The sequence below is a fragment of the Xanthomonas sp. WHRI 6106 genome (assembly GCF_040202405.1).
Taxonomy (GTDB): domain Bacteria; phylum Pseudomonadota; class Gammaproteobacteria; order Xanthomonadales; family Xanthomonadaceae; genus Xanthomonas; species Xanthomonas cannabis.
The window spans coordinates 22,628-80,298 of the sequence record NZ_JBEGFC010000009.1; the positions used below are offsets into that span (position 1 = coordinate 22,628).

Below are 57,671 nucleotides of genomic sequence, written 5' to 3' on the forward strand. Positions count from 1 at the left end.
ACCGTACCCTCACCCCAACCCCTCTCCCGAGAGGAGAGGGGCTTCAAGCCAGCGCCGTTCACTCCACCCGCGTGCCAAGCAGCTGTTCCTTCTCCCTTCGGGAGAAGGTGGCGCGTAGCGCCGGATGAGGGTGCGGCGTCGGCAGGAACACTGACGCACCGTACCCTCACCCCAACCCCTCTCCCGAGAGGAGAGGGGCTTCAAGCCAGCGCCGTTCACTCCACCCGCGTGCCAAAGATCCGGTCGCCCGCATCGCCCAGGCCGGGCAGGATGTAACCCTTTTCGTTGAGGTGGTCATCGATGGCGGCGGTGTAGACCTCCACGTCCGGATGCGCTGCTTCCAGGGCCTTCAGGCCTTCCGGTGCGGCGACCAGGAAGATGCCCTTGATGCGGCGCGCACCGGCGCGCTTGAGCATGTCGATGGTGGCGATCAGGGTGCCGCCGGTGGCCAGCATCGGGTCCAGGATCAGTGCCTCGCGCTCTTCCAGGCGGCCGGTGAGGCGTTCGAAGTAGGGCACCGGCTGCAGGGTTTCTTCGTCGCGCTGCAGGCCGACCACGCTGACGCGTGCCGCCGGGATCAGGGCCAGCACACCGGGCAGCATGCCCAGGCCCGCGCGCAGGATCGGCACCAGGGTGATCTTGGCCCCGGCGATGCGCTGCACGCTCACCGGGCCGGCCCAGCCCTGTTGCACATGCGATTCGGTGTCCAGGTTCGCCGTGGCCTCGTAGGCCAGCAGGGTGCCCAGCTCGGTGACCAGTTCGCGAAAGCCCTTGGTGCTCAGGGCGGCATCGCGCAACAGGCCGATTTTGTGCTGGACGAGGGGGTGGCGGACTTCGACGATTTTCATGGGCGGCGACAGGCAGGAAAGAGGCACAGTGTGCCGCAGCCAGCCAGGGCGTCGCCACAGTGCGCATGTGATCGCGCTTGCACATGTCATGTCGGTGAAACGTCGCGGACATAGTGTGCACACCCATTCTTAACCGATTGGGGAAGCACTCGTGTCGAACAAGACTCCGCTCTGTCTGGCGATCACGCTGACGCTGGCGAGCGCCGGCTGGGGCCCGCAGGCACATGCGGCAGAGCCTGTTGCCGCCGGCGGTGCCGCCAGCGGTGCAGCCGCCATCGATCTGGAACGCCTGGAAGTGCGCCCGCAACAGGAAGCGCAGGAGCGCGCGGTCGACCTCAAGCGCGCCTCCGATGCCATCCAGGACGCCGTCGCCTCCGATGCGCTGGGGCGTTACCCCGACAAGAATGTTGCAGAATCCTTGCAGCGCCTGCCCGGTGTCAGCGTCACCCGCGACCAGGGCGAAGGGCGTTTTGTGGTCATCCGCGGCCTGGATTCGGCGCTCAACAGCGTGACCATCGACGGCATGAACATGGGCACGCCCGAAGACGGCACGCGTTCCGCGCCGCTGGACGTGATCCCCTCCGATTCCACCGAGCGCCTGAAGGTGGTGAAGTCGCCGACCCCGGACATGCCGGGCGATTCGATCGGTGGCGCCATCCAGGTCGAATCCACCTCCGCCTTCGACCGCGATGGGCGCACGCTGCGCGGCTCGATCGAGGGCAGCCATCAGTCGCTGTCCGGCAAGACCAGCCCCAAGGGCGCGTTCAACTACAGCGATATTGTCGGCGGCACCTTCGGCGTGGCGGTGGGGGTGAACTATCAGGACCGCGAGTTCGAATCGGACAATACCGAAGTGGCCTACGACAGCTTCGAAGGTGGCGCCGCCGACGATCTGTTCGCTGGCCAGGTGCAGCGCCGCAAATACTTCATCGAGCGGACCCGCATGGGCGCCAACCTCAATCTGGACTGGCGCCCGGATGCGGACAACCGCTACTACCTGCGCTCGCTGTACAGCCGTTTCGACGATGCCGAAACGCGCCAGCGCACCATCTTCGGCCTTGCCGACGGCCAGGTGAGCGCCAACGGCGATGGCACCTACACCGTGGCCGACCTGCCGGCCGACAGCATTTCCAAGCGCGTGCGTTACCGCACCAAGAAGGAAGACAACACCGCCATCAGCGTCGGTGGCGAGAACCGCCTGAGCAGCGCCACCATCGATTACAAGGCCGGCTACACCAAGACCACCGAGCGGGTGAACGACGAGATGGAGGCGTACTTCGATTACGACGGCGACGACCTCTCGGCTACGGTGGACCAGCGCAGCGGCATCCCGCGCCTGGGGTTTTCGGATAACGGCTGGCAGAGCAACCAGGAGTTCGTGTTCGACCGTTTCGTGCTCGCACCCAAGGCGGTGGACGATAGCGAGCACAGCGCGCAACTCAACGTGCGCTTCGACGGTGAACATTCCAGCCTGAAGATGGGCGTGCTTGGCCGCTGGCGCGAGCGCGATGTCAACGTGGACGAACGCGAGCTGCGTCGCGGCCCGGCCATCGATCCGAGCAGCTGGACCACGGCGCCGCCGGAGCATCGCGGCGGCACCCTGGGGCAGAGCATCGGCTCGGACGGCATGCGCCGCTACTGGCGTGCGTCGGGCAATCTCTACAGCGCCCGCCCGCAGGATGTCGGCGCCAACCAGCAGGTGTCGTTGCAGGACGACTACACCGCCACCGAAGACGTGTTCGCCACCTACGCGATGGGAACCTGGGACATCGGCGCGTTGCGCATGATTGCCGGCGTGCGCGTGGAAAACACCCAGTTCAACGCCACCGGCAACCAGGTGGATGTGGCCGAAGACGGCCGCACCGCCACGGTGACCCCGCGCGAAGCGTCCAGCAGCTACACCAACGTGCTCCCGGGCCTGCACCTGCGCTACGACAGCGGCAACGACTGGGTGCTGCGCTTTGCGGCCAACAAGACCCTGTCGCGGCCCTCGTTCGGCGATGTATCGCCACGGGTGAGCATCAATCGCGGCGACAACGAGGTGAACATCGGCAACCCCGATCTCAACCCGTACCGCTCCACCAACCTGGACCTGTCGTTCGAGAAGTACATCGGCAGCACCGGCCTGGTGTCGCTGGGTGTGTTCGACAAGTCGATCGACGATTACATCGTGCAGACCATCAGCACCACCGATGTGCAATTCCCCGGCCTGCAGGTGACGCGCGCGATCAATGGCGACACCGCCAAGGTGCGCGGTGCCGAATTCAATTGGCAGCAGAGCCTGGACTTCCTGCCCGAAGGCTGGAACGGCCTGCTGCTCGGCGCCAGCGCCACCGCGCTGGACAGCGATTTCGACCCGGGGCTGAGCGATCGCGCCGGCGAGGACTTCATGCTGCCGCGCTCGTCCAAGCGCATCTACAGCGGTCATCTGGGTTACGAAAAGTACGGCTTCAGTGCACGTGTGGCAGCGGTGTACCGCAGCGAGTACCTGGACACCATCGGACAGAGTCGTGCGTACGATATCTACGTTGCCCCGCATACCCAGCTGGATGTCAGCATGAGTTATCAGTTCAACAGCCACGTCAGCCTGTACCTGGAAGCACAGAACCTGCTGGACGAACCGCTGGAGCTGTACCAGGGCGTGCGCTCGCGCACCCTGCAAAACGAAGAATATGGCCGGACCTATGCGCTTGGCCTGAAGGTGGCACTGTGATGCGGGCCGCCGTGTTGTTGCCGGCCACCGTGCTGGCAGGGGCGATGGCGCTGGCCGGCTGTGCAACCCACGCCGTCGACCGCGAAGCCGACGAAGCATTGCTGCAGGATCCCACGCTCAGCGAAGCGAAGGTGGCGCACGACGTGGTGCCCGAAGCCTTCATCACCGCGCTCACGCCCACCGATAACCTGGATTCGCCGGCCAGCTGGCGCGCCCCCGATGGCAGCCGCTGGGTGATCGCCACGGCCAAGGCCACGCATGCCTTGGTGGTGTTCGACGGCGACAGCGGCAAGCGGCTGCGGGTGGTGGGCGGCAAGGGCAAGGCACTGGGCAGGCTGGATCGCCCCAACGGCATTTCGGTGGTGGATGACCTGGTATTCGTGGTGGAGCGCGACAACCGCCGCGTGCAGGTGTTTTCGCTGCCGGATTTCAGGCCGCTGACCGCGTTCGGCCAGGATGCGCTGCGCGAGCCCTACGGGCTGTGGGTGCGCAAGCACGACGGCGGCTACGAGGTGGTGGTCAGCGACAACTACATGTCGCCGGCTAACAAGGACCAGCCGCCGCCGCTGGCCGAGCTGGGCCAGCGTTTCCGGCGCTATCAGTTGAACGCGGCAGGGCAGGGCTGGCAGGCGCGGCTGACACAGAGCTTTGGCGATACCACCGAGGCCGGTGCCATCCGTATTGCCGAGTCGGTCTTCGGCGACGAGGCCAATGCGCGGCTGATGATTGCCGAAGAGGACGTGGCCGTCGGCACCCAATTGCGCGAGTACGGCATGGACGGGCGCTATCGCGGGCGCAATGTCGGCACCGGGCTGTTCAAGGCGCAGGCCGAAGGCCTGACCTTGCTGCAATGCGCCGACGGCAGCGGTTACTGGATCGCCACCGATCAATTCAAGGACCGCAGCGTGTTCCAGGTGTTCGACCGCAAGACGCTGGCGCACGTGGGCGCCTTCGCCGGCCGGGTGACTGCCAACACCGACGGTGTGTGGCTGGACCAACGTGGCGACGCGCGCTTTCCCGGTGGCGTGTTCTACGCGCTGCACGACGACCAGGCGGTGGCGGCCTTCGATTGGCGCGACATCGCGCGCACCTTGCGGCTGAAGGACTGCGCGCCATGAACGCCCCACGCAGGGCGCTGTCCGTGGTGGTGTCGGTGCTTGCGCTGGCCGCTGGCCAGGTGTGTGCGGCCGAGCGCGCTGCCGAGCCGAACACGCAGGTGCCGGCCGGCTCCACCCACTATGTGGCCGACGGCTTTCCCGACCGCATCGTCGCCACGCCGGCGCAGGATGCGGCCACCGGGTTTGCGGTGGCCTGGCGCACCGATGCCAGCGTCAGCCAGCCCTGGCTGGAACTGGTGGTTGCCGGCGATTCGCCCGACCTGGGCACGCCGCGGCGCATCCGTGCCACCACGGCGACGCTGGCCAGCGAAAATGGCAGCTCGCACCATCACCGGGCCGAGATCGCCGGGCTCACGCCGGACACACTGTATGCCTACCGCGTGCAGGGCCACGACACCTGGGGCGCCTGGAATCAGTTCCGTACCGCTGCCACGGCGGACGCCCCGCTGACGCTGCTGTATTTCGGCGATACCCAGAACAAGAACCTCAGCCTGGTCTCGCGGGTGATCCGCCAGGCATGGCGCTCGGCGCCGGACGCGCGGCTTGCGTTGTTCGCCGGCGATCTGGTCAGCGGCAAGGACGGCCAGGACGACAACGAGTGGGCGGAATGGTTCGAAGCCGGGCGCTGGCTGCTCGAAGGCACGGCGGTGGCGCCGGCGCCGGGCAACCACGAGTATCACGAGGAAGGCGACGAGTCTCCGCAGGCGACCCGCACCCTGGGCAACCATTGGCCAGTGACCTTTGCATTGCCGCATAACGGGCCCTCGGCCACCGCGCGCACCAGCTACTGGTTCGATTACCAGGGCGTGCGCATTGCCGTGCTCGATGGCACCTCGGTGCTGGATCTGGGCACCGGCCCGGCGCAGGCGCAGTGGCTGGACAAGGTATTGGCCGACAACCCGCATCCGTGGTCGATCGTGCTCATCCACCAGCCGTTCTTCTCGCCACGTGCCGATCGCGAGAACGAAAAACTGGTGGAGCAGGTTTTGCCGGTGATTCGCCGGCACAAGGTGGATCTGGTGCTGCAAGGCCATGACCACACCTACGGCCGGCGCGGCGACCAGCCGGGGCAGGCAACGCCGGTATTCGTGGTGTCGGTGGCCGGGCCCAAGCAGTACCGCCTCTCGGACATGGCGCGCAAGACCATGCGGCCGGTGGGTGAAGACACCCAGTTGTATCAGGTGCTTCGACTGGACAGGCAGCGCCTGGTGTACGAATCGCGCACCGCCACAGGCCGCTTGTACGACGCATTCGAGTTGCAACGCGATGCACAGGGTGCAAAGCGGTTGATCGAGCATGTGCAGGGACGTATCGCCCCACGCACGTGTCCGCGCGAGGCGACGTTGAAAGGGCGGGCGGATCGGTGCTGGGAGTGACGTAAAGATGACAACGCGACGATTATTCGGGCGAATCGTCGTGATGAATGAGGGCGTTGTGAGGAAACTTCGTGCGCGCATAGATTCTTCGAATGACGCGCGGGCGTCCTATCAAAAAATGCGAATTACGTCACATTGATAATGTGGCTACGGTGGGTGTGCCGGACTCGTGTCCGTGACGCCCTGCAATGCAGTGCCACGGCGCAGGGTCCGGTTCCCCCAGCCCCACCGAGCCCTGCCCATGATTCCCCCGCTCTTTCACCTGACCGCACCGACCAAGCATCTGCTATGGGAGGAGCGCAGGATTTGCGACCGTTTGCAGCGCCTGCTGCCTGGATGGACGTGCCACCTCTGGGACGATGCCGATAATTCGGAACTGATGCGGCGTGCATTCCCGGAGTTTGCTGAGCATTACGAGCGCATCCGCTTCGGCGTGATGAAGGCCGATATCGCGCGCTGTGCCTATATGCATGCGCATGGCGGGTTTTACTTCGATACCGATTACAAACTGTTGCGTCCGCTGGCTGCGGACGTGCTGTCGCAGCAGTGCGTGTTGCCAATCGAAGAAGGCGCTCCGGGTCACGACGACTTCAAGATCGGCAATGCCGTGTTCGGCTCCGAAGCGGGCCATCCGTTCTGGCGCGCGTTCATCGAGCACATCTTCAACGTGCATGCGCCGGAAACGCTGGAGGACCACCGGCAGATTCCGATGATTTCCGGGCCGCGCGGGTTGACGCGTTTCTACAACGCGCACGCTGCACAGTTTGCGGGCATCGTGCTTCCGCCGCGCGATGCGTTCCACCCGGACCGCACCTGGTTCGGCCTGGGCCATCGTGGCGGCAAGGCCGCGGTGGGCTCGCACCTGTGCTGGGCATCGTGGCGGGGAAAATCGCCACGGCGCGCGGTGACCAACTATCTGCGGCGCAAGTTGAGTGCAGTGCCGATCTGAGCAGCAGCAGATAGGTGACGCCTTGGGTCTGACGCTGTGGCATTCAGTCATGCGAAAGGACGCGGACGTCATGTACTTCGCAGCGCAGCTTGCCATCACGCTGCGATGCGCGATGGCCGATCGGGCTGCACTGCCCTGATTGCCGGCCAGCACGATCGCAATCAGCTGTCACCCAAACCAAACGCTTCAACCCGCGTCACACCCACCAGGCGGGGCAGGCGCGTTACCACCAGGCCCGCATCGACTGCGCCGCAGCCGATGCGCACCCGCCCGGATCAGGCGGCCTCGGCCTGGGTCTGGCGCGGGCCTTCCTTCAATGCCCGTGCGATCAGGCCGACCAGCAGATCCAGTTCTTCTTCGTCCATCGCAAAATGCGGGGTGAAGCGCAGCGAATTCTCGCCGCCGTGGATCACGTTGACGCCGCGGTGGCGCAACCATTCTTCGGTAGAGCCGGCGCCGTAACACTTGAACTGCGGCGCCAGCTCACACGAGAACAGCAAGCCGGTGCCCTGGACCTTGGTGATCAGGCCGCCCAGCTCCGATTGCAGGGCCTGCAGCTTGGCAATCGCCTGCGCGCCGCGCGTGCGGATGTTGTCGCGCACCTGCGGGGTGAACAAGGCCAGCGTGGCGCAGGCCACGTCCAGCGCACGCGGGTTGGTGGTCATGGTGTTGCCGTAGGTGCCCTTGCGGTACACCTGCGCGGCGTGCTCGGTCACTGCCAGCACCGACAGCGGGTATTGCGCGGCGTTGAGCGCCTTGGAATAGGTTTCCAGATCCGGCGGGTCCAGCTGCTCGAAGCCCGGGTAGTCCACCACCGACAGCACGCCATGCGCGCGCAGGCCGGCCTGGATGGAATCCACCAGCAGCAGGCTGCCGTGCGCGCGGGTGAGCGCACGCGCGGCGGCATAGAACTCGGCCGGTAGCGCACGCCCTGGGTCGCCTTCGCCCATCACCGGTTCCAGGAACAACGCCTCGATGAACCAGTGATTGCGCGCCGCCTCGTCGAAGGCGCGCTGCAACGCGGCCACATCGTAGGGCGCGATCGCAATCACCGAGTCCTCGTCGCGATAGCTGGCCAGATATTTGCTGTAGGTCTTGCGGCTGGAGTCAGAATACAGGCCGGGGCGATCGGTGCGGCCGTGAAAGCTGCCCTTGACCACCAGGCGCTTGATGGTGGCGCCGGCATGCCGCGCGCCCGGGTCGGTGTGCAGCTTGGCGTTGGTATCCACGATGCGTGCGGCCAGGCCCACCGCTTCGGAACCGGAGTTGAGGCACATGAAGCGTGCGAACGGGCAGCCGCCGCGGCTGTGGCCGATCTCGGCGCGCAGGGCGCGGTCGAGCCGGCGCTGCGCCAGGCTGGGCGTCATCACATTGGCCATCACCTGCGGGCGCGCCATGGCTTCCAGCACCGGCGCCGGCGTGTGGCCGAAGCCCAGCATGCCGTAGCCGCCAGCGTCGTACAGCACCGCGCCCTTGAGCGTGATCACCCACGGGCCGCGTGCGGCCAGCGCCACGTAAGGCGTTACCGCGTCGTCGGCGTAGAAGTTGATGAAGCCGTCCTGCACCGCGCCGATCTGGGCGTCTTCGTCCAGGTCCAGCAGGTCGGCGGCCTCATCGCGCACCAGCGCGTATTCGGCGGCTGCCGCAGTGATGGCGTGTTGCAGGTCGGGGTGGTTGGCGGCCAGGCGCACGATGGCGGCATCGTCCAGGCCATCGGTCAGGCGGCGGCCGGCATGGGCACGCAGCGGGGCGAGCGGGGCGAGGACGGACATGGCGCATCTCCTGCAAGGTGGCGTTGTTCTTCTATTATCGGCAGAAGATCGGCGTTTGGCAGCGTGAATCTGGGCAAGAAGTACGGTATTTTCGGCGATTCGCCGAAACGAATGCGCATTGTGAAGATCACCCCATCCGACGAACGCCTGTTATCGCTGCTGCGCGAGGACGCGCGCGCCTCCACCGCGCAGATCGCGCGCCGGCTCGGGCTCTCGCGCACCACGGTGCAGAGCCGCATCGAAAAGCTCGAACGCGACGGCGTGATCAGCGGCTACACCGTGCGCACCCATGACGACTACGAGCAGGGCCGCATCCGTGCGCACATCCTGATCACCGTGCTGCCCAAGAAGATGCCGGCCGTGGTCAAGGCGCTGCGCGACATCCCTGAGGTGCGCCTGCTGCATTCGGTCAGCGGCGCCTACGACCTGATCGCCCTGGGGGTGGTGGGCGGGGTCAACGAGATGGACGTGCTCACCGACGCCATCGGCGCGATCGATGGGGTGGAGCGCACGACGACGTCGATCATTCTGTCGACGAAGTTCGAGCGGTGAGGGGAGCCGGGATTTGGCATTGGGGATTGGGGATTCGTAAAAGCGGGCAGGCTTGTGTCGTACACGTTCCGGCTAGCGGATCCTGCTTTTGCCAATCCCCAATCCCCAATCTCCAATCCCCGCCTCACTGCGAATCCCCAATCCCAATCTCCAATCCCCGCCTCACTGCGAATCCCAAATCCCGAATCCCGAATCCCGGCCGCAGTTACAATGCCCGGCTCCTCAGCCAACCAATCCTGCGGCCTTGAAGAAGTCCGATTTCCATTACGACCTGCCCGACGAACTGATCGCCCAGGCGCCGCTTGCCGAGCGCGCGGCCAGCCGGCTGCTGGTGGTGCCGCCGTCGCCGCAAGCACTGGCCGACCGCCAGGTACGCGATCTGCCGGAGCTGCTGCAGCCGGGCGACCTGTTGATCTTCAACGACACCCGCGTCATCCCGGCGCGGCTGTTCGGGCAGAAGGCCAGCGGCGGGCGGGTGGAGATCCTGATCGAGCGCCTGCTGGGCGAGCGCGAGGCGCGGGTGCAGATCGGCGCCAGCAAGTCGCCCAAGGCCGGCAGCCTGATCGCGCTGGACGCTGGTGGCCAGGCCGAGGTGCTCGGGCGCGACGGCGAGTTCTATCTGCTGCGCTTCGAGATCCCGACCCCGCTGGAACACTGGCTGCTGGAGGCCGGGCGCCTGCCGCTGCCGCCCTACATCCGCCGCGAGCCGGGTATCGAAGACCGCGAGCGCTACCAGACCGTGTTCGCGCGCGAAGTCGGTGCGGTCGCCGCGCCCACCGCCGGCCTGCATTTCGACGAGGCGCTGCTGGAACGCCTGCGCGCGCGCGGGGTGGAGTTCGGCCACGTCACCTTGCACGTGGGCGCCGGCACCTTCCAGCCGGTGCGCGTGGATGCGCTTGACCAGCACGTGATGCATAAAGAGTGGCTCAACGTCGGTGCCGCGCTGGTGGAGCAGGTGCGCCGCACGCGTGAGCGCGGCGGCCGCGTCATCGCGGTCGGCACCACCGTCGTGCGTTCGCTGGAAAGCGCCTGGCGCAAGACAGAGGCGGCCCCGGACGGCGAACTGCTGCCATTCGCCGGCGAAACCCAGATCTTCATCCTGCCCGGCTACCGCATCCGCAGCGTCGATGCGATGGTCACCAATTTCCACCTGCCCGAAAGCACCTTGCTGATGATGGTCTCCGCCTTCGCCGGCCGCGAGCGCATCTTCGCCGCCTACCAGCACGCCATCGCCCAGCGCTATCGCTTCTTTTCGTATGGCGATGCGATGTTGCTGTGGGGCAGGGATTGGGGATTCGGGAGTGGGGATTCGTAAAAGCGGAGGTTTGCTGCGCTTTCCGCTTCCGCCAAACTCGCTGCAGATTTCCCAAGTTTCAACGCACAGCCAGCGGCCATGTCGCCACGGCAATCAAGCATCAAGTGAGCGGGCTCGGACGTTGCCGCGGCCTTCCGCCCACCGCCGCAGCCGCTCTTGCCAATCCCAAATCCCGAATTCCAAATCCCGGCCCCTCAATGTCCCGACTCCAGTTCCAGCTCCAGACCACCGACGGCCATGCCCGGCGTGGGCGCCTGACCTTTCCGCGCGGCACGGTGGAAACCCCGGCGTTCATGCCGGTGGGCACCTATGGGTCGGTCAAGGGCATCCTGCCCGAGCAGATTCGCGCGCTGGGGGCGGAGATCATCCTGGGCAATACCTTCCACCTGTATCTGCGCCCGGGCCTGGAGGTGATCGGCGACCACGGCGGGCTGCACGGGTTTGCACGCTGGGACGGGCCGATCCTTACCGATTCCGGCGGTTTCCAGGTGTTTTCGCTGGCGCATCGCCGCAAGATCACCGAGCAGGGCGTGACCTTTTCCTCGCCCACCGACGGTGCGCGGGTGTTCCTGGGCCCCGAGGAGAGCATGAAGATTCAGAAGGTGCTCGATTCGGACATCGTGATGATCTTCGACGAGTGCACGCCGTACCCGGCCACCGAGGAGGTGGCGCGGCGCTCGATGGAGCTGAGCCTGCGCTGGGCGCAGCGCTCGCGCGATGCGCACGACGGGCTGGGCAACGATGCGGCGCTGTTCGGTATCGTGCAGGGCGGGGTGCATCCGGACCTGCGCAGCCGTTCGCTGGACGGCCTGCACGCCATCGGCTTCGATGGCTACGCGATCGGCGGGCTGGCGGTGGGCGAGCCCGAGCACGAGCGCAATGCCATGCTCGAACACCTGCACCCGCAGCTGCCGGCCGACCGCCCGCGCTACCTAATGGGCGTGGGCCGGCCCGAGGACCTGGTCGAGGGCGTGGCGCGCGGCGTGGACATGTTCGACTGCGTTATGCCCACCCGCAACGCGCGCAACGGCCACTATTTCACTTCGTTCGGTACCGTGCGCATCCGTAACGCCAAGTACGAGCGCGACCTGGACACCATCGAGCCGGGCTGCGGCTGCCATGCCTGCAGCAGCGGCTATACGCGCGCCTACCTGCGCCATCTGGACCGCTGCAACGAGATGCTGGCGCCGATGCTGGGCACGCTGCACAACCTCTGGTACTACGAAACGCTGATGGCCGACATGCGCGCGGCGATCGCCTCGGGAACCTTTGTGCAGTTCCGGCGGTCCTTCTATGCGGCACGCGGCGCCACCACGCCGCCGTTGCCGGGGGAACCCAGCTGAACCCTGCCGCCCGCGCCCTGGCGCGGACGCGTTGGAGCCTGCATGGCATAATTCCCGGCTGTTCCGCCCTGGCGGTACCTGAATAGCGAGTGGGCCCGTGGGCGCGCTGGCACCAAACTAGGATGCACTGAATGAATTTGCTCGATTTCCTGATCCCCGTCGCCCAGGCGCAAGCCACCGGTGGCGCGCCGGCAGCCGGCCCGATGGGTGGCCTGTCCACCTTTGCGCTGCCGATCATCCTGATTGCGGTCATGTACTTCCTGATGATCCGCCCGCAGATGAAGCGTCAGAAGGAGCACAAGTCGCTGCTGGACAAGCTGGCACGTGGCGACGAAGTCATCACCTCCGGCGGCGTTGCCGGCGTGATCACCGACATCGGCGACAACTTCATCAGCATCGAGGTGGCCGACAACGTGCGCATCCGCGTGCAGAAGAGCGCCGTGGGCCACGTGCTGCCCAAGGGCACGCTGAAGTCGGCCAGCTGAGTCGCGCCGTCGGCACTGTGGGCACCGGTCGGCGCGGCTGGCCGCTGCTCGAAAACGGCAGGGGCCGCTCGTACACTTGCGGCTCGCCGCGCTGCCGATGCCTGCAACCGCTGCGCACCACCTCGCTGCACCGCACTACCTGCAACACCACAGCTGCGCGCACCATCAGGCGGGCGCAGTCGGTGCACGAAGCCGTTCTGCGCCCCTCCGGCGTGCCGGCTCCGCGCACTGCTCGCATCCACCGGATGACCGCTCGCGACGCTGTATCGGCCGCTTGAAGTCGTTCTCACTGCTAGGCGCGGCGCCGGGATGGTGCAGCGCGGGACTGTCGCAATGCTCGAATTTCCTCGCTGGAAGTATTTCCTGATCCTGCTGGTGCTGGCGGTCAGCGCGCTGTATGCGCTGCCCAACATCTACCAGAAAGACCCGTCGGTGCAGATCACCGCCAGTCGTGGCGCGCAGCTCGACGACGCGTTGCGCAGCCGCATCGATGCCGAACTCAAGACCGCCGGCATCACCCCCAAGGCGGTGACCAAGGAAGGCGAGAGCCTGATGGTGCGCCTGCCCAACCTGCAGGCGCAGACCCGTGCTAACGACGTGCTGCGCCAGCAACTGGGCGAGAACTACACGGTGGCGCTGAACCTGGCGTCCACCGTGCCGGAGTGGCTGGCCAAGCTGGGCGGCCGGCCGATGGTGCTGGGCCTGGACCTGGTCGGCGGCGTGCACTTCGCCATGCAGGTCGACCAGAAGGCGGCGGTGGAAAAGCGCATCGACGGCTTTGCCGAAGACATCCGCACCACCTTGCGTGACGGCCGCATCGCCTATCGCTCGGTCGAGCGCCGCGGCGACAACAGCATCCAGGTCAGCCTGGGCGAGGGCGCCAGCGCCGATGCCGCACGCGTCGCACTGGCCAAGGCGCAGCCGCTGCTGACCTACGACGTCAGCGGGCAGACCATTTCGGTGAAGGTGCCGGAAGCCGAGCTCAAGCAGATCGCCAGTGGCGCGATCGAGCAGAACCTCACCACCTTGCGCAATCGCGTCAATGCGCTGGGGGTGTCCGAGCCCACCATCCAGCGCCAGGGCGATGACCGCATCGTGGTCGAACTGCCCGGCCTGCAGGACACCGCCGAGGCCAAGCGCCTGATCGGTGCCACCGCATCGCTGGAATTCCGCGCGGTGGTCGAAGGCAATGCCGAAGACGCCGTGCGCAGCGGCACCATCCCGCCGGAAGCCAAGGTCTACCGCGTACGCGATACCGGCGCGCCGGTGTTGCTCAACAAGCGCGCGCTGGTGACCGGCGACCAGATGGTCAGCGCCTCGGTCAGCACCGACCAGAACGGCATGCCCGCAGTGGCGGTGACGCTCAACAACGTGGCCGGCCAGCGCATGTTCGACTACACCAGCGCCAACGTCGGCAAGCTGATGTCGGTGGTCTACATCGAGCGCATTCCCACCGTGACCATGGTCGACGGCAAGGAAGTGCGCAGCGTGCGGGTCAAGGAAGAGGCCCTGTCGCCAACCCGCATTGCGGGTGTGTTCGGCAAGAACTTCCAGACCACCGGGCTGGAAAAGACCGAAGCGGAAAACCTGGCCAAGCTGCTGAAATCCGGCTCGCTGGCCGCGCCGATGGACTTCGTCGAGGAATACGTGATCGGCCCCAGCCTGGGTGCGGAGAACGTGGAGCGCGGCGTCACCGCGGTGATCTACTCGTTCCTGTTCACGCTGGTGTTCTTCACCGTCTACTACCGCGTGTTCGGTGCGATCACCTCGGTGGCGCTGCTGTTCAACCTGCTGATCGTGGTGGCGGTGATGTCGCTGTTCGGCGCCACCATGACGCTGCCGGGATTTGCCGGTTTGGCCTTGTCGGTCGGCTTGTCGGTGGACGCCAACGTGCTGATCAACGAGCGTATCCGCGAGGAATTGCGCCTGGGCGTGCCGCCCAAGTCGGCGATTGCGGCAGGTTACGAAAAGGCCGGCGGCACCATCCTCGACGCCAACCTCACCGGGTTGATCGTGGCGGTGGCCCTGTACGCGTTCGGTACCGGCCCGTTGAAGGGTTTTGCGCTGACCATGATGATCGGTATCTTCGCCTCGATGTTCACCGCGATCACCGTGTCGCGTGCGCTGGCGGTGCTGATCTATGGCAGCCGCAAGAAGCTGAAATCCGTCGCCATCTGAGATGCGAGCCTGGCCCCGGCCCGTGCAGCCCGCTGCGCAGGGCCGGGGGATGAATCCCTTCGCAAGCGTCTGCGTCCTGACGATGCAGACGTCTTAAACGGAAGCTCTTTTCCATGAAATTGTTCCCGCTCCATCTCATTCCCAACGACACCAAGATCGACTTCATGCGCCTGCGCAAGCCGGTGCTGATCCTGATGCTGGTGCTGGCGATCGCCTCGGTCGGCATCGTCATCGGCAAGGGTTTCAACTACGCCCTGGAATTCACCGGCGGTACGCTCGTGCAGACCAGCTTCCAGAAGACGGTGGACGTGGACCAGGTGCGCGAGCAGCTGGCCAGGGCCGGCTTCGAGAATGCGCAGGTGCAGAACGCGCGCGGCGGCAACGAGGTGATGATCCGCCTGCAGGCCCGCGAGCAGCACAATAACCGCGACGATGCGGCCCGCACGGTCGCCGAAGAAGTGCGCAAGGCGGTGAGCACCGAGCAGAACCCGGCCACCGTGCAGCCGGGCGAGTTCGTCGGCCCGCAGGTCGGCAAGGACCTGGCCTTGAACGGCGTGTACGCCACGGTGTTCATGCTGGTGGGCTTCTTGATCTACATCGCGTTCCGCTTCGAGTGGAAGTTTGCCGTGGTGGCCAGCCTGACCGCGTTGTTCGACCTGCTGCTGACGGTGGCCTACGTGTCACTGACCGGCCGCGAGTTCGACCTGACCGTGCTGGCCGGCCTGCTGTCGGTGATGGGCTTTGCCATCAACGACATCATCGTGGTGTTCGACCGCGTGCGCGAGAACTTCCGCGCCCTGCGCGTGGAGCCGCTGGAAGTGCTCAATCGCTCGATCAACCAGACGCTCTCGCGCACGGTGATCACCGCGGTGATGTTCTTCCTGTCGGCGATGGCGCTGTACATCTACGGCGGCGAGTCGATGGAAGGCCTGGCCGAGACGCACATGATCGGCGCAGTGATCGTGGTGATCTCCTCGGTGATCGTCGCGGTGCCGATGCTGAGCATCGGCCCGTTCGCGGTGACCAAGCAGGACCTGCTGCCCAAGGCCAAGGACGTGGAGGCGCTGGCGCGTCGTCCTTGATCGGTTGGCAAAAGGTCTGACGAAAAAACCGCGCATTGCGCGGTTTTTTCGTTTGTGGTGGTGGACGTTGTGCGTGCACGGTTGTGCGCTGTAACGCCACTACGCAAGATCTTGAGCACTCGGGATCTCGTCGGATACGTGATGCCGATCGATACGCAATACTTCGCGGTGAGAAACAACAGCGCCGCCAACGCCGGGTTCTGTGTGCCTGCAGACACCTGCGCATCGGTCGCCAAGCGGGTGAGGATCGCCTCGGTCTCCGCCTGGCCCATCTACGCCGGATGGCGCTTGCCGTTGGCCAGGATGAAGCGCTGTATCCAGCTCAAATAGGCCTGCTCGGTACTCAGGCTGTAGTGCGGAACCCGTAGGCGGTCGCGCACCTGATCGAGTAGCCAGAGCGCTGCACGTGCTGTTACGCCCCTGTTTTTGGGGGTGTATCTCATACGCCTGCGTCCTTGCTGGATAACGCCGCAGGCATCCGCATGGTCGCGGTCGCTTGCCATCGTGCAATCCCTTGACCCCGACTAGGATTTGCTGCGTTCACAAAGCGCCAGCGATCGAAGATACTCAGCGCAACACCGCATTTCGGCGGTCCAATAGTTGTTAGGCCGCTAAAATGAATTCACAGCATCTTCTCACAGTCACTGTACTCGCAGCATTGCTATCAGCCTGCACTCAAGCCTCCGAAAGCAATCAGCAGAAGAAGCTACCTCTACCAAACACAAAGAGAGAATGTGTGGGTCGTGGTGGCGACTGGGTAGACCCAACACCAACGACCATCGTGAGCGGATGCATTCTTATGGCGACGGACGGTGGAAATACCTGCTCAAAGTCTGCAGACTGTCAACGCGAATGCATCGAAACTGAGAGGGGGAATGTGTGTGCTGACTCTGTAAGCGGGTGTTTCAAACCGACGGGCCGTGGCACGTCTACGCAGTGTGTCTTCTAGGCACACGGCCTAACAATTCATTCAAGCCGACCCCGCTTCCGCGTCGGCTTAATTCAGGCGTTAGGCCGTAGCGGAGTAAGTGCGTTTGTGGTTGCCGCTTCGGTGAGTTCACTGGCTTGCATACGGTCGGCTCCGGACAGCAGTCATCACCGTTGTTGGTGGCGGTAGGTTCTGTGCTTCGCCGACAAACGTTGTCGCCATGCTGGGGTCATTGCACTTGGCTTCGGTGTCACCACGCGCCGCTGCATCACTGGCAAGCTCCATCCCGCAAGCTGTGGCACAATCGGTCCAGGCGTCAGTGCTAGGGAGCATGGTTGCACCATCCAACCTTTGCGGCCACTCACTGCCTAACAACTCATTCAAGCCGGAGTTGCTTCGCAACTCGTCTTAATTTAAGCGTTAGGCCGCAGAGAGGAATTCTTGTGACCAAAGGCTCCAAAGCTCGCCTCGTTTATTTCGCGCTTGCCTTGGTTAGCATTTTCTTACTTGGCTTAGCAACACCCTGGCTCAAAACCTTTGGCTCCACCGTGTACATCTCGGCTTCCTGTGCGTATCTTGCTGGACTGTGGGTCGGGCTAAACTGGGTCGCGCACCGTGTTAGTGCCAAGGCAAGTTCTTAGTCGCATGCAGCTTTCCCACGCAGCGCCGCAGCCTAACAATTCATTCAAGCCGACGCCGCCTCGCGGCGCGGCTTAATCCAGGCGTTAGACCCCAATGATCGAGCGTATGACTCATGAGCAGTATGTACTGTCCGCCCGTCGGCAAGCTTTTGAGATAGCTTCGGGCATTCTCTCTGGTGAGGTGCCCATCTTGGAGGGGTGCCACTCGCTTGCCGGGCTTCGCCGGGAGGTCGAGGTAGAGGATCTTGATCCTGACTTTCTCACCTTCGGCATGATCTCGTCTGAAATCGATGCTCTGCCTATTGGATCTATCCGGGCGCGCTGGGCCCCAGAGGCTTTGGCAGAGCTGGAGCCGGACATGCAGTCCGCAATTGCGTGGGCAACACTGCAAGCACTACCGGCGTGCGACTCGCTGGTGCGGCGGTTCGGAGCCTGATATTTCATTCGAGCCGAAGTTGCTTGGCAACTCGGCTTAATTCAAGTGTTAGGCTGCACATGCGAGCAAACCTTTATCTGACAGTTCTTTCTCTGGCTACGTTGGCGGGCTGCGCTTCCACTCAGGCTCCGGGGGATGCCTATCGCGGTGAGTATTTCTACAACTTCGAGACCGCCGCTTTTACACCCGAAGGCAGTTCGGAGCAATGGTGCGTCAACTCTGCCAAGCTCAAGGACGCAGAAGTACCGGCCAATGGTTCTCCCGGTGGCCCTTGGGGCACCGCTGACATAGTTGTACGGGGCACACTCAGTCCAGAGGGGAATTACTGCAATCTCGGCGCTTACAAGCGCTTCTTGGAGATCACTGAGATCATTAGCATCAGCAACAAGCGCAGGGTCGCGCCGTGAGTATGCGCCCTAACAATTCATTCAAGCCGACGTTGCTTCGCTACGCGGCTTTATTCAGGCGTTAGAGCACACGTGAGATTCCCGGCACCCACAAATGAAGAGATTGCCGAGGTGGACAGCACCGTTGGCTATCCGCTCCCTTCCGTGCTCCTTGAGCTTTTACGCTAAACGTGGCAATGGCGGATTTGGCCCGGACTATGGCTTGCTCGGTTTAGGTTCCGGCCATCTGACGGACCAAGGTGCCAATGCTCTTAGCCTCTACAGCATGTTCAGCCAGCCAGATCAAGATGATCCAGGTCGGGCTTGGCCCAAGCACCTGCTTCCTATTCTTCACGTTGGCTGCGCCATCCACTACTGCATAGACTTGGCTGCGCCGGACAATCCTGTCGTTGTATTTGACCCAAATGGGTTTGGCCCCGGGGACAACTGGCAAGGTGCTTTCTCAATGGCTTACCGGAAGCTGGAGTCTTGGCTGGATGGGCTCTAACAATTCTTTCAAGCCGAACTTGTCCGCCGATACGCCAAGTCGGCTTAACTCAGGTGTTAGGACCCATGTCCGCCATCCGCGCTCTCAGGTTTCTGGCTGCGGTCTGTCTCCTTTGCGGCTGCAGTTCGTGGCGCGATTGGCAGATGGAGAAAAGTCTGGCGCAGTCTCAGGCCGCTGCTCTTGCAAAGATTGATCAGGAGCAGTGCAGGGCTGACGGCGGCTTCGTCCGTGGCGTTGGAATGTTTGGTACTCCCGCCTGCGTCAAGCCTTTTTCATCTGCTTGGATAAGTCGGAATGCCAGGGAATGTGCAAGGCGCCAGAGCATGCCGTTGTTGGTTCTCACTCAACTGGTACCTGTCAAGTGGGCACCCATGACATCTACGGGTGCTATGAAAAGATCGAGAGGGGCACGGTTGTCGCGGGCGTTTGCCTTGACTAGCCTGGGTCCCAACAATTCGTTCAAGCCGAAGCTACTTCGTGGCTCGCCTTAATTCAGGCGTTAGCACTCATGTCCAAACTTCTCGCAACCGTTGCCCTCATTCTCAGCAGCGCACTCCTTGCAGTGCCGGTTGCCGGTGCAGACAGAGCGTGCACTCCTGGCATTGCCTGGTCGGACGTGCCGCCAAAACTTCGCGCACAGATTGCTCAGGCGGTTGGTGGAGAGATTTCTCCTAAAGACGGACCGTTCAACTCCACGGACGTTGTACGGGATTCTGCGCCTCATGCCCGTTTCTTTGGTGCCTGCCGCGACTCAAGACTGTGGACAGTCGCCGTAGAGCGCGGTGGTATCGGGTACCACCTGCAGGTATTCAAGTTCTCTGGTAGCGCCTTGACTGATCAGTGGACGACGTTTGTTCCACCTGGTGGCTTCACACCGGGGATATTGGCTCTTCCGCATGAGCGCTAACAATTCACTCAAGCCGACGCCGCTCCGCGGGGCGGCTTAACTCAGGCGTCAGGCAGTGGTGGATCACTCCAGCTTCGGCATCCGCTGTCGCGTGCTCTTACTGGTCAGCGACTGGCTTGCGCGACCGGGTAGGCCGATGAAGCCTCATTCCGTGCAATTGCTCACCGACGTGGCTCATCGAACTCGTCGGCCACATCCGGCAAATGCCCAGGCCAACCGAATCGACGCAATGCGCTGCACTGCAGTCAGATGCAACGCACCCGCCACTCACTTCAGGCAGTGGTGGCGGCCAAGCGTGCGCGTAACGCGCAGCTTCTCGACGGGTCACAGATTCCAATCGATCCGCATGCCCGCAATCAGCGCGTTCTTCAGATCGTTGGTACGGGTGGGTTCATTGAACTGGTCGGGGTTGATCACGTAGTGCAGGTTCGGGGCGATGCGCAGGCGCTTGGTGACCTGGATGCCGTAGCTGAGCTCCATCATGATCTGGTTGTCGGCCGGGGTGCCGGTGCCGCCGGCAGAGGCGCGCGCCAGGCGCAGGTTTTCCAGGGCCTCGTCGCTGTATTTCTGCTGGGTGATGACAAAGGCGATGTTGTCCTGCGGGCGGCTGGCGAAGGTGCCTTTCTGTACCAGGCCCAGTTGCACGAAGTGGTCTTCGATCGCCTGGCCGCCGGTGCTCTTGAGGACGGCGGCAAAGACGGTCAGGCCCTGGGTGCCGGATGGGTCGGGGTTGGTGACCTGTTGTTCGAAACGGCCGAACAGGCCCGAGCGGCCCTGCTTGTTTTCATAGCCCAGGCCACTGAGCACGGCGGGGTTGCCGTTGCGGTCGCGCAGCGGGTCGGTGTAGTCGGAGTTGTCCTGCCAGCCGCCGAGTTCGTACATCGCCGCCAGCGTACCGTCGCCGCCCTTGTTCTTATAACCAATGGCGTAGGGCACCACCACGCCGGTGGTGTCGTCGGTGCTCCACTTCAAACCGTGCTGGCCGTCCTGTGCCTGCACCGGGTTCACTTCATACGCGCCCACATGCACATAGACCTTGGGCGTGACCCAGGCGGTGGCGTGTGCGGCCCAACTGGAGACCGGCCAGTAGGTGAAGTTGCTGGTGCGGAACACGAAGGTGGGGTTGCCGCAGGCGGAGTTGCCCTGGAAGTACTGGCACAGGTCCGAGCCAAGGAAGTGGATGTTGGCGACGCTGCGGCCGGCTTCCAGTTCCAGGCGGTCGTTGAAGAGTTTTTGCAGCAGGGTGAAGTTGGCCAGGCGCGTGCCCTGGCCGCCGTAGATTTCCTGCACCGAGGTGCTGTTGCCGATGCTGCTGTTGGACAGGTTGGTGCCGTGGCGGTTGGTCACGTACAGCTTGACCATGGCGCCATTCCAGCCGAACAGGCGGTCCATGTCGACATCGGTGCCGACCATCAGCTGGCCGGCGTAGGCGTCGCCGTTCTTGCGGCCGCCGTCGATCATCGAGGCGGCTTCGCCGGTGTAGCCCAGCTTGAGCTTGAAGGCATCGGCGGCATCCTGCGCGTGGGCAAAGGGGGCCAGCGCCATGGCAAGCGACAGGCACAGCAGACGATGGGAAGCGCGGTGGGAGAGCAGGGCGGACATGGCAGGACTCCGAACAAAGAGGGCGTGGCCGAGGTGGCGAACGCGACAGCAAGGGCATGGGCAAGCCGCTGGCGGCGCGCGATCACTACGCGGCGCGGCGGTAACAGCAAGCAGGGGTGACGCGCGTCCGGCGCGTCGGATGCGGCGGCAGATGCCTGCCGCCGCGGGTTGGCTCAGGCGACGACGTCGGCCACCGGTTGCTTGAGCACGCGCAGGGCGATGGCAGTGACCACCACGCCGGCCAGCAAGGCCAGCACATACATCGCCAGGTGGGTCACGGCATTGGGAATCAGCAGCACGAAGATGCCGCCATGCGGAGCCTTCAGTTCGGCGCCGACCGACATCGAGATCGCGCCGGCCACCGCCGAGCCGATCACCAGTGCCGGGATCGTGCGCAGCGGGTCGCGCGCGGCATACGGAATCGCCCCTTCGGTGACGAAAGCCAGGCCGAGCACGCCGGCGGCGGTGGCCGAGCCGCGTTCTTCCAGGGTGAAGCGGTTGCGGAACACCCAGGTGGCCAGCGCGATACCCAGCGGCGGGGTCATGCCGGCCACCATGGCGGCGGCCATCGGCGTATAGACCTGGCTGGCGATCAGGCCGGTGGAAAACGCATAGGCGGCCTTGTTGACCGGCCCGCCCATGTCGAAGGCCATCATGCCGCCAAGCAGCAGGCCCAGCAGCAGCGCGCTGCTGCCCTGCATGCCACGCAGCCAGGCGGTGAGCCAGGCCAGCAAGTCGGCGACCGGCTGGCCGAACACGTACATCATCGCCAGCCCGACCAGCAGGGTGCCCAGCACCGGCAGGATCAGCACCGGCTTGAGCCCTTCCAGGTTGCGCGGCAGCTTGATGTAGCGGTTGAGCGCGGCCACGCCGTAGCCGGCGATGAAGCCGGCGATGATCCCCCCGAGAAAACCGGCATTGAGGTTGGCGGCGACCAGGCCGCCGATCATGCCGGGCGCGATGCCGGGGCGGTCGGCGATGGAGTAGGCGATATAGCCGGCCAGCGCGGGCACCATCAGGGTGAAGCCGGCCTTGGCGCCGATCTGGAACAGCGACCAGGCCAGCGTGCCCTGGTGCGCGTCGTCGCCGGCGTAGATGCCGCCGAGTGCAAATGCCAGCGCGATCAACAGGCCGCCGGCAGTGACGAATGGCAGCATGAACGACACGCCGGTCATCAGATGCTTGTAGGCGCCGGTGCGGCCGTTGCCCTTGCTCGCGGTGGCGCTGGTGGCGGTGCCGGTGGCAGGTGCCGCGCCGCCGTGCACGCTGGCTTCGGCCAGTGCCTTGTTGATCAGCGCCGGGCCATCGTTGATCGCCGGCTTGGTGCCGCTCTTGAACAAGCGCTTGCCAGCGAACCGGGCCAGGTCGACCTCGCGGTCGGCGGCGATGACGACGACATCGGCCGCGCGGATTTCGTCATCGGTCAGCGCGTCCTGCGCGCCGACCGAGCCCTGGGTTTCCACGCGCATCTGATAGCCCAGCTTCTTGGCAGCCTGCTGCAGCCCTTCGGCGGCCATGAAGGTGTGCGCGATGCCGGTGGGGCAGGAGGTGATGGCCACGATGCGCTTGCTGCCGGTGCCGGAGGCTGCCGACCCGGCGGCCGAGGCGGGCACGGCCAATTGACCGACCGCTGCGGCCGGGTCGTCTAGCACGGCACCCAGGCTCAGGTGCAGCAACTGTGCGTCGCCGAAGCGCGCGCTGTCGGCATCGGCATCGCCGACCACCAGGACCTGGGTGGCCGCGCTGGTCAGCTCGCTCGGCAAGGCGCCGAGCACGCCCTGGTCGCTGCGGATCTCGATCGTCACGCTGCGCCCGGCGGCGGTAGCCGCACGGCGCAGCGCTTCGGCCGCCAGGACGGCTTCGGTACTGCGTTCGCCGGCGGCGATGACCACGATGGAAGAGGACATGGCAAGACTCCTGCTGTATTGCGGTCGCCGGTGTGGCCGGCGGGGGAATTCGATGGGTTAGGCGTGCGTGCGACGCGTGCCGGGCGTGCCATTGGTCGCTGTGCGCCGTGCGCGTGGCGACCTGCGGTCGGGCCGCACCTGCAGGGACCGGCTCACGACACGGTCTCGATCACGACCTCGGCGGCGGCACGCCGCACGCCGTCGGCGGTGAGTCGGCGTGCGTCGCCGCTTTCCAGCCGGCACATCGAGAACGCCGTGGCCAGCCGCGCGCACTGCGCCAGGTCGGTGGCGGCATCCAGCAGCGCTGCCGCCAGCCCGGCCACCATCGCATCGCCGGCACCGACGCTGCTGCCCCGGGCCAGGCGCGGGGGGCGCGCGATCAGGCGCTGGTCGCGCTGCACGAACAGGGCGCCGTCGGTGCCCATCGAAATGACCACCAGCTGGATGCCGCGCGCGAGCAGTTCGTGCGCGGCGGCGCCAAGCGCGGCCCGGTCGGTCAACGGCCGGCCGGTCCAGGCTTCCAGTTCGTGCCGGTTGGGCTTGACCGCATACGGCAGTGCGTCGCGTGCGGCATCCAGGGCGGCCACCAGCGGCGCGCCGCTGGTATCGAGCAACACCCGCGCGCCGGCCGCGCTGGCCTGGGCCTGCAATCGCGCCCAGCTGTCGGCCGGCAGGCCGGCCGGCAGGCTGCCGGACAGCACCACCGGCAGGCCGGGGCGCAGCAGCGGTGCAAGCTGATCGACTACGCCTTGCAGGTGCGCGCCGCGCAACTGCAGGCCGGGCAGGTTGATGTCGGTGGTGTCGTTGCTGCGCGCTTCCACCAGCTTGAGATTGGTGCGGGTTTCGCCTGATACACGCTGGCAGTGATCGACGATGCCGCGCTCGCGGAACAGCGCTTCGAACACGCCGGCATTGCCGCCGCCGAGCACGCCGAGCGCGGCGACCTGACACCCCCAGTCGGCCAGGCAGGCGGCCACGTTGATGCCCTTGCCGCCGGCATCATTGCGCACGCTGCTGGCGCGATGCACGGCGCCGGGTTGCAGGCTGTCGAGCTGGATGGTCTGGTCGATCGCCGGGTTCAGCGTGACCGTGATGGCGTGCAGGCTCATGCCGCGTCCTCGCGCTTGGCTTCCAACGCGCGCACCTGTTCGGCGGTTTCGCAGTTCAGCGCCTGCTCGGCCAGTTGCTGCAGCTGGTGCATCGAGGCACCACGCAGGCGCGCCTTCACCGCCGGGATATCGTTGGGCGTCATCGACAGTTCCTGTACGCCCAAGCCAGCCAGCAGGCTGGCGCCAAACGCATCGCCGGCCAGGCCGCCGCACACGCCGACCCAGCGGCCGTGCTTGCGTGCGCCTTCAATGGTGCTGCGGATCATGCGCAGCACCGCCGGGTGCAGGCTGTCGGCCTCGGCGGCCAGTTCCGGGTTCTGGCGGTCGATCGCCAGCACGTACTGGGTGAGGTCGTTGGTGCCGATCGAGAAGAAGTCTGCATGGCGCGCCAGCACGTCGGCCTGGGCGGCGGCGGCCGGCACCTCGATCATGATGCCGATCGGCACTTCCGGAGCGTCCAGTTCGGCGCGGATGCGTGCGCAGATGTCGCGCAGGGCGATCAGCTCCGGCACCGAGGTGATCATCGGGAACATGATCGACAGCCGCGCCCTGTCCTTGGCGGCACGGTACAGCGCACGCAGCTGCGGCTCCAGCAGGTCGGGGCGGCGCAGCAACAGGCGCGCACCACGCACGCCCAGGAACGGGTTTTCTTCGTGCGGCAGTTCCAGATGTGCCACCTGCTTGTCGCCGCCGATATCCAGCGCACGCACGATCAACGGGCGGCCGTCCAACGCCTGCGCCATCGCCAGGTAGGTGGCGTGCTGTTCGTCTTCGCTGGGGGTACGTCCGCTTTCCAGGAACAGGAATTCGGTACGCATCAGGCCCACGCCTTCGGCGCCCTGGGTCAGCGCCATCGCCACCTGGTCGGGCAGGTTGACGTTGGCACCGATGTCGATGTGGTGGCCATCGGTGGTTGCGGCCGGCAACGCGCGCTGCGCGGCTTCGCGCTCGCGGATGGCCTGCTGCTCGGCGATGTGGGTGCGGGCCGCGTCCAGATCCAGCTCGGAGGGGTTGAGGTACAGGCGCCCGCTGCTGCCGTCGATGATGGCGGTGGCGCCGTCTTCGATATCCAGCAACTGGCCGCCGGCAGCGACCAGCGCCGGCAGGCCCAGGGTGCGCGACAGGATCGCGGTATGCGAGGTCGGCCCGCCCTGCGCGGTGGCCAGGCCAAACACGCGGGCGGTATCCAGATTGGCGGTGTCCGAGGGCGACAGGTCGCTGGCCAGCAGGATGCACGGCTGCTCGGGCAGGTCGGTCAGCCCGGCGCCGGCAGCGGCCGGGTCGAGCTGGGCCAGCACGCGGCGGCCGACATCGCGCAGGTCGGCCGCGCGGCCGGCCAGCACCGGGTTGCCCAGCGCGGCCAGGCCGGAGGCCATCTGTTCCACCGCCTGATGCCACGACCACGCCACGCCGTGGCCTTCGACCATCAGCTGGCAGGTGCGGGTGATCAGGTCGGTGTCGTTGAGCAGTTCGGCCTGGGCCTTGAAGATGGCCGCGTCCGAGGCGCCAAGGCGGCGCTGGGTGTCGTCCTGGATGGCCGCCAGCTGCTGGCGGGTGCGGGTCAGCGCGTCGTGCAGCAATGCGCCGCCATCCCCCAGACCCACCGGTTGATCGGCCACTTCGGTTTGCGCGGCGCGCAGGCGGTGCACGATGCCGATCGCCACGCCCGGGCTGGCGCCAATCCCGACGATGGTCGGCTGCGCCTGTGGCGGGGTCCAGCCGACCACCGGGGCGGCGCGGCGCTGCGCGGCACGCTCGGCGTCGGCCTTTTCCTGCGCGGTCAGGCTGTCCATCACGGCGCGCAGGCGCTTGAGCAGGGCGGGTGCATCAGCGCCTTCGGCCGAAACGGTGATGCTGTCGCCGGCACGCAGGCCCAGCTGCAACAGGCCGACCAGGCTCTTGGCATCGGCGGCCTGGTCGCCGGCACGCACTTGCGCCCGCGCGGAGAAGCCGCGGGCGGTCTCGGCCCAGCGGGTGGCCGGGCGGGCGTGCAGGCCGCTGGGATAGGCAATGGTCCACTCGAAGCGTTCGGCCAGGTCGCTGGCGGGCGCGGCGCTGGCGTCCGGCGCGCGGTCGCCGGTGAGCGCGGCCACGATGACGGCGGGGTCGTCGGTGCTGAACAGCGCTTCCAGCTGGGCCGGGTCCTGGATCAGCCGGGTCAGGCGGCGCAGCAGGGTGATGTGGGTGTCGGACTGGGCGGCAATGCCGACCACCAGGCGGGTGGTCTGGCCGGGGTTCCACTCCACGCCGTCGCGCAGCTGCAGGACGGCGATGCCGTCGCGGCGCACCAGATGGCGGTCGTCGCCCACCCCATGCGGGATGGCCAGGCCGTGGCCCAGGAACGTGTTCGCCAGGCCTTCGCGGCGGCGCATGCTGGCGTCGTAGCCGGGCGCCACGCAGCCGGCGGCCACCAGCAATTGCGCGGCCTGGGCAATGGCATCGTCCTTGTCGCGGGCCTGCGCATGCAGACGGATGAGCTCGGGAGTCACGGGGGCAGGCGACGGAGAGGACAAGGCGGGCTCCGATTGGGGGATCAGGCTGGGAAGTATAGTGGGAACGTTCCCACGTTTCAGGTCAATGTGCGGTGCACAAAATCCTTGTAGTGCTTTCGGGTTAGGATCAGAGGCGAGACCGCACCTGGGTCAGGTGCGCAAATGGAGCGGGAACGGTCCCAGTGAGTATCAGCATCAATGACGTGGCCCGGGTGGCCGGTGTGTCCAAATCCACGGTCTCGCGCGCCCTGGGTACCGGGCCGGTGAGCGAGGAGGTGCGGGCCAAGGTCGAGGCCGCCGTCCGCCAGACCGGCTATCGCCCCAACCTGATGGCGCGACGGCTGCGCTCCCAGCAGTCCGGCATCCTGGGCGTGATTGTGGCCGACATCCGCAACCCGTACTTCACTGCGCTGATCCGCTCGGTGGAAGAGGTCGCTTACCGTGCCGGTATGCGCGTGACCCTGTGCAATACCGATGAAGATCCCGAGCGCGAGGCGCTGTATCTGGAGCTGATGCAGGAAGAACGCATCACCGGGCTGATCTTCGCGCCGACCCGGGTCACCGTGGGGCGCATGCACGAACTGGCCCTGGATTACCCCACCGTGCTGGTCGACCGTGCCGGCCCCGGCAGCCGCTACGACAGCGTGGTGCTGGACAACGCCGCGGCCATGGGCGAGCTGGTGGCGCATCTGCAGGGGCAGGGCTACCAGCGCATCGGCGGGTTGTTCGGCAGCACCAGCACCACGGCGGCCGAGCGCCGCGACGGTTACCTGGCCGCGATGCGCGCGCAAGGCCTGAGCCCGGATTACCGCGAAGTGGCACCCACCGCCGAGGCGGCCATTGTCGAGCTGGAGCGGTGGCTGGCCAACGATGACCGCCCCGAAGCGATTGTCACCAGTAACAGCCTGCTGTTGATGGGGGCGCTGAAGGCCGCCCGCACCGCCGGTCTGCGCCTGCCCGACGACCTGGCCCTTGCCGGGTTCGACAACGAGCGCTGGACCGATCTGGTCGAGCCGGGCATCACCGTGGTCGAACAGCCGGTCGAAGACATGGGCCGCGCGGCGATGTCGCTGCTGCTCGAGCGGCTGAGCAACCCGCAATTGCCGATCCGCCGCATGGTCATGACCGGGCGCTGCGTGGTGCGCGGCTCCACCGGCGCGCGCCCGCGCACCTAGCCGCCGTCGTCGTAGGAGCGCACCCGGGCGCGATCGGCGTCACCGGTACAGCCCATCGCGCCCGGGTGCGCTCCTACAACGGCATGACGGTTGTGCGATCGCGCTGTGCGGGCATTGCCCGAGCACGGCTTTTCACCAATCCCCCCATCGTAGGAGCGCACCCGGGCGCGACGGGCGTTACCGGTCATGCCCGTCGCGCCCGGGTACGCTCCTACGGGACACCGCTGTTGCGCAACAAAAAAAAGCCCCGGCATTGCCGGGGCTTTTCGTTCTACGCCCTGTCCGGGATCAACGATCCGGGCGATGCGTGCCTGAGTCGTTCTGTGCGACCAGATATTCCTTGGACTGCTCGTCCAGCTTGTCGCCCAGCATGCGGCGTACCACCACGAAGAACAGCGGGATGAAGATCACGCCGAGCACGGTGGCGAACACCATGCCGCCGATCACGCCGGTACCGATGGAGTGACGCGAGTTGGCGCCGGCACCGGTGGAGATGGCCAGCGGCAACACACCCAGGATGAACGCGAACGAGGTCATCAGGATCGGGCGGAAACGCAGATGCGCCGCTTCCAGGGTAGCCTCGCGCAGGGTCTTGCCCGCCGCGCGCTGCTCCACCGCAAATTCCACGATCAGGATCGCGTTCTTCGCGGCCAGACCAATGACGGTGATCATGCCGATCTTGAAGTACAGGTCGTTCGGCAGGCCGCGCAGCATCGAGAACACGATTGCGCCCAGCACGCCGATCGGCACCACCATCAGTACTGCCACCGGAATCGACCAGCTCTCGTAGAGTGCGGCCAGGCACAGGAACACCACCACCACCGACAACGCCAGCAGCAGCGTCGCCGCGTTACCGGCAATGATTTCCTGGTACGACATGCCGCTCCAGTCGAAACCGAAGCCCGGTGGCAGGTCGTTGTTGACGATCTCTTCCATCGCCGTCATCGCCTGACCGGAACTGCCGCCGGGCGCCGGGTTGCCGACGATGTTGACCGCCGAATACCCGTTGTAGCGGTTCAATGCCGGCGATGCGTAGGTCCATTCGGCCTTGACCACATTGCTCAGCGGAATCATCCCGGGTTGGCCGTCGGCGCCTACCGCGGTCGTGCTCGGGCTGAAGAAGTTGCGCAACGACTCGGGGCCGGTGCGGAACTGGTCGTCGGAGCGGATGTTGACGCGCTTGATGCGGCCTTCGGAGAAGTAGTCGTTGACATACACCGGTGCCAGCATCAGCTGGATCGAGTTGTAGATGTCGCTGACGTCCAGCCCCATCGACTGCGCCTGCACGCGGTCCACGTGCAACTGCAGCTGCGGTGCGTTTTCCAGCCCGTTCGGGCGCACGCCCACCATGGTGTCGGCCTTTTCGGCGGCCTTGCCCAGCACGATGTTGCGCGCCTGGGTCAAGGCTTCCTGGCCGGCACCGGCGCGGTCCTGCAGCCACATGTCGAAGCCGCCGAACTGGCCCAGGCCCTGCACGGTGGGCAGGTTGACCACGAAGATCTGCGCGCCCTTGATGCCGTAGAAGGCGCCGTTGAGCTGCTGGATCAACTGCTCGGCAGTGACGTCACGCTCTTCCCACGGCTTGAGCCGGATGAAGCCCATGCCCACGTTTTCGCCCGAACCCAGGAAGCTGAAACCGGCGATCTGCAGCATGCCTTCCACGGCCGGCTGCTTCTCCAGCACCGCACGCATCTGCGCGAAGGCTTCGTTGGTACGGATCTTGGTCGCGCCCGGCGGCAGCTGCACGATCGCCACCGCAAAGCCCTGGTCTTCTTCGGGCAGGAAGCTGCTCGGCATGCGCGTGAACAGGAAGCCGCACAGCACCACCAGCACCACGAACACCATCATCCACGGCGGCGAGCGCTTCAAGGTGTGGCCGACCACGCCCACATAGCGGTGCGCCAGCTTGTCGTAGTACTTGTCGAAGGTGCGGTAGACCCAGTTCTTCTTGTCCGAATGGGTGGCCTTGAGGAAGCTGGCGCACAACGCCGGGGTAAAGGTCAGCGCCAGGAACGCGGAGAAGCCCATCGACATGGCGATGGTCAGCGCGAACTGCTTGTAGATCGCACCGGACGCACCGGGCTGCAGCGAGGAGGGGATGAACACCGCCGCCAGCACCACGGTGATGGCCACCACCGCGCCGGTGATCTGGGTCATCGCCTTCTGCGTGGCTGCCTTAGGCTCCAGATGCTCCTCGCTCATGATGCGTTCGACGTTCTCGATCACCACGATCGCGTCATCGACCACGATGCCGATCGCCAGCACCATCGCAAACAGCGTCAGCTGGTTGATGGTGAAGCCGATGGCGTACATGCCGAAGAAGGTGCCCAGCAGCGCGACCGGAATCACCAGGGTCGGGATGACCGTGGCGCGGAAGTTCTGCAGGAACAGCAGCATCACCAGGAATACCAGCACGATGGCTTCGGCCAGCGTGTGGACCACTTCCTCGATGGAGATGCGCACGAAGGTGGTCGACTCGTACGGCGCAAACCAGCTCACGCCCTGCGGGAAGGTGGGCTGCAGTTCGTCGAGCTTGGCACCGACCGCCTCGGACACGTTCAGCGCATTGGCGCCCGGCAACAGCTGGATGCCGAACGCACCGGTGGGCTTGCCGTTGTACTGGGTGTCGAAGCCGTAGTTGCTGGGGCCGACCGAGACGCGTGCGACGTCCTTCAGGCGCACGGTGGCGCCATTGTTGTCGGTGCGCAGGATGATGTTCTCGAACTCTTCCGGCGAGCTGAAACGCCCCTCCGCCGACACCGTGGCCGTGAAGCTGATGCCTTGCGGGGTCGGGTCGGCGCCGACCGAACCGGCGGCGAACTGCACGTTCTGGTTGCGTACCGCGGTCAGCACCTGGGTGGCCGACAGGTTGTAGCCCTGCAGCTTCTCCGGGTTCAACCAGATGTTCATCGCGTACTCGGCGCCGAACTGGTTGGTGCTGCCGACGCCGGGTACACGCGAGATCTGCTCGAGCACGCGCGAACCGACGATGTCGTTGAGCGCGTCGCGGTCGATCGACGGGTTGTCCGAGCGCAGTGCCGCCACCATCAGGAAGCCGGCGTTGGCCTTGGCCACCACCACGCCCTGCTGGGTCACTTCCGAGGGCAGGCGCGGCGTGGCCAGCGACACCTTGTTCTGCACCTGCACCTGCGCGATATCCGCGTCGGTGCCGGTTTCGAAGGTCAGCGTGATGGTGACGCGGCCGTTGGACGCCGACGACGAGTTGAAATAGAGCAGGTGGTCGATACCGGTGAGCTGCTGCTCGATGACCTGCGTGACCGCCTTTTCGGCGGTGTCGGCGCTGGCGCCGGGGAAGTTGGCGGTGACGGTGACCTGCGGCGGGGCAATCGTGGGGTACGACTCGATACCCAGATTGAGGATCGAGATCACGCCGGCAAGCGAGATCAGGATCGCCACCACCCAGGCAAAGATCGGGTGTTCGATAAAAAACTTAGGCATGTCCGGGTTCCGTCACTGCTGCTTGGACTGGGAGTCGGCCGGCTGCGCGGCCGCGTCCTGCTTGGGCTGCTCCTGCGCCGCCGGTGCCGCGGCATCGGCCGCGTCGGCGGCCGGTGCGGCCTGCGTATTGCCGGCCTGGCCTGCGGCGGGTGCCGCGCCGGGAGCGCCCGGCTGACCGGGCTGGCCGCCTGCGGCCGGCTTGTTCGGGTCCCACGGCACGCCCTTGGCCGGCTGCCCTTCCTTGGCCTTCTGCACGCCATCGACGATGACCTGGTCGCCCGGTGCCACGCCGCCGGTCACGATCCACTGGCCCTGCTGCTGGCCGTCCACGGTAAGGTTCTTGCGCACCACCTTGCCGTCCTTGCCCAGCACCAGCGCATACGCGCCGGTCGCATCGCGCTGCAGCGCCTGTTGCGGCACCAGATAGGCGTTGTTGCGCTGGCCAAGGCTGGCCTTGAAGGTGACGAAGGCACCCGGCAGCAGCGACAGTTCCGGGTTGGGCAGGGTGGCGCGCAGCGACACCGCACCGGTGCTCGGGTCCACCGTCACCGCCGACACGTCCAGGGTGCCGGGGTGCTGGTATTGGGTGCCGTTGCCCAGTTCCACGTTGATGGTGGACTTGCCGTCGCCGCTGAGCTGCACGTTGCCGCTGCTCTGGGCCTGGCGCAGCGAGGCCAGTTCTTCGCTGCTCATCGCGAAGTTCACGTACAGCGGGTCGATCTGGTCGACCGTGGTCAGCAAGGTGGCTTCGCCGGCGCCGACCAGGGCGCCTTCGGTCACCCGCTGGATGCCGGCGCGGCCGGTGATCGGCGAGGTGACGCTGGCGAAGCCCAGCTGGATCCGGGCGGCCTCGACCGCGCCGCGCGCCTGCTGCACGTTGGCGCCGGAGGAGCGTTCGGTGGCTTCGGCGTTATCGATGTCCGCGCGCGAGACGTACTGCTGCGGCGCCAGGCTGCGCGCGCGCTTGGCGGCGATCTGGGCATTGGCATAGGTCGCTTCGGCCGCGGCCAGCTGGCCCTGGGCCTGCAGCAGGGTGGCCCGCAGCGGCATCGGGTCGATCTCGAACAGCGGCTGGCCTTCCTTGACGTCAGTGCCTTCGGTGTACAGGCGCTTGAGCAGCACCCCGTCCACGCGGGCGCGCACGTCGGCCGAGCGGAACGCCGACAGGCGGCCCACCAGGTCGCGTTCCAGCGGCAGCGTCTGCGGCTTCATTTCCAGCACCGACACTTCCGGCGGCGGCGGCGCCTGCTGCTGTTCGGGCTTGCTGCAGGCAGCGAGCGCCGCGGTGATGGCCAAGGCCAGGCCGAAGGTGCGGAGCGGGGCAATCATCAGGAGGAACTCCGTTAGGGTCTTGAAGTGAGAAAAGAAAGCGGGGCCGGCGCAGGCGCGGCAGGTGCCGCGGCAAACGCCCGCATAAAGGTGTCGACGGCGAACTGCGCCCACTGCTGCCTGGCGGGCAGGCCGGCGCGATGGGGAACTTGAAACCGTTGGCGATCGAAATCCAGCCCGACGATCATGCTCAGCAGCAGCTCGGCCATGAAGTGCGGATCGTCATGGCGCAGCTGGCCGGCCGCCATCGCCTGTTCGAAGCGATGCGCCAGACGTCGCTGCATGCCGACCACGCCTTCGTGGAAAACTTGCCGGGACTGATCCGGGAACCGATGCGACTCGGCTTCCAGCAGACGACAGGTCTGTAGCACATCTGGGCTGTTCAGACGGTCAAGATGGGCCAGCGCAAAGGCCAGCAGGTCCTCGCGCAGATCGCCGGAGACCGCGTCCAACGGCACCGTGGCCAGGTGCACGTGGTCCTGTAGCACATCGCGCAGCAGGTTCTCCTTGCAGCCGTAGTGACTGTAGAGCGTCTGCTTGGAACAGCCGGCGCGCTCGGCCACCGCGTCCATGCTCAGCCGCATTCCGCGTTCGGCAAGCAAGGTATGCACGGCAGCGTGGATGCGGCGATCGCAGTCCGAACGCCGGGCAGCACGGGGGGAACGAGGGGTCATGGCGGTAGACTATACCGTCCAGTTTAGTTTTTAAACAGCCTTGACGTAGGCCGTCCGGTCTGCACAACGCCTTGTGTGCCAAGCGTCGCACCGGACTTTGCCGGATCTGGCGATCGGCGGCGGCGCCCGGCCGGGCAGCGGCGGGAAACTTCAGACCCATACGGCTTTTGCATCCCCGCGATGCCTGCCGGGCGCTGAGCATTTGCGCTATGCAGCAAGGCGTTGTCACGGTCCATCGGTACAATTCAGCTTTCCTACCGAGCATCCCAGCGCTCTCATGACAGCCAAGAAAGCCGCTCCGAAATCGTCCACGACGTCGGTCAAACCGGTCGCCGAACGTGCCGTCCCCGTGCTTGCCACCGAACCGCAGGCGGTCACCCTCGAGCCGGTGTTTGCCGCACTGCGCAAGCGCTACCCGGCGGCCCGCCAGGGCGAGGTCCAGGCGTTCGCCGCCGACTTCTACCGGCGCATGGAAGAAGACGAGTTCCCCAATCACCCGCCCGAGCAATGGGCGGCGCTGGCGTCGGACATGCTGGAGTTTGCCCGCGTGCGCAAGGCCGGCACGGTCAACGTGCGGGTGTTCAACCCCACCCTGAAAAGCCACGGCTACGAGTCGCCGCATACGCTGCTGCAGATCGTCAACGACGACATGCCGTTCCTGGTGGACTCGGTCAGCATGACCCTGTCGGACCTGGGCATCGGCGTGCACGTGCTGGGCCACCCGGTGCTGCGCATTGCGCGCGACAAGGCCGGCAAGCTGACCGCGGTGGGCGAGGGCAAGAGCGAATCGCTGATGGTGCTGGAGATCGACCGCCAGCCCGCCGATGAGATGCCCAAGGTAGAAGCGGCGGTGCGCAAGGTGCTGGCCGAGGTGCGCGCCATCGTGCAGGACTGGGCCGCGATGCGCGAGAAGATGGTGATGCTGGCCGACGACCTGGCCACCCGCCGCCTGCCCATCGACGACATCAGCCGCCACGAGGCGCAGGAGTTCCTGCGCTGGGCCGCCGCCGACCATTTCACCTTCTTCGGCTACCGCGAATACCGCGTGGAGAAGCAGGACGGCCAGGACGTGCTGGCCCCGGTGGAAGAGACCGGCCTGGGCCTGATGCGCGGCCACGACACCTCGCCGGCGCGCCCGGTGACCACCCTGGCCGCGCATGGCCTGAATGCCTCGTCCAAGCTCAAGGACGCCTTGATCCTGACCAAGACCAACGCACGCTCGCGCGTGCACCGTGTTGGCTACATGGATTACATCGGCATTCTGGAATTCGACGCCAAGGGCCGCATCGTCGGCGAGCAGCGCTTCCTGGGCCTGTTCACCTCCAGCGCCTACAACCGCCGCCCGTGGGAAATTCCGCTGGTGCGCCAGCGCCACGAATACGTGATGAGCAAGTCGGGGCTGACCCCGAGCAGCCACAGCGGCAAGGCGTTGCGCCACATCCTGGAAACGCTGCCGCGCGAGGAGCTGTTCCAGTCCAACGAAGAAGAGCTGTACCGCACGGCGATCGGCATCCTGGGGCTGCAGGAGCGTGTGCGCAGCCGCATGTTCCTGCGCCGCGACAAATACAGCCGCTTTATTTCTGCGCTGGTGTACATCCCGCGCGAACGCTTCGACACCGATGTGCGCTTGCGCATCGAAGGCCTGTTGAAGGACGCGCTGCATGGCGAGTACATCGATTCGAGCGTGGTGCTGGGCGAATCGCCATTGGCGCAGCTGCATCTGATCGTGCGCCCCAAGAGTGGCGAGGCGCTGGAGTTCAACACCACCGAACTCGAATCGCGCCTGGCGCATCTGCTGCGCAACTGGCGCGACGCCCTGCGCGAAGCGCTGGTGGCGCGCCACGGCGAGGCCAACGGCCTGCGCATGGCGGCCAACTTCGGCCGCGCGCTGCCGGCCGGTTACATCGAGGACTCGTCGATCGAGTCGGCAGTGTCCGATGTCGAGCACCTGGCCACGCTGGATGGCCCCGATGACCTACATCTGAGCCTGCAGGAAATCCGTCGCGACGACGGCATGCGCCTGGATGCGGGCGAAGGCCTGCGCCTGAAGCTGTACCGCCAGCTCGACGACATTCCGTTGTCCGACGCGATGCCGATGATGGAAAACATGGGCCTGCGCGTGATCTCCGAGCGGCCGTATCGGCTGCAGGTCGGCGAAACGCCGGTCTACATCCAGGATTTCGAGGTCGAATCCACCGCCGGCAAGATCAACGCGGCCAACGCCGACGCCAGCTTCGGTGAAGCCTTCGAGCGCATCTGGAACGGCGATGCGGAAAACGACGGCTTCAATCGCCTGATCCTGGCCGCCGGCCTGCACTGGCGCCAGGTCGCGTTGCTGCGTGGCTACTGCAAGTACCTGCTGCAGACGGCGGTGCCGTTCTCGCAGGCGTATGTGGAAGCCACCTTCACCCGTTACCCATTGCTGGCGCGCCTGTTGGTGGAACTGTTCGAAGCGCGCTTCGACCCGTCCACCGGCAGCGAGACCAAGGCGCAGATCTTTGCCGGCCAGGAGCGCCTGCGCGAAGAGTTGTCTGCGCTGGCCGCTGGCGACGAAGCTACGCTCAAGGCGCTGGAGCCGGTGCTCGAGGCCCGCGGCGGCGACCGCGCCGCGCAGCAGGAAGCGACCCGCGCCACGCTGCTGAAGCTGATGGACCGCGTCTCCAGCCTGGACGAAGACCGCATCCTGCGCAGCTTCATCGATGTGATCGATGCAACGCTGCGCACCAACTATTACCAGACCGACAAGCAGGGCAAGCACGCCCATTGCATCAGCTTCAAGCTGGATTCGGCGCGGGTGCCGGACCTGCCCAAGCCGCGTCCGTATCGCGAGATCTTCGTCTATGGCCCGCGTGTGGAAGGCGTGCATCTGCGCTTTGGCGCGGTGGCGCGTGGCGGCCTGCGCTGGTCCGACCGCCGCGAGGATTTCCGCACCGAGGTGCTGGGCCTGGTCAAGGCGCAGATGGTCAAGAACACGGTCATCGTGCCGGTGGGCGCCAAGGGCGGTTTCTACGTCAAGCGCTCGCCGGTGGGCGGCGACCGTGACGCGATCCAGGCCGAAGGTATCGCCTGCTACAAGCTGTTCATCCAGAGCCTGCTCGATATGACCGACAACATCGTCGGCGGCAAGATCGTGCCGCCGCCGCAGGTGGTGCGTCACGACCAGGACGACCCGTATCTGGTGGTCGCCGCCGACAAGGGCACCGCGACCTTCTCCGACATCGCCAATGGGCTGGCGCTGGACCACGGCTTCTGGTTGGGCGATGCGTTCGCCTCCGGCGGCTCGGTCGGTTACGACCACAAGGGCATGGGCATCACCGCGCGCGGTGCGTGGGAGTCGGTCAAGCGCCACTTCCGTGCGATGGGGCGCGATTGCCAGAGCCAGGATTTCAGCGTGGTCGGCATCGGCGACATGTCCGGCGACGTGTTCGGCAACGGCATGCTGCTCTCAAGGCATATCCGCCTGCTGGCCGCGTTCGACCACCGGCATATCTTCCTCGACCCGTCGCCGGATGCAGCTGCGTCCTTCGCCGAGCGCGAGCGCCTGTTCAAGCTGCCGCGTTCCAGCTGGGCGGACTACGACGCCAAGCTGATCAGCGCCGGTGGCGGCATCTATCCGCGCACCCTGAAGTCCATCGACATCAGCGCGCCGGTGCGCGAGGCATTGGGGCTGGAGTCCAACGTCAAGCAGCTCTCGCCCAACGAGCTGATGAATGCCATCCTCAAGGCGCCGGTGGACCTGTTCTGGAACGGCGGCATCGGCACCTACGTCAAGGCATCCAGCGAATCGCACGCCGATGTGGGCGACCGCGCCAACAATGGCCTGCGCGTCAATGGCGGTGAGCTGCGCTGCAAGGTGGTGGGCGAGGGCGGCAACCTGGGCCTGACCCAGCTGGGCCGCATCGAAGCCGCGCAGACCGGCGTGCTGCTCAACACCGACTTCATCGACAACTCGGCCGGCGTGGACACCTCCGACCACGAGGTGAACATCAAGATCCTGCTCAACGACATGGTGCAGGCCAAGAAGCTCACCTATGACGCGCGCAATACGCTGTTGGCGTCGATGACCGACGAAGTGGCCGACCTGGTGCTGTGGGACAACTACCGCCAGAACCAGGCGATCAGCTTGATGGAACGCATGAGCGTCAAGCGGCTGGGCTCCAAGCAGCACTTCATCCGCACGCTGGAACTGCAGGGCTTGCTCGATCGCCAGATCGAGTTCCTGCCCTCCGATGCCGAGCTGTCGGCACGCAAGGCACGCGGGCAGGGCTTGTCGCGTCCGGAACTGTCGGTGCTGCTGTCGTACTCCAAACTGGTGGCGTTCCAGCAGCTGCTGGAATCGGACATTCCCGAAGACCCGTACCTGTCCAAGGAATTGCAGCGGTACTTCCCGCAGCCGCTGCAGAAGAAGTACGCCGATGCGATGGAGCGTCACCGCCTCAAGCGCGAAATCATCGCCACTGCGGTGACCAACACCACCATCAACCGCATGGGCGCCACCTTCCTGATGCGCATGCAGGAAGACACCGGCCGCAGCATCGCCGAGGTCGCCAAGGCCTACACCATCAGCCGCGAAACGCTGGATGCGCGCGCGCTGTGGACGCAGATCGATGCGCTGGACGGCAAGGTGCCCGAGTCGGTGCAGATCGATGCACTGGAAGTGATCTGGCGCCTGCAACGCTCGTTCGTGCGTTGGCTGCTGCTGCGTCCGGGCCAGATGCCGGGCATCACGGCGGCGGTGGAGCGTTACCACGGCCCGTTCAACGACATCCGTGTCGCCTCGGGCGTATTGTCCGATACGCAGCGACCGCTGTACGAAGCCAGCGTGCAGGAATGGCAGGACAAGGGACTGCCGCCGCAACTGGCGCAGCAGCTGTGCGAGTTACGCTACCTGGAACCGGCGTTCGACATCATCGAAACCGCGCGCACCCGCAAGCTCAAGCCGGTGGAAGTGTCCAAGGTGCATTTCCGCCTGGGCGACGCGCTGCGGCTGCCGTGGTTGTTCGAGCAGATCGACGCGCTGGAGGTCAACGGCCGCTGGCATGCGGTGGCGCGTGGCGTGCTGCGCGACGAACTGGCCGCGCATCAGCGTGCATTGGTAGGCCAGGTGCTGACCATGCCCGGCAGCAGTGCCGAGGACAAGGTGGCCAACTGGCTGGCGCGCGACGATTCCAGCCTGCGCTTCACCCTGGCCATGCTGGCCGATGTGGCCGAGCAGAAGACCCTGGACTACCCGACCGTGTCGGTGGCAGTGCAGCGGCTTGGGCAGTTGGCCGCGCACGGGATGTAACGTCAGTGTCCGTGGTGGCGAGACGCTGTTTCGCCACCACGCCAACCGCAGCACGCCGTGTTGCCACTGGATCCAAAAAAATGCCGCCTCAGGGCGGCTTTTTTGTATGCAACTGCGGCACTTGACACTCTTGCTTGCCGCAATGAAGACACTCTTTGCTGCGATAAATCTCGCAGCCGGGTGTGGAAGCCCGAAATCCAAGGCGCACAAGCGCCCACGCCGTCGATTCCGAGGGATGCTCTGTCGTCGACAAGCTTGGGAAGGCGTTGTTCAGAGCGTCCCTAAGCCCGGTGCCCGCTCATTTCCTGTCCGGCGTCCTTGTCGAAACGCACATGCCACCAGGTGGCGCTGAGCGAGATCAGGCTAACCACGCAGAACGCCAGCGAGAAATCGCGCTGCGCCGGTTGGGTATGGTCGCCGGCCAGCATGGCCAGTTTGAGGATCATTGCGCCGGCACACACGCCCACCGAGAGCATCAGCTGCTGCAAGGTGGTGTACAGGCTGCTGGCGCGGCTCATGCGCGCGCTGGGTACGTTTTCGTAGGCGATGGTGTTGTAGGCGGCGAACTGGAACGACATGAAGGCGCCGCAGCACAGCAGCAGGCCGAACATCAGCGCCGGTGGCCAGTCGGGGCGGAACAGTGCGCACACCATGTAGCCCAGGCTGGCCAGCACGCCATTGCCGATTAGGCTGTTGCGGTAGCCAAAGCGGCGCAGCAGCTGCGGGGTGATGCTGCGCATCAGCAGCGCGCCCAGTGCAGTGGCCAGGATCAGGCGGCCGCTGTGCGCGGCGCTCATGCCGAAGCCGATCTGGAACAGCAAGGGCAGCAGGAACGGATGCGCGCCCTGGGTGATGCGCATCAGCGCGCCGCCGATCACCGACAGCCGGAACGAATCGATGCGCAGCAAGCTCAGGTCCAGCAACGGGGCGGGATGGTTGCGCGCATGCCAGAGATAGCCCAGCGCAGCGGCCGCGCCGGTGGCCAGCAGCCAGCTGGCCATGCCGATGCCGTCGTCCTGACTGACCATTTCCAGGCCGAACAACAGGCAGCCCAGCGCCACGCCGCACAGCACGAACCCGCGCAGGTCGAAACGTGTTGGCGCGGTGTCGGTGGGAATGTCGGGGATGAACCGGCGCACCAGCAGGAAGCCGGCAATGCCGATCGGCACATTGATGTAGAAGATCCAGCGCCAGTCCAGATACGAAACGAAGAACCCGCCCAGCGGCGGCCCCAGCATCGGGCCGATGAAGGCGGGCACCAGCGTCCAGGCCATCGCAGATACTAGATGGCGGCGCTCTACCGTGCGCAGTAGGATCAGCCGGCCCAGCGGGGCCATCATCGCGCCGCCAGCCCCCTGCAGCACGCGTGCGGCCACCATGGTGGGCAAGCTGTCGGCCAGCGAACACAGGATCGAGCCGGCGACGAACACCCAGATCGAGGCGCCGAACACGCGGCGCAGGCCGAAGCGGTCGGCGATCGCGCCGCTGGCCGGGATCAGCACCGCCAGCGCCAGCAGGTAGCTGGTCATGGCGATGCTCATGGCCGGCGCGGCCACGCCGAAGTCGCGCGCCAGCGTAGGCAGCGCGGTCGCCAGCACGGTGGCATCCATCTGCTCCATGAAGATGGCGCAGGCCAGGATCAGCGAAATAATGCGGTAGTCGGGATAACGCGGCGGGGCGGTGCCGGCGTCGGACACGCTGGAAGACATCGGACTCTCGGTTGCGGGGCTGCATCGACGGCGCCAGTGGGGCGTCCGGATCGGCCCGCGTCGCACGGTGTTGTGCGGCGCAACATGGGTATTGTCCGCTGACGTGGGGCGGGGTTCAAGCGCACGTGGGTAACAGTGCGTGCTTGTCGATGCAGACGCGGTGGTTTGGATGGTGGACGCTGGCGTTGACGCAGAGGCTTGCGGCTGAGGCGGCTGGTGGGACGTAGCAGCGTGCGATGGCGATAGAGGACGCGCGAAGTGATGCGTCGTCGGCGGGTCGTCCCGAGTTGCCCGCACCCTCATCCGGCGCTGCGCGCCACCTTCTCCCGGAGGGAGAAGGATCGGGCTGCAGCACGCGGACAGTGACGGCACCTGGGCAGAGCCCCTCTCCCTGCGGGAGAGGGGTTGGGGTGAGGGTACGGCGGAAGACAGCCAACCCTGATCGATCGCTTCAGCTCGCTCGGATCGCTACTGGACCAACTCAAACCTTCCACACCAACGCGACAGATATTCCGCACCCTCATCCGGCGCTGCGCGCCACCTTCTCCCGGAGGGAGAAGGATCGGGCTGCAGCACGCGAACAGGGATGGCACCTGGGCAAAGCCTCTCTCCCTGCGGGAGAGGGGTTGGGGTGAGGGTACGGCCGACGGCGGCCAACCCTGATCGATCGCTTCAGCTCGCTCGGATCGCTACTGGACCAACTCAAACCTTCCGCACCAACACGACAGGTAGTCCGCACCCTCATCCGGCGCTGCGCGCCACCTTCTCCCGGCGGGAGAAGGATCAAGCTGCAGCACGCGAACAGGGATGGCACCTGGACAAAGCCCCTCTCCCTGCGGGAGAGGGGTTGGGGTGAGGGTACGGCGGAAGACCGCCAACCCGACATCGCGAATGGGCGGTTGTCCTGGCGACCCGAATCAGCGCTATTCCGCCCGGCTGTCCCAGGCGTCCTTGATCTGCAGGATCTGCGGCAATGCCTCGCGGAAGTGCTGTACCAGGCGCGGTTCCAGTTGTTTGCCCGCCATGCTCTCGATCTTGCGCATGGCGTCTTCCACCGTCCACGGCGCCTTGTACGCGCGCCGGCCGCACAGCGCGTCGAACACATCGGCCACCGCCACGATGCGCGCCGCCTCCGGGATGGCTTCGCCGGCCAGCCCTTGCGGGTAGCCGCTTCCGTCCCAGCACTCGTGGTGATGCAGGGCGATGTCGGCGGCCAGCTGGAACACCGGCCCGCGCCCGTGGCGCAGCAGGTCGTGTCCGGCCTGCGGGTGTTGCCGTACCACCGAGCGCTCGTGCTCGTCCAGCGCGTCGGGCTTGTGCAGGATGCTGCCGGGTACGGCGATCTTGCCGGCGTCGTGCAGCGGTGCGGCATCCTGCAGTACCTGGGCCTGCTGCGGCGACCAGCCGGCGGCTTCGGCCAGCACGCGTGCGTATACCGCCATGCGCCAGATATGTGCGCCGGTATCCACGTCCTGGCCCTGGCTGGCCGTGCCCAGCAGGTGGATCGCGTCGCGATATTGCTGCGCCAGGCGTGTGCATTCGGCCAGTTTGAGTTGCGTGCCGATGCGCGCCTTGAGCAGCGCCGGCGAGTAGGGCTTGCTGACGTAGTCGGCCGCGCCCGCGTCCAGCCCGGCGCGTTCGTCCTGCTCGCTGCTGCGCGCGGTCACGAACAGGATCGGGATGGTCTGGCTGGCCGGCTGCTGCTTGAGCGTGCGAGCCACCGCGTAGCCGTCCATGTCGGGCAGTTCCACATCCAGCAGGATCAATGCCGGTTGATGGCGCGTCACCGCATCCAGCGCCTCGCTGCCGGTCTTGGCGAAGACCAACGGGAAATCGTCGCGCAGCAGCTGGCGCAAGGTGGCCAGGTTGCTGGATTCGTCGTCGACACAGAGCAGGGGACGGGACGGCATGGAGGGTCCTTGCAGTCGGGCAGGAGATCGCGGTCAGCCTGGGTGGGTGGCCTGCCAGTCGCGCAGGGTGGCTTCGGCGCGGCGGAAGTCGAAGTCCTCCACCGCGCGCTGCAGTTCCTCCTGCAGGCTGCGCGGCAGGCGCGGAGCGCAGATCAGCAGTGCGTGGTCGATCTTGTCGGCATCGTCGCTGGCGAAGGCGGCCTGCAGGATCTGCAGGCTGTCTGCATCCAGCGCAACGTCGGCATCGTCGCTGTCGGCCTCCTGCGCGTCGTCCTGCACGAAGGCGCGAATCGCGTCGGCGGTGCGCTGCATCACGTCCCTGAGCGCGAGCAGCGAGGCGGTGACGTCGTGGCCGTCTTCGATGCGGGCTTCCAGATCGCTCGCCGCGCCGGCCAGGGCCGGCAGCGCCAGCGAGCCGGCAGCGCCACGCAGCTTGTGTGCCAGCGCGCCGATGGCGGGCAGCTCGTTGCGGCGCAGGTGCTCGGCCGCCACCTCGGCCGGGTCCGGGTTGTCGCGCAGCAGCTTGAGCAGATAACGCACGTACGGCTCGCGGTCGCGCCAGAGGCTGTGCGCACGCGCCGCGTCCAGCAGCTCCGGTGTGTCGTGCATCCACGCCGGACCGGCCGCCACGGCGGTTTCGTGCGGCAGCGACGGAATGCGCTTGGCCCCGGGACGCATGAAATGGCGGATCGCGGTGACCAGTTCCTCGACGTTGAACGGCTTGGCGATGAAGCCGTTCATGCCGGCCTCCAGCGCTTTTTCCTGTTGTGGGCGGAAGGCACCGGCGGTCAATGCAATCACCGGCAGACTGGCCAGGGCAGGAATCTGCCGCAGCCGGCGGGTGGCTTCGTAGCCGTCCACCACCGGCATCTGCACATCCATCAGCACCAGGTGGAACAGATCGGGCGCGCGCTTGAGCGTGTTGACCGCCTGCTCGCCGTCATGGGCGACGGTGACCATGGCACCTTCGCCTTCGAGGATGCGTTGCGCCACCTCGCAGTTGATGTCGCTGTCGTCCACCAGCAGAAGATGTGCGCCTTCCAGCCGCCTTGCGACGAAGGTCGGCGCCACCGGGCGCGCGCCCGGACGCTGTTCCACCAGTTGCTCCACCAGCCGATGCAACGCGGCCGTGGTCACCGGCTTGGTCATCACCGCGTCCAGGTCCTGTTGTTCTGGGTGTTGCTCCAGCAGGCGCCGTTCGTAGGCGGTGACCATCACGATCACCGGGTGCGGACCGGGCGCTGCGCGCGCGCGGATCTGGCGGGCGATCGCCACGCCGTCGATGTCGGGCATGCGCCAGTCGAGCAGGAAGATGTCGTACGGCTCGCTGGCCTGTTCGATGGCCGCCAGCGCGGCCTGGCCGTTTGCCACCGCGTCCACGCGCCAGCCGAGCTCGGTGGTGATACGCACCAGGTTGTTGAGCGCCGCATCGTGGTCGTCGGCGATCAACACCCGCGGCATCGCTTCTGGCGGCAGCGCCGGGAGCTCCTGGTGCGCAGTGGGGGGCGCGGCCTTTTCCAGTGTCACCACGAAGTAAAACTCGCTGCCGCGGCCGGGCACGCTTTCCACTTCCAGCTCGCCGCCCATCAGCTCGATCAGGCGTCGGCTGATGGTCAGGCCCAGCCCGCTGCCGCCATAGCGACGGCTGGTGGAGGTGTCGGCCTGCAGGAACGGAGAGAAGATCAGGCTCTGCTTTTCCTTGGAAATGCCGATGCCGGTGTCGCGTACCGAGAACAGCAGCTTGACCTTGTTGGGGTCGCCGCTGGGGAAGCGTCGCACCGACAGCACCACTTCGCCTTCCTCGGTGAACTTGATGGCGTTGCCGACCAGGTTGACCAGCACCTGGTTGATGCGCAGTGCATCGCCCAACAGCCAGCGGCTGTCGCGCGGCAATGGCTCGACGATCATCTCCACTGGTTTTGCACTGAGCGAAGAGCGCATCAGGTCGGCGATGTTGTCGAACAACTGGTTGAGGTCGAACGGCGCATGTTCCAGATCGATTCGCCCGGCTTCGATCTTGGAGAAGTCCAGGATGTCGTTGATGATTTCCAGCAGGGTGCGCGCGGAGCGATCGATCTTGACGACCATGTCCTGCGCCGCGCCGGGAAGTTCGCTGCGCTGAAGCAGGTACAACATGCCCAGGATGGCATTCATGGGCGTGCGGATTTCGTGGCTCATGTTGGCCAGGAAATCGGACTTGGACTGGTTGGCGCTCTTGGCTGCATCCATCGCCAGGCGCAGCTGTTTTTCGTGCAGTTTCTGCTCGGTCAGATCCACGGCGACGCCGAGGTAGCCGATCACCTGGTCGTTGTCGTCGCGCAAGGTGCTCAAGGTCAGCAGCACCGGCAGGCGGCGGCCGTCGTGACTGACGTAGGTCCATTCGCTGGTGTCGCTGCGCCCGAGGCTGGTGAGCGCGGCAACTGCCTCCAGGGTGTGCGCCACCGGGACGCCGGTCTGTTCTGACAGCCGGTGCGCGCGTTCCTGCAATTCCTCGGCTTCGACGAACTGGCTGACCTTGCGACGGCCGATCACATCCTCGGCGTTGTAACCCAGCAGTTTTTCCGCGGCCGGGTTGAACAGCGTGACAAAGCCGCTGGAGTCGGCGGCGATGATGGCGTAGCCGGCGTGCGCCAGGATCGCGCGCTGCAACACCGAGAACTTCACCAGTTCGCTGGTGCGCTCGGCCACCTGATGTTCGAGCGAGGCATTGAGATCGACGATGCGCTGATGCGAGCGCACCCGGTCGGAGATGTCGCGGAAGAAGTGCGAGTGCCCGCTGAGCGTGCCATCGGCATCGATGATCGGTGCCTTGCTGGCCAGCACATGCACGTGCTGACCATCGCGGTGGCGCATGCGCTGCGCTGCAGAGGCGTTGCCCAGATGTGCATCGTCGGCGTGGTCGACCTGCGGCATCGCATAGGGCTGCGGTGACAGCAGTCCTGTCAGGTCCTGGCCGATCGCCTCGTCGGCGGTGTATCCGAACATGGCCTCGGCTGCCGGATTCCAGTGGGTGACGCGGCCGTCCGGTGTTTCGGCGACGATGGCCTCGCTGGAATGGCTGACCAGCGCGGCCAGTTCCATCTGCTTGCGCAACACTTCTTCACGACGCAGCCCGTTGCTGAAATACAGCGCCAGCAAGGCGGCAAACAACACCGAGGTGGCCATGACCAGGCCGCCGACCAGCCAGGGCGAGGTCTGGTTGAGCGAGGCCACGAAACTGGCAGTCGGCTGGGCGGTGATGACCCAGGTGCGGCCGTAGATGGGCAACAACTGCACCACCGGCGGGCGCCGCGCGCTGTCGCTGATCGGCGTACCGCTGCGATAGAAATTGTGGGTCGGCTCGTTGCGGTCGGACAGGTCCAGCGCCACGTCGTTGCGCTCGCCCAGCGCGCTTTGCACCATCTGCTCGACACTGAAGGGCGCATACACCCAGCCGCTGGTCGCCGCCATGCGTTGCTGCGGGGTCTGCAACGGCATGCCCTCGCGATAGACCGCCAGCAGCACCAGAAAGCCGCTTTCGGTGGGCACGCGGTAGCCCGACAACGAAATCGGCGAGGTCATGATCGGGGAGCCGCTGCGCGCGGCCTGCAAGGCGGCGGCGCGGCGCCGTGGTTCGGACGCGATGTCCAGACCGATCGGGCGGTTGCCCGAGGATTCGGGCTCGAAATACAGCACGAGGTAGCGCTCGCCTTCCCACGGCGCGAGCAGGCGCCGGTGGATGTCCGGTGCGCCGTCGGCGCGTGCGCTCTGCAGGAACGCGGCCTCCTCGGACGGTGCGACCCGGTGGATATAGCCGTACCCCAGCACGCCGGGGAACTCGCGCGAATAATCCCGCGAGCGGCTGTAGAGGGTGAAGCGCTCTCGACTGATCACATCGCTGCCGGCGCCGATCACCGCGCCACGCGCACCGCGCAGGCCGTGCTCGAAGGTATACATGCGCTCGCTGATGTTGCGCGCCAGGGTGCGCACCACATACTGAAAACGTTGCTCGCGCTCGAGCTCGTTGTGCCGGTGCAGCCAGACTCCGGTGGCGATGGCCGCAATCAGGCCTGCGGTGAGAATCAGCAAGGCGCTGGCAAACACGCGGCGCCCGTATTTCCTGCGCAGATCCCAGCGGCCGTTCGGCATCTTCGTCCCTTTGCCTTGCCTGTTGCGTGCCCAGTGTGCTGGCCGACAACACTGTCGGCTTCGTGGTACCGCCTGACGATCATCCGGCTGCGTGCAGTGTCCCCCGCGGCATCGGCCGCACCGTCTGGGCGATCATCGTCGTGTCAGTGCATCAGAACGATAGCCAGATCGACAGTGCGTGAAGGGCCAGGCCGATCAGTCCACCGACCAACGTTCCGTTGAAGCGAATGTATTGCAGATCGCGTCCGACACCCAATTCCAATTGTTCGACGAGGTGACGTTCGTCCCAACTTTTCATGGTCGACGCGATGTGCTCGGTGACCGATGCGCGCAGCCGCGTGGTGAGTTTGTCGGCGGCCTGCAACATATGCTGGTTGAGCGCCTCGCGCAGCGAAGGATCCTGCGACAGGGCCTGGCCTAGCGATTGCATGGAGCGCTCCATGTGTGCGGCCATCGACGACTCTTCACGCGCCAGGTCGTTGCGCAGGGCATCGCGGATTTCGCCCCATAGCCCCTGCACATACTCCTGCAGTGCCGGATGTGCGATCGCGCGCTGTTTGAGGTCTTCCACGCGCGCGGCCATCTCCGGCTCGTCGCGCAGGCGCGCGATGTAGCCCTGCAGCCAGGCCTCGTAGTCGAGCCTGATGGGATGGTCGGGCGTGGTGAGGATGTCCTGCAATTCTTCGAGCGCCGCCCGCGCCATGCGGTCAGCCAGGCTGTCGCCGATCTCCTCGATCGGCTTGACCCAGTTCACCGTGCCGACCAGCTTGGGCCACTCGCGCCGCGCATAGCGCACGATCAGCGCGGAGGCGCGTGTCTTGACCTGTTCCTGGTCCAGCCATTGCCCCAGCCGCAGCAGCACTTCGTCCAGCAACTTCTGATGGCGGCCGTCGGTAGTGAGCAGGGCCATGACATCGCCGACCGTGGCGGCGGCATTCCATTTGCGCAGGCGGTCCACGACAAACCGCTGGATGGCGCGCCGCACCGCCGCTTCGTCCAGCAGTTCCAGCGCCTGCAACATCCAGCCGCGCGCCATCTGCGCCAGCATGCGTGCCTGCTCGGGCTTGGCCAGCCACTCGCCGAGGCGGCTGGCCGGGTCGAACACGCGCAGCTTGTCCATCAACGCCTCGGGCGCCAGGAACTGATCGCGCACGAACACTGCCAGCCCATCGGCCAGGCGCTCCTTGCCGCGCGGCAGGATGGCGGTGTGCGGGATCGGCAGGCCCATCGGGCGGCGGAACAGCGCCACCACCGCAAACCAGTCGGCCAGTGCGCCCACGGTGGCCGCTTCGCAAAACGCCGACACCCAGGCCCAGATGCCTTGTTCGCCCATCAGATGGCTGACGACAAAACCGGCGAACATGGCCAGCAGCAACGCTGCTGCGAGTAGCTTCATGCGCTGCAGCTGCGCGCGACGCGGATCAATCGGACGGGGAGTGCTGAGACTGGGTTCCATCAGTGGAGTGTACCCAGTCGTTTGACCAGGGCATGTCCACGGCAGGTGGCGCCACCACGCGCGAAGGTTGTTGGCGGCCTCTTGCGTGCTTTTGCTCCAGCTGCGCTTGAGTTGGGGCGCCCAAGCGGCTGTTGCCGTCGTAGGAGCGCACCTGCGCGCGACGGGCTTTATCGGGAATGCCTGTCGCGCCCAGGTGCGCTCCTACAACGGCGTGCTCTGCTGGATTGACTTGTCACTAGCGGCGTATTGCGCAGGCGGTCGGTCCGGTCGCGATGCGACCAGTCGCCCGTGTAGGAGCGCACCTGGGCGCGAGGCGTTACCGGTAATGCTTCGTCGCGCCCGGGTGCGCTCCTACCACGGGCAGGCTTGCCGGACCGGCAGGTGCGCACTTAGCCGCGCAGGCGCTCCAGCTGCGATTGCAGTGCGGCGACCTTGGACTGCAGGGCGGCGTTTTCGTTTTCCAGCTCGGTGACGCGGCGTTGCAAGGCCTTGAGGTCGCGGCGTTCGGCTTCGCCGCCTTCGGCCTCGTCGGACTTGGGCTTGCGCTTGGCGTCGCGCACGCGCTTGGCGGCCTGCTTCAGTTCGGCCTTGCCCGCCTGTGCGGCGGCGCGCTGTTCGTCTTCGGACAAGGTTGCCACGGCAGCAGCGGCGCTGATGGAAATCTCGCCGGACTTCACCGCCTGCACCACTTCCGGGGCGGCCTGTTTGTGGATGCGCTCGATCATCACCACCTGATTGCTGCTCAGGCGCGCCTCGCGTGCCAGCTCGGCGCGGCTGACCGGGGTGGAGGTCTCTTCCCACGGCGGGCTGTCGGTGTCTTCGGTCGCTTGCGCGGCGCTGCTGTCACGCATGGCGCTGTCATCGCCGCCGCTTGCCGCGTGCGCGTCGGCCTGCAGGGGCGCTTCGGCGGCGGCATCGGCATCGCGCTGGGTGCGCTGGCGCAGCGCCAGGATCTCGCGCTTGCGCAAGGCCAGCACGCCACGCTGGAAGTCGGAGACGCTGCGCCGGCCCAGGTGCTGCTCGATCATCCACAGATGCACGTCCTGCATCGACTGGAAGCGTGGGTTCTGCACGGTCTGGAATGGCAGCCCGTGCTTCTGGCAGATGCCATAGCGGTTGTGGCCATCCACCAGCACATCGCCCCACAGCACCAAGGCGTCGCGGCATCCTTCAGCCAGCAGGCTGCGCTCCAGCGCCTCGTGCTCGTCGGGGGTCAGCGGGTCGATATAGGCCTTGAGTTCTTCTTTGACAACGATGTTCATGCGGCGACGGCGGGGGAGTGCGGGGCCGGCATTGTAGTGAGCCTGCCCCGGCTTTGCGCGCTTGACGTACTGCCTGCCGCGTGACACGCGAGCACGTGTGGATGGCGAACGCGGCAGCGGACCGGGCGGTGCCTCAAACGGACCGCCTGCCGCACGCAGGCGGCACCATCCGTGCGCGGTGCAGCCGGCCCCTGCCGCGACCCGGGTGGATGCCGCGGCGTTGTCGAGCATGTGCTGGAAAGGCCGCCTCCCGCCAAGCGCCCCATCGCGCGGCGCGTCGAACGGAGCACTGCCGTGGCGGCCGCGCCCGCTACGCACCGGGCTGCCGCCTCGGCCACACTCACTCCAGCTGACGCAGGATCGCCGCCAGCGTCTCGACCATCTGCCCGATCTGTTCGGGGCTGACGATCAATGGGTGACAACGCGATGACATCCCCGGTCACCCGCACCAGCAGGCCGCCGTCGTGGAAGCAGCGCTCGAACACCTCGTAGCCGCGCGCACCGGGGGCACCGTCGCGCGGCGCCAGCTCGATCGCACCGATCAAGCCGATGTTGCGGATGTCGATCACGTGCGGCAGGCCGCGCAGGCCATGCAGCGCCGCTTCCCACTGCGGGCCCAGCGTGATCGCACGGGAGAACAGCTGCTCCTCGGCATAGGTGTCCAGCGTGGCGATCGCCGCCGCACAGGCCAGCGGGTGACCGGAGTAGGTGTAGCCATGAAACAGCTCGATCGCCTGCTGCGGGCCGTGCATGAAGGCATCGAAGATGGCATCGGCCACCAGCACCGCGCCCATCGGCACGGTGCCGCTGGTCAGCCCCTTGGCGGCGGTGATGATGTCCGGGGTGACGCCAAAGCGCTGCGCCGCGAACGCCTCGCCGACCCGGCCGAAGCCGGTGATCACCTCGTCGAACACCAGCACGATGCCATGGCGGTCGCAGATGGCGCGCAGCCGCTGCAGGTAACCCTCCGGCGGCAGGATCACCCCGGCCGAGCCGGACACCGGCTCGACGAATACGGCGGCGATCGTGGAGGCATCGTGCAGGGTGATCAGCCGCTCCAGATCGTCGGCCAGCTCGGCACCGTGCACCGGCAGTCCGCGCGAATAGGCGTTGCGTTGCAGATCCAGCGTGTGGCGGAGGTGGTCGGTGCCGGCCAGCAACGGGCCGAACCATTTGCGGTTGTTGGGCAGCCCGCCGATCGACATGCCACCGAAGCCCACCCCGTGGTACGCCTTCTCGCGGCCGATGAAGCGGGTGCGCTGGCCCTCGCCGCGCAGGCGGTGATAGGCCAGCACGATCTTCATCGCGCTATCCACTGCCTCCGAGCCGGAGTTGGTGAAGAACACATGGCCCAGACCGGGCGGGGCCAGGGCGGCCAGACGTTGCGCCAGCACGAACGGCAGCGGTGAGCCCATCTGGAAGGTGGGAGCAAAGTCCAACGTGCCGGCTTGGTCGCGGATGGCCGCCACGATCCGTTCGCGCGCGTGGCCGGCGTTGCAGCACCACAGGCCGGCGGTGCCGTCCAGGATCTGCCGGCCATCGACATCGCGGTAATACATGCCGGCGGCGGAGGCGAGCAGGCGAGGGCGGGCCTTGAATTGGCGGTTGGCCGTGAACGGCATCCAAAATGCCTCCAGCGTCCCGGGTGCAGGCAGCGCAGGCGCGTCGTCGTGCGCAAGTGGGTCATGCATGGCCGGCTCCGTCGCGGGGTGTCGCCCGACTGTACGCAGCCATCGTGTCGGCCGTCACCCGGGCGATGGCCGGAATGCGGCACATGGCGCGGGGTGCCCGGCCGGCGCCGGTGGGGGTTAGTCCCTAAGAACTAGTCAATTAGTCGCAGCCTCGGCCGCTAATCTCACAGAACGCCTGCGTGGCGTGGGGATGGCCATGCGATGGAACGCTGCGGGGGCGTCGCCAAGCATTGCAAAGCGGCAAGGATTGCCGATGATGCGCCAGACAACCGCCAGTTGGGCCTGGTTATCGCCGCTGCCCTTATCGCAACACGCCAATCGATCGCAGCCGTCAATCGTTTTTATCGCAGTTCATCGCACTTTATTTTTGGGGAATGGGAATGACGCAAGGGTCCACCGTGGCGACAGCCAGCGGCGCTGACGCCGGTCTGCTGTCCAAGGAGCGCATCGTTGCGCGTCCGGGGTTCAATCGTTGGCTGGTTCCGCCGGCTGCACTGGCGATCCATCTGTGCATCGGCATGGCCTATGGCTTCAGCGTGTTCTGGTTGCCGCTGTCCAAGGCGCTGGGCATCACCGAAGCGATTGCCTGCCCGGCCGACATGGGCCTGTTCGCGCACATGGTGGCCACCACCTGCGACTGGAAGATCAGCGAGCTGCAGTGGATGTACACGCTGTTCTTCGTGCTGCTGGGCTGTTCGGCGGCGATCTGGGGCGGCTGGCTGGAACGTGCCGGCCCACGCAAGGCCGGTGTGGTGTCGGCGCTGTGCTGGTGCGGCGGCCTGGTGATCTCGGCGGCCGGTATCCACTTCCATCAGATCTGGATGCTGTGGCTGGGTTCGGGCGTGATCGGTGGTATCGGCCTGGGCCTGGGCTATATCTCGCCGGTGTCCACGCTGATCAAATGGTTCCCGGACCGTCGCGGCATGGCGACCGGCATGGCGATCATGGGCTTTGGTGGCGGTGCGATGATCGGCAGCCCGCTGGCCGACGCGTTGATGCGCCACTTCGCCACGCCGACCTCGGTGGGCGTGATGGAAACCTTCCTGGTCATGGCTGCGCTGTATTTCGTCTTCATGATGGCCGGCGCGTTCGGCTATCGCGTGCCGCCGAGCGGCTGGACCCCGGCCGGCTGGACCGCGCCGGTGGCCAGCAACAACGCCATGATCACCGCCAACCATGTGCACGTGAAAAAGGTTTGGGGCATCCCGCAGTTCTGGTTGCTGTGGGGCGTGCTGTGCCTGAACGTCTCGGCCGGTATCGGTGTGATCGGCATGTCCTCGCCGATGCTGCAGGAAGTGTTCGGCGGCCGTCTGATCGGGGTGGACGTCGGCTTCGGCAGCCTGGATCCGACCCAGCTGGCCAGCATCGCGGCCATCGCGGCCGGCTTCACCGGCCTGCTCAGCCTGTTCAACATCGGTGGCCGCTTCTTCTGGGCCAGCATGTCCGACAAGCTCGGTCGCAAGAACACCTACACGCTGTTCTTCGTGCTGGGCATCTGCCTGTACGCCGCGGCGCCGTCGGCCGGTGGCGTGGGCGGCATCGCGCTGTTCGTGGGCATCTTCTGCATCATCCTGTCGATGTACGGCGGCGGTTTTGCCACCATTCCCGCCTATCTGGCCGATCTGTTCGGCACCCAGATGGTCGGCGCCATCCATGGCCGTCTGCTCACGGCGTGGGCCACCGCCGGCATCCTCGGCCCGGTGGTGGTGGGGTATATGCGCGAGTACCAGCTGGCGCACGGCAGCCCGCCGTCACAGGTCTACAACACCACCATGTACATCCTGGCTGGCATGCTCGTGCTCGGCCTGATCTGCAATCTGTTGGTGCGCCCGGTGGCCGCGCGTCACTTCATGACGCCCGACGAGCTGGCACGCGAAAAGCAGCTGGCGCACGAGAAGGTCGACCGCAGCGGGCATGCAGTGCTGCCGCCGGAGCAGATGGCGCGCATCGGTCATGGCGGCAACCCTGCACTGGTGGCGTTTGCTTGGCTGGCTGTTGGCATCCCCATGGCGTTCGGCATCTGGGTGACCCTGCAGAAAGCCTTCGTGCTGTTCCATTGAGGTGAGATGACCAGTCCGTCTTCCCGCACGGTGCGCCCGGGCAGTGTGGTGCGCAGCGTGATCCGCCATCGCGGCGGTCGCGTTGCCACGGTGCAGGACATGGTGGCGGCCGAAATGCCGGTTACCCTGATCTACAACCAGGTGCCGTTCGCGGTGATGATGGCCACGCCGGAGGACCTGGAGGATTTCGCACTTGGGTTCTCGTTGAGCGAAGGCATCATCGATCACGCGCCGGACCTGCGCGTGGTGGCGGTGGAGACGTTTCTGGAAGGCGCCTCGCTGCAGATCGAGGTGCCGCCCGAGCGCGCGGCGGCGTTGGACCGGCGGCGGCGCAATCTGGACGGGCGCAGCGGTTGCGGCGTGTGCGGCAATGAATCCATCGAGGCGGTGCTGCGTGTGCCGCCGGTGGTGCAGTCCACGCTGCGGATCGATGCGGATGCATTGGCGCGTGCGCTGGAGGCCTTGCATGCGCAGCAGCCGATTGCCGCGCAGACTGGTGCGGTGCACGCGGCCGGTTGGGCCGATGCAAACGGCGTGGTGCAACTGGTCCGCGAAGACGTGGGCCGGCATAACGCCCTGGACAAGTTGATCGGTGCATTGGCGCGCGCGCGCATCGATGCATCGCAAGGGTTTGCGGTGGTGACCAGCCGCGCCAGTTACGAGATGGCCATGAAAGCCGCGCAGGCCCGGATTCCTCTGCTGGCAGCGATTTCGGCACCGACTGCCCTGGCGATCAGCCTGGCCGACAGCGCGGGACTGACCCTGATCGGGTTTGCCCGCAATCACGATTGTGTTGTTTACAGCCATCCACAACGCCTGGACCTGGGCGTTGCCGTGGGAGAGCCCGCATGAGCAAGAAGACCATCAAGCAGTACGACAATCCCGCCGGTGGCTGGGGCGCCTTGCGCTCGGTCGCCAAGCACCTGATGGAACAGGACATCGCGGTGCAGGGCGCCAAGACGCTGCTGCATGCCAACCAGCCGGACGGCTTCGACTGCCCGGGCTGTGCCTGGCCGGACCGCGATCACACCTCCACCTTCGAATTCTGCGAGAACGGCGCCAAGGCCGTGGCAGCCGAGTCCACCGCGCGCCGCGCCGGGCCGGAGCTGTTCGCCTCGCACAGCGTCAGCCTGATGTCGCAGTACAGCGATTACTGGCTGGAAGGGCAGGGCCGCCTGACCCACCCAATGCGCTATGACGCGGCCACCGACCACTACGTGCCGGTGAGCTGGGACGCTGCGTTTGCGCAGATCGCCAGCCATCTCAACGGGCTGGCAACCCCGGACGAGGCGATCTTCTACACCTCCGGGCGCACCAGCAACGAGGCGGCGTTCCTATATCAGTTGTTCGTGCGCGAGTTCGGCACCAACAACTTCCCCGACTGCTCCAACATGTGCCACGAGCCCTCCGGCACCGCACTGCGGTCGCAGATCGGCGTGGGCAAGGGCACGGTGTCGCTGCACGATTTCGAACTGGCCGATGCCATCTTCATCTTCGGCCAGAATCCGGGCACCAATCATCCGCGCATGCTGGGCGAGTTGCGTGAGGCCTCCAAGCGTGGCGCGGCGATTGCGGCCTTCAATCCGCTGCGCGAGCGCGGGCTGGAAAAATTCGCCGACCCGCAGGACAAGCTGGAGATGTTGCACAACGGCTCCACGCGTATCGCATCGGACTATTTCCAGCTCAAGATCGGCGGCGATTTGGCCGCGCTCAAGGGCATCATCAAGCATGTGCTCGAGCGCGACGCGCAGGCCCAGCGCGAAGGCACGCCGCGGTTGCTGGACCTGGATTTCATTGCCGAGCACACCGCCAACTTCGACGCCTTCGCGGCCGATGTGCAGGCCGAGCGCTGGGACACCATCGTCGAGGAGTCCGGTCTGAACGAGGCGGCGCTGCGCAAGGCCGGCGAGATCTATCTCAATGCCGAGCGCGTGATCGCCTGCTGGGGCATGGGCATCACCCAGCACAAGCATTCGGTGGCCACCATCCACATGATCACCAACCTGCTGTTGCTGCGCGGCCACCTGGGCCGTCCCGGTGCGGGTGTGTGCCCGGTGCGCGGGCACAGCAACGTGCAGGGCGACCGCACGATGATGATCTACGAAAAGCCGCCGGCCGCATTCCTGGACAAGCTGCAGTCGGTGTTCGGCTTTGCGCCACCGCGCGCAGACGGCTTCGACACCGTGGGCGCGATCGAGGCGATGCTGGACGGGCGCGGCAAGGTGTTCTTCGCGATGGGCGGCAACTTTGCCGCGGCCACGCCGGATACCGATGCCACCCACCGCGCGCTGCGCAACTGCGAACTCACCGTGCACGTCACCACCAAGCTCAATCGCAGCCATCTGGTGCACGGGCGCGATGCGCTGATCCTGCCGTGCCTGGGCCGTACCGAAATCGATATCCAGGACGCCGGCTCGCAGGGTGTGACGGTGGAAGATTCGATGAGCATGGTGCACCTGTCGGCCGGCATCAATCCGCCGGCGTCGCCTAATTTGCTGTCCGAGCCGGCGATCGTGGCGCGCATGGCCGAAGCCACGTTGGGCGCGCGCAGCGCGATCCGCTGGCGCTGGCTGGTGGGCGACTACGACCGCGTGCGCGACCTGATTGCGCAGGTGTTCCCGGACTTTGCCGGCTTCAACGAGCGCGTGCGCACACCCGGTGGGTTCCGCTTGTCCAATACCGCGCGCGATCGCCAGTGGGTGACCCCGGAGCAACGCGCGGTGTTCAAGCCGCATGCGGTGCCGACCGACAACCCCATCCATCGCGCACGCCGTACCCGGACCGACCAGATGGTGTTCACCCTGGCCACCACGCGCTCGCACGATCAGTACAACACCACCATTTACGGGCTGGACGATCGCTACCGCGGCGTGTTCGGCGAACGTCGCGTGCTGTTCATCAACGGCGCCGACATCGCGGCCTTGAACATGAAAGCCGGCGACTGGGTGGACCTGGAAAGCCTGTGCGATGACGGCGTGCAGCGCGAGGCACGTCGCTTCCTGCTGGTGGACTACAACATCCCGCGCGGCTGCCTGGCGGCGTACTACCCGGAAACCAACGCATTGGTGCCGCTATCGAGCTTTGCCGACGAAGCGCGTACGCCCACCTCCAAGTCGATTCCGGTGATTGTGCTGCCGCATCGCGCCGAAACTGCGGATGCAGCGCCACGCGACATCGGAGCGGTGCTTGTCCGCTGATCCGCAGCTCACCGCCCAGCTGTTGCATACCCTGGCCAACGCGCCCGAGGGCGTGTCGTTGCCGAAGCTCTGCAAGCAGCTGGGCGTGCGCATGAGCGTGCTGCTGCGCACGCTTGCCTGGTTGGGGACGGCAAACCTGGACGGGCAACCCGGTCCGGATTGGGTGCGCGTGGAAGATCGCGGCGAGCGGCAGTTCGCGGTGCTGACGCCGGTCGGTTTGGCGGAACAGATGCAGCGATCAGCAGCGCAGGCGCCACAGGGCGGTTGAGCCAGTTCCTGCTGCTTTGAAAGCTGTGCAGAACGACCAACCCAACTGGTCCTTGCCCGCCCACCGTCGCAGGACCTTGCGCGGCATGGATGCCGCGCCAAAGCTACAAGGACGTACTTGCAGCGTGTCCTGCGATGGCGGGCGGGCAAGGGCCCTGCAGCAAACGCGAAGACCTCGCACCTTGCAGGTCAAGCAGGTGACGGTCTCCGGCGACGCGTTGCCGGACACTTGGCCGAACACATCTGGTTCAAAACGAGTAGGACGCGATCCACAGCCCCGTCGGTCACGCCTGTAACTTTTTACCAGCCGGTTTGCCTGCGCAAAGCGTTGCCCCGATCTGCCAGAATCGGCCGTCTCGTTCCATGGATGCCGACCCACGATGACTGCCGCTGCGCCGCTCGCCACACCGACCAATTCGCCTGCGCGCGTGCTGTTTGCCAGCCTGATCGGCACCACCATCGAGTTCTTCGATTTCTATATCTATGCCACCGCTGCGGTGCTGGTGTTCCCGACGTTGTTCTTTCCGGCCGGCGATGGCAGTGCGGCGATGCTGCAGTCGCTGGCGACCTTTGCGGTGGCCTTCATCGCGCGGCCGGTGGGCTCGGCGGTGTTCGGGCATTTCGGTGATCGGGTCGGGCGCAAGGCCACGCTGGTGGCGGCCTTGTTGACGATGGGCCTGTCCACGGTGGCGATCGGGCTGCTGCCCGGCTACGCGCAGATCGGCGTGCTGGCGCCCGCGCTGCTGGCGGTGTGTCGCTTCGGTCAGGGCCTGGGCCTGGGCGGCGAATGGGGCGGGGCGGTGCTGCTGGCCACCGAAAACGCGCCACCAGGTAAGCGCGTGTGGTACGGCATGTTTCCGCAGCTGGGTGCGCCGCTGGGGTTCTTGTTGTCCACCGGTACCTTTCTGGGTATGGGCGCGGTGCTGGACGATGCCGCCTTCATGGCATGGGGCTGGCGCGTTCCGTTCCTGGCCAGCGCGTTGTTGGTGCTGACCGGCTTGTGGGTGCGCCTGAGCATTACCGAAACCCCTGACTTCCAACGGGCGCTGGATCGCAAGACGCGCGTGCGCCTGCCGCTGGGTGCGGTGCTCTCGCGGCACTGGCCGGCGTTGATCATCGGCACGCTGGGTGCGTTTGCTACCTTCGTGCTGTTCTATCTGATGACCGTGTTTGCGCTGGGCTACGGCACCAAGACGCTGGGCTACGACAAGGAACAGTTCCTGTTGCTGCAGATGGCCGGCATCGTGTTCTTTGCCGCCGGCATTCCAGTGTCGGCCAGGTTCGGCGACCGCCATGGCGCGCCGCTGGCGATGATGCTGGCCAGCATCGCCATCATCGCCTTCGGCCTGGCGTTCGCGCCGTTGTTTCAGGCCGGTCACCCGTTGCAGGTGCTGGCCTTTCTTGCGCTGGGTTTCTTTTT

The 57,671-nt window shown here is 66.1% G+C and carries 35 protein-coding genes and 1 pseudogene (1 of these 36 cut by a window edge); 20 read left to right on the forward strand and 16 right to left on the reverse strand.

Translation table 11 applies throughout. From position 1 onward, the window contains the following. Positions 1-215: 215 nt before the first annotated feature. A complete protein-coding gene (upp, locus tag ABQZ09_RS13660; protein WP_047695014.1) occupies positions 216-848 on the reverse strand; it encodes a uracil phosphoribosyltransferase in 633 nt (210 codons plus the stop codon). 151 nt (positions 849-999) lie between these two features. Here upp and ABQZ09_RS13665 point away from each other — a divergent pair, with 151 nt between their 5' ends. The 4 genes from ABQZ09_RS13665 to ABQZ09_RS13680 all read left to right on the forward strand — a co-directional run bounded on the left by ABQZ09_RS13665 (position 1,000) and on the right by ABQZ09_RS13680 (position 7,004). Continuing rightward, the gene (locus tag ABQZ09_RS13665) at positions 1,000-3,561 is read left to right on the forward strand and encodes a TonB-dependent receptor (protein WP_349777132.1); all 2,562 of its coding nucleotides are present in this window, start codon (positions 1,000-1,002) and stop codon (positions 3,559-3,561) included. Continuing rightward, positions 3,561-4,679 (forward strand): phytase, encoded by a 1,119-nt coding sequence (locus ABQZ09_RS13670; protein ID WP_184554870.1) that lies wholly within the window; start codon positions 3,561-3,563, stop codon positions 4,677-4,679. Before ABQZ09_RS13665 ends, ABQZ09_RS13670 begins: the two co-directional genes overlap by 1 nt. After that, positions 4,676-6,055, forward strand: coding sequence for a purple acid phosphatase family protein (locus ABQZ09_RS13675; RefSeq protein ID WP_349777133.1), 1,380 nt, complete (start codon positions 4,676-4,678; stop codon positions 6,053-6,055). The genes ABQZ09_RS13670 and ABQZ09_RS13675 overlap by 4 nt, the downstream gene beginning before the upstream one ends. 241 nt (positions 6,056-6,296) lie before the next feature. Then, positions 6,297-7,004, forward strand: coding sequence for a glycosyltransferase family 32 protein (locus tag ABQZ09_RS13680; RefSeq protein WP_349777134.1), 708 nt, complete (start codon positions 6,297-6,299; stop codon positions 7,002-7,004). Between the two features lie 275 nt (positions 7,005-7,279). Here the strand turns inward: ABQZ09_RS13680 and ABQZ09_RS13685 are convergent, their stop codons facing one another. After that, positions 7,280-8,776: an aminotransferase class III-fold pyridoxal phosphate-dependent enzyme gene (locus tag ABQZ09_RS13685; protein ID WP_349777135.1), complete on the reverse strand. Its 1,497-nt coding sequence runs from the start codon at positions 8,774-8,776 to the stop codon at positions 7,280-7,282. 120 nt (positions 8,777-8,896) lie between these two features. Between ABQZ09_RS13685 and ABQZ09_RS13690 the strand changes: the two genes are divergently transcribed. The 6 genes from ABQZ09_RS13690 (at position 8,897) to secF (ending at position 15,731) form a co-directional block, all read left to right on the forward strand. Beyond that, positions 8,897-9,328: an Lrp/AsnC family transcriptional regulator gene (locus ABQZ09_RS13690; RefSeq protein ID WP_011259127.1), complete on the forward strand. Its 432-nt coding sequence runs from the start codon at positions 8,897-8,899 to the stop codon at positions 9,326-9,328. Between the two features lie 244 nt (positions 9,329-9,572). Next, entirely contained in the window at positions 9,573-10,643 is a 1,071-nt protein-coding gene (gene queA / locus ABQZ09_RS13695) for a tRNA preQ1(34) S-adenosylmethionine ribosyltransferase-isomerase QueA (RefSeq protein ID WP_349777136.1), read from the forward strand. A gap of 197 nt (positions 10,644-10,840) precedes the next feature. Further along, positions 10,841-11,986: a tRNA guanosine(34) transglycosylase Tgt gene (gene tgt, locus ABQZ09_RS13700; RefSeq protein ID WP_349777137.1), complete on the forward strand. Its 1,146-nt coding sequence runs from the start codon at positions 10,841-10,843 to the stop codon at positions 11,984-11,986. 131 nt (positions 11,987-12,117) lie between these two features. Beyond that, a complete protein-coding gene (gene yajC, locus ABQZ09_RS13705; RefSeq protein ID WP_039412960.1) occupies positions 12,118-12,471 on the forward strand; it encodes a preprotein translocase subunit YajC in 354 nt (117 codons plus the stop codon). Positions 12,472-12,804: 333 nt separating this feature from the next. Next, positions 12,805-14,649 (forward strand): protein translocase subunit SecD, encoded by a 1,845-nt coding sequence (gene secD, locus ABQZ09_RS13710; protein WP_184440177.1) that lies wholly within the window; start codon positions 12,805-12,807, stop codon positions 14,647-14,649. Positions 14,650-14,762: 113 nt separating this feature from the next. Next, positions 14,763-15,731 carry a protein translocase subunit SecF gene (gene secF / locus ABQZ09_RS13715; RefSeq protein WP_349777138.1) on the forward strand — a complete coding sequence of 323 codons (969 nt, stop codon included), beginning with the start codon at positions 14,763-14,765 and terminating at the stop codon, positions 15,729-15,731. 272 nt (positions 15,732-16,003) lie between these two features. Here secF and ABQZ09_RS19915 read toward each other — a convergent pair whose 3' ends face one another. After that, a complete protein-coding gene (locus tag ABQZ09_RS19915; protein ID WP_266103835.1) occupies positions 16,004-16,174 on the reverse strand; it encodes a phage integrase N-terminal SAM-like domain-containing protein in 171 nt (56 codons plus the stop codon). Positions 16,175-17,394: 1,220 nt separating this feature from the next. Between ABQZ09_RS19915 and ABQZ09_RS13725 the strand changes: the two genes are divergently transcribed. The 3 genes from ABQZ09_RS13725 to ABQZ09_RS13735 all read left to right on the forward strand — a co-directional run bounded on the left by ABQZ09_RS13725 (position 17,395) and on the right by ABQZ09_RS13735 (position 19,537). Next, positions 17,395-17,736, forward strand: coding sequence for a hypothetical protein (locus ABQZ09_RS13725; RefSeq protein WP_349777139.1), 342 nt, complete (start codon positions 17,395-17,397; stop codon positions 17,734-17,736). Between the two features lie 59 nt (positions 17,737-17,795). Next, a complete protein-coding gene (locus tag ABQZ09_RS13730) occupies positions 17,796-18,143 on the forward strand; it encodes a hypothetical protein (RefSeq protein ID WP_184554831.1) in 348 nt (115 codons plus the stop codon). A gap of 995 nt (positions 18,144-19,138) precedes the next feature. Then, entirely contained in the window at positions 19,139-19,537 is a 399-nt protein-coding gene (locus tag ABQZ09_RS13735) for a hypothetical protein (protein WP_184554828.1), read from the forward strand. A 324-nt stretch (positions 19,538-19,861) separates the two neighbouring features. On the opposite strand, the gene ABQZ09_RS13740 is transcribed toward ABQZ09_RS13735, so the two are convergent. From ABQZ09_RS13740 to ptsP, 4 genes are all read right to left on the reverse strand, one after another. Then, positions 19,862-21,139 carry a carbohydrate porin gene (locus ABQZ09_RS13740; RefSeq protein WP_184554825.1) on the reverse strand — a complete coding sequence of 426 codons (1,278 nt, stop codon included), beginning with the start codon at positions 21,137-21,139 and terminating at the stop codon, positions 19,862-19,864. A 173-nt stretch (positions 21,140-21,312) separates the two neighbouring features. After that, positions 21,313-23,046, reverse strand: coding sequence for a PTS fructose transporter subunit IIC (locus tag ABQZ09_RS13745; RefSeq protein WP_349777140.1), 1,734 nt, complete (start codon positions 23,044-23,046; stop codon positions 21,313-21,315). Positions 23,047-23,198: 152 nt separating this feature from the next. Beyond that, positions 23,199-24,155 (reverse strand): 1-phosphofructokinase, encoded by a 957-nt coding sequence (pfkB, locus tag ABQZ09_RS13750; RefSeq protein WP_349777141.1) that lies wholly within the window; start codon positions 24,153-24,155, stop codon positions 23,199-23,201. Then, positions 24,152-26,668: a phosphoenolpyruvate--protein phosphotransferase gene (ptsP, locus tag ABQZ09_RS13755; RefSeq protein WP_349777142.1), complete on the reverse strand. Its 2,517-nt coding sequence runs from the start codon at positions 26,666-26,668 to the stop codon at positions 24,152-24,154. The genes pfkB and ptsP overlap by 4 nt, the downstream gene beginning before the upstream one ends. Before the next feature lie 161 nt (positions 26,669-26,829). Here ptsP and ABQZ09_RS13760 point away from each other — a divergent pair, with 161 nt between their 5' ends. Then, entirely contained in the window at positions 26,830-27,822 is a 993-nt protein-coding gene (locus ABQZ09_RS13760; protein ID WP_349777143.1) for a LacI family DNA-binding transcriptional regulator, read from the forward strand. 288 nt (positions 27,823-28,110) lie between these two features. Here ABQZ09_RS13760 and ABQZ09_RS13765 read toward each other — a convergent pair whose 3' ends face one another. The 3 genes from ABQZ09_RS13765 to ABQZ09_RS13775 are packed head-to-tail and all read right to left on the reverse strand — an operon-like array spanning position 28,111 to position 33,284. Beyond that, positions 28,111-31,281, reverse strand: a complete 3,171-nt coding sequence (locus tag ABQZ09_RS13765) for a multidrug efflux RND transporter permease subunit (protein WP_349777144.1) — start codon at positions 31,279-31,281, stop codon at positions 28,111-28,113. Positions 31,282-31,293: 12 nt separating this feature from the next. After that, a complete protein-coding gene (locus ABQZ09_RS13770; protein WP_104579575.1) occupies positions 31,294-32,610 on the reverse strand; it encodes an efflux RND transporter periplasmic adaptor subunit in 1,317 nt (438 codons plus the stop codon). Between the two features lie 14 nt (positions 32,611-32,624). Continuing rightward, the gene (locus tag ABQZ09_RS13775) at positions 32,625-33,284 is read right to left on the reverse strand and encodes a TetR/AcrR family transcriptional regulator (protein ID WP_104579576.1); all 660 of its coding nucleotides are present in this window, start codon (positions 33,282-33,284) and stop codon (positions 32,625-32,627) included. Positions 33,285-33,561: 277 nt separating this feature from the next. On the opposite strand from ABQZ09_RS13775, the gene ABQZ09_RS13780 reads away from it, so the two are divergent. Further along, entirely contained in the window at positions 33,562-38,571 is a 5,010-nt protein-coding gene (locus ABQZ09_RS13780) for an NAD-glutamate dehydrogenase (protein ID WP_349777145.1), read from the forward strand. A 281-nt stretch (positions 38,572-38,852) separates the two neighbouring features. On the opposite strand, the gene ABQZ09_RS13785 is transcribed toward ABQZ09_RS13780, so the two are convergent. The 6 genes and pseudogenes from ABQZ09_RS13785 to aptA all read right to left on the reverse strand — a co-directional run bounded on the left by ABQZ09_RS13785 (position 38,853) and on the right by aptA (position 50,727). Beyond that, positions 38,853-40,280, reverse strand: a complete 1,428-nt coding sequence (locus ABQZ09_RS13785) for a DHA2 family efflux MFS transporter permease subunit (RefSeq protein WP_228314591.1) — start codon at positions 40,278-40,280, stop codon at positions 38,853-38,855. A 923-nt stretch (positions 40,281-41,203) separates the two neighbouring features. Continuing rightward, entirely contained in the window at positions 41,204-42,190 is a 987-nt protein-coding gene (locus ABQZ09_RS13790; RefSeq protein WP_349777146.1) for an HD-GYP domain-containing protein, read from the reverse strand. Positions 42,191-42,223: 33 nt separating this feature from the next. Continuing rightward, a complete protein-coding gene (locus ABQZ09_RS13795; protein ID WP_349777147.1) occupies positions 42,224-46,318 on the reverse strand; it encodes a CHASE domain-containing hybrid sensor histidine kinase/response regulator in 4,095 nt (1,364 codons plus the stop codon). 151 nt (positions 46,319-46,469) lie between these two features. Beyond that, on the reverse strand, positions 46,470-47,774 hold the full coding sequence (locus ABQZ09_RS13800; RefSeq protein ID WP_184554796.1) for a DUF445 domain-containing protein: 1,305 nt from the start codon (positions 47,772-47,774) through the stop codon (positions 46,470-46,472). Between the two features lie 389 nt (positions 47,775-48,163). Next, on the reverse strand, positions 48,164-49,036 hold the full coding sequence (locus ABQZ09_RS13805) for a plasmid replication/partition related protein (RefSeq protein WP_184375057.1): 873 nt from the start codon (positions 49,034-49,036) through the stop codon (positions 48,164-48,166). 340 nt (positions 49,037-49,376) lie between these two features. Continuing rightward, positions 49,377-50,727, reverse strand: a pseudogene (gene aptA, locus ABQZ09_RS13810) (omega-aminotransferase AptA). Between the two features lie 380 nt (positions 50,728-51,107). Here aptA and ABQZ09_RS13815 point away from each other — a divergent pair. The 5 genes from ABQZ09_RS13815 to ABQZ09_RS13835 all read left to right on the forward strand — a co-directional run. Continuing rightward, positions 51,108-52,787 (forward strand): OFA family MFS transporter, encoded by a 1,680-nt coding sequence (locus tag ABQZ09_RS13815; RefSeq protein ID WP_349777148.1) that lies wholly within the window; start codon positions 51,108-51,110, stop codon positions 52,785-52,787. A 6-nt stretch (positions 52,788-52,793) separates the two neighbouring features. Continuing rightward, positions 52,794-53,639 carry a formate dehydrogenase accessory sulfurtransferase FdhD gene (fdhD, locus tag ABQZ09_RS13820; RefSeq protein WP_349777149.1) on the forward strand — a complete coding sequence of 282 codons (846 nt, stop codon included), beginning with the start codon at positions 52,794-52,796 and terminating at the stop codon, positions 53,637-53,639. Further along, positions 53,636-55,984, forward strand: a complete 2,349-nt coding sequence (locus ABQZ09_RS13825; protein ID WP_349777150.1) for an FdhF/YdeP family oxidoreductase — start codon at positions 53,636-53,638, stop codon at positions 55,982-55,984. Before fdhD ends, ABQZ09_RS13825 begins: the two co-directional genes overlap by 4 nt. After that, the gene (locus ABQZ09_RS13830; protein WP_349777151.1) at positions 55,974-56,252 is read left to right on the forward strand and encodes a hypothetical protein; all 279 of its coding nucleotides are present in this window, start codon (positions 55,974-55,976) and stop codon (positions 56,250-56,252) included. The genes ABQZ09_RS13825 and ABQZ09_RS13830 overlap by 11 nt, the downstream gene beginning before the upstream one ends. 379 nt (positions 56,253-56,631) lie before the next feature. After that, positions 56,632-57,671, forward strand: the 5' portion of a protein-coding gene (locus ABQZ09_RS13835) for an MFS transporter (RefSeq protein WP_039407873.1). Its footprint extends 268 nt past the window's final position; the window shows 1,040 of its 1,308 coding nt (coding positions 1-1,040); its start codon is at positions 56,632-56,634; its stop codon lies off the right edge, out of view.

What these genes read in the sequence shown, in the direction of transcription:
- ABQZ09_RS13795 (WP_349777147.1), bottom strand. Translation starts at nt 46,318, where the DNA reads ATGCCGAACGGCCGCTGGGATCTGCGCAGGAAATACGGGCGCCGCGTG.
- upp (WP_047695014.1), bottom strand. Translation starts at nt 848, where the DNA reads ATGAAAATCGTCGAAGTCCGCCACCCCCTCGTCCAGCACAAAATCGGC.
- ABQZ09_RS13785 (WP_228314591.1), bottom strand. Translation starts at nt 40,280, where the DNA reads ATGTCTTCCAGCGTGTCCGACGCCGGCACCGCCCCGCCGCGTTATCCC.
- ABQZ09_RS13675 (WP_349777133.1), top strand. Translation starts at nt 4,676, where the DNA reads ATGAACGCCCCACGCAGGGCGCTGTCCGTGGTGGTGTCGGTGCTTGCG.
- ABQZ09_RS13790 (WP_349777146.1), bottom strand. Translation starts at nt 42,190, where the DNA reads ATGCCGTCCCGTCCCCTGCTCTGTGTCGACGACGAATCCAGCAACCTG.
- ABQZ09_RS13735 (WP_184554828.1), top strand. Translation starts at nt 19,139, where the DNA reads ATGTCCAAACTTCTCGCAACCGTTGCCCTCATTCTCAGCAGCGCACTC.
- ABQZ09_RS13825 (WP_349777150.1), top strand. Translation starts at nt 53,636, where the DNA reads ATGAGCAAGAAGACCATCAAGCAGTACGACAATCCCGCCGGTGGCTGG.
- ABQZ09_RS13730 (WP_184554831.1), top strand. Translation starts at nt 17,796, where the DNA reads ATGCGAGCAAACCTTTATCTGACAGTTCTTTCTCTGGCTACGTTGGCG.
- yajC (WP_039412960.1), top strand. Translation starts at nt 12,118, where the DNA reads ATGAATTTGCTCGATTTCCTGATCCCCGTCGCCCAGGCGCAAGCCACC.
- ABQZ09_RS13800 (WP_184554796.1), bottom strand. Translation starts at nt 47,774, where the DNA reads ATGGAACCCAGTCTCAGCACTCCCCGTCCGATTGATCCGCGTCGCGCG.
- ABQZ09_RS13680 (WP_349777134.1), top strand. Translation starts at nt 6,297, where the DNA reads ATGATTCCCCCGCTCTTTCACCTGACCGCACCGACCAAGCATCTGCTA.
- ABQZ09_RS13805 (WP_184375057.1), bottom strand. Translation starts at nt 49,036, where the DNA reads ATGAACATCGTTGTCAAAGAAGAACTCAAGGCCTATATCGACCCGCTG.
- ABQZ09_RS13725 (WP_349777139.1), top strand. Translation starts at nt 17,395, where the DNA reads ATGATCGAGCGTATGACTCATGAGCAGTATGTACTGTCCGCCCGTCGG.
- ABQZ09_RS13780 (WP_349777145.1), top strand. Translation starts at nt 33,562, where the DNA reads ATGACAGCCAAGAAAGCCGCTCCGAAATCGTCCACGACGTCGGTCAAA.
- ABQZ09_RS13775 (WP_104579576.1), bottom strand. Translation starts at nt 33,284, where the DNA reads ATGACCCCTCGTTCCCCCCGTGCTGCCCGGCGTTCGGACTGCGATCGC.
- pfkB (WP_349777141.1), bottom strand. Translation starts at nt 24,155, where the DNA reads ATGAGCCTGCACGCCATCACGGTCACGCTGAACCCGGCGATCGACCAG.
- ABQZ09_RS13740 (WP_184554825.1), bottom strand. Translation starts at nt 21,139, where the DNA reads ATGTCCGCCCTGCTCTCCCACCGCGCTTCCCATCGTCTGCTGTGCCTG.
- ABQZ09_RS13670 (WP_184554870.1), top strand. Translation starts at nt 3,561, where the DNA reads ATGCGGGCCGCCGTGTTGTTGCCGGCCACCGTGCTGGCAGGGGCGATG.
- tgt (WP_349777137.1), top strand. Translation starts at nt 10,841, where the DNA reads ATGTCCCGACTCCAGTTCCAGCTCCAGACCACCGACGGCCATGCCCGG.
- ABQZ09_RS13815 (WP_349777148.1), top strand. Translation starts at nt 51,108, where the DNA reads ATGACGCAAGGGTCCACCGTGGCGACAGCCAGCGGCGCTGACGCCGGT.
- fdhD (WP_349777149.1), top strand. Translation starts at nt 52,794, where the DNA reads ATGACCAGTCCGTCTTCCCGCACGGTGCGCCCGGGCAGTGTGGTGCGC.
- secF (WP_349777138.1), top strand. Translation starts at nt 14,763, where the DNA reads ATGAAATTGTTCCCGCTCCATCTCATTCCCAACGACACCAAGATCGAC.
- ABQZ09_RS13745 (WP_349777140.1), bottom strand. Translation starts at nt 23,046, where the DNA reads ATGTCCTCTTCCATCGTGGTCATCGCCGCCGGCGAACGCAGTACCGAA.
- ABQZ09_RS13685 (WP_349777135.1), bottom strand. Translation starts at nt 8,776, where the DNA reads ATGTCCGTCCTCGCCCCGCTCGCCCCGCTGCGTGCCCATGCCGGCCGC.
- ABQZ09_RS13770 (WP_104579575.1), bottom strand. Translation starts at nt 32,610, where the DNA reads ATGATTGCCCCGCTCCGCACCTTCGGCCTGGCCTTGGCCATCACCGCG.
- secD (WP_184440177.1), top strand. Translation starts at nt 12,805, where the DNA reads ATGCTCGAATTTCCTCGCTGGAAGTATTTCCTGATCCTGCTGGTGCTG.
- ABQZ09_RS13765 (WP_349777144.1), bottom strand. Translation starts at nt 31,281, where the DNA reads ATGCCTAAGTTTTTTATCGAACACCCGATCTTTGCCTGGGTGGTGGCG.
- ABQZ09_RS19915 (WP_266103835.1), bottom strand. Translation starts at nt 16,174, where the DNA reads ATGAGATACACCCCCAAAAACAGGGGCGTAACAGCACGTGCAGCGCTC.